Genomic DNA, 57,671 nt, shown 5'->3' on the forward strand with positions numbered 1-57,671 from the left:
CCATACAATTTTAACGATAGACCATATTGGATTTTTAACTAGTAAGATTTAGTCACTCGAATCCTTTAGATTGCAGAATAAGAGTAAGTAAAAACAATAATTAAATATGCTAATCACAACATTTTTATAATTGTTGTGGCTTTTTGTTTTTAGAGAATTGTTTGCAACCAACAATTATATATCAAAGAAACTAGTTACTCATCCTAAAAACAAAACCTTGAAATTCATTTACAGAATTTCAAGGTTTTTTATGTGTTGTGATTACTTAAAAACTAAGCAATTTGTCTTTCTAAAGCTAAAAAGTGAGTGACTTCATCGTTATCCTTTAATGGGAAAATATGAATCTCACATTTGTATTGAGTTTTATCTTTCTTATGATTTATAATTACTTCCTTAAAAGGATTACCTAAAGCTAATTTCTTGCGAATTCTAGATCTAACAGTATCAGAAGTAGCATTACCTTGTAAGAAATTAGGTGTTTTACGTATTGCGTAATTTTTAGGATAACCAGTCATTTTAGAAAAACCATCGTTTACCCAAAGAATATTTCTATCGATATCCGTTAGAATTAAAGCTTCAAAAGAATTCTTAGAAAGAATTTGTTCAATATTACTTTTCCAAGTAAACTTTTTCGCTAGATTTTGTAGTGAAAATATGTCTTGTTGTAAAGAAGACTCTTCACACAAAAAATTATAATTCTGTAAATGGATGTCAAAACTTAACATATTAACTCTCGCCCTGTTGTCTGAAACTAAAGATCCTTTAATTTCTTCGTATTGTTTTACAGATAAAGAATTAACATAAATATCTAAACTCTTCATCTCTGTTATAGCATTTTTCATTGTAGTTTAGTTTAAAAAGTTAAAAATAGTTAAATATTCTTCATATGCAAGTTAATTCACCATAAATATGGCATTTGCAAAGAAAAGTTTTCCATTATCCCAAAAGCCTCTAAATAATGGATTATCAGTTAAGTAAATAATATTTCCTCTTCCGATATTCTCATTTCCAAAAATTAATGAGTTTTGTTGCTTTTTTAAAGTTTCAGCACCTGCAAATCCAGAAACTACGGTATTGTTATCTAATGTAACTACATTCGATCCGTTTTTTAAGTAATCGTAAGTACTACTTCCTAATTTTAGCGTGAAATAGTCGTTACCATAACCGAAACCTAAAGGATGTGAATTGTCAATTTTAGTTTTAAAAATTGCACCAGTAATTAACTTCTTAATATAATCTCTCTCTTTGTCTTTATGTAGAATCAACTTTGTTGTTTTACTTTCTTCTTTTTTCTTATCCTTTTTAGATTTTTTAGGACTTAAATTGAATAATTTACTTGAACTAAATACTTGATTAGCGCTTCCAATTGCGATAACTTTTCCTCCTTGACTAACCCAAGATTTTAAAGCTTTTAATTTCGATTCGTTTAAAATGTTGCGGTAACTTCCGTTAGGTAAAATTAAAGTGTTGAATTTCGAAAGTAACTTAGCCGATAAATTTCTTGCAGGAATTGCACTGTAATCGTAGTTTAAATCTTGCTCTAAGAAATAACGAACTTCACCGTAACTTAAAGTAGAAATTCCTCTTCCAGATAAAACAGCGATTTTATTTTGTTTAATTTCTCGAACACTAGAAGATCCCATATCTACACCTTTTGTAGATAATCCTGTAGTAATATGGTGATTTACTTTATTATGTTTTTTACTAATTTTTAAAAGTAGTGCATCAAAATTAGCAATGTGTTTATTGTCTCTTTTTGCAACGATTAAAGAACCTGGAGCTAAATTATGATTGCTATTCACCATCATCTTTTCATTAGTTCTTACACGCACTTTATTATTTAATAAATCAGTTAATAAAGCAGCGTCTGTAATATGATTCCAATCAAAAACATAGGCGTAAACATTGTTTTTTAACGTAGCTTTTGGTACAGAAGAACTGTAACGACTCGTATTAACTTTATTTTTACTAGCAACAGTATTTAATCCGTATGCATATGGTAAAGACCAAGCCGTAATATCATAAGTTAAGGTATCTTTAATAGTCGCTTTTGGTTCAAATAAAACTTCTACTAATTTTCCTTTAGGCTGATCTGTATTAATGGTAATGTTATTTTGATCAATTTTAAGCTGACCGTTTCCATTTTTTGCAAATACATATCCAGATACAGATTTGCTAGTTGCTTTTCCGTATTGAATTTCATGACGATCTAATAATTTTTTTAATTGCTCAATTTTATCAGGATTTCCTTGTAATACATAAGAAGCATATTTGTAGTTCTTATCATTGTAATACTTTTTAAATTCAGAATTTAATTTGCCAGCATTTTTAGCAGCTACTTCTACAGTTGACAATCCTGTTGTAGTGTGATGTAATAATCTGTCTTTTAAAGTTAAAATATCACCTTCAGCAGTTTTTATACCTAAACCAGCCATTCCATGACCAGCTTGCTCGTAAGTCATACCAATCGCTCCGTTAAAAGTTGGGTATGTATCTCCATAACTAGGATATAATAAATCGAAACTTTCTTTAGTGAAATATAACCAACCTTTTTCATCGAAATATTTCGCATGGTTTTTTCCAATTTCTCCTTGGAAATCTTTTTGAAATTTAGTTACAATTTCATGAAAAGGTTCAGCAGCAGGAGCAAAGTAATACGGATTATTAATGTATTGTTCGTGGAAATCTACATGAATGTGAGGTAACCACTTGTTATAGATTTTTAAACGTTGTTGAGATTCGATTTGAGTTGCCCAAGCCCAGTCTCTATTTAAGTCAAATAAATAATGATTTGGCCTTCCTTGAATCCATGGTTCATTGTGCTCAATTGCAGCAGGATTCGGATTTATATTTCTATTTGAAACTTGTGTAAACCAGTTTACATAACGATCTCTACCATCTGGATTAATACATGGATCTAAAATCACAATAACATTTTCTAACCAAGCTTGCTTTTCAGTTAATAATTTGTAAGCTGTTAAAATTCCAGCTTCAGTTGCAGAAGCTTCGTTACCGTGAACATTATAACTTAACCAAACGATAGCTTTATCTTGTAAAGGCGACGTGTTTTCTAGTTTAGTATTTGTTAAGTGTTGTTTTCTAATTTTTTCTAAGTTCTCAATATTACTTTTACTACTGATGTAAGCAACTTGTAAAGGTCTTCTTTCATATGTTTTACCATATTGCTCAATGGTAATGTTTGGAGAATTTTGAGCTAAATGCTTAAAGTAATCAACAACTTGATGATGTCTTGTAAATTGAGATCCTAAAGGATATTCAAAGAATTCAGAAGGTGATTTAATATTCTGAGAAAAAAGATTAATTGTAATAACAAGTACTGCTATTAAAGTAGTTTTAAAGCGCATGAAACCTAATATTTGATTGATGATCAAATGTAAGGAAATAATTTTACTAAAATTTCTCAAAAACACCTAAACCAAAGAGCGCAAAGTCATATTTAACAGGGTCGTTGCTGTCAAATTTCCTTAGGGTTTCATCCAGCTCTTTTATAGCCTTCCAATCGTTTTGCTTTCGAGTTAAAATTTCAAGTTTTCTTGCAATATTACCAGTATGAACATCTAACGGACAATGTAAATGTTTTGAGGAATGTGTTTTCCAAATACCAAAATCAACTCCTTTTTTTGCATCTCGAACCATCCAACGTAAAAACATGTTTATACGCTTTGCAGCAGAACCTTTTACAGGATCGGAAATATGTTTTTGAGTTCTTTGTAAATGTGGAATTTCAAAGAAAATCTGTTTAAAATTATGAATAGCTAATTGATAATTGTCAGCATTTTTAGGAAGTAAAACAGCTTCTAATCCATTATGATTTGAGTAAATGTTTTTTAAAGAACGGATAAAGAATTTAAAATCTTCAGCATTAAAAGTTCGATGTACAAACCCATCAAAATTATCAAGTTGATCTTCAGAATGATTTAAGACAAAATCATAAGGAGAGTTTCCCATTAGTTCCATCATTCGACTAGAATTCTTAATAATCATTGTTCGGTTTCCCCAAGCAATAATAGAAGAAAGAAATCCAGCAATTTCAATATCTTCTTTTAATGTATATCGATGAGGAATTTGAATTGGATCACTATCAATAAATTGATCATTCTCGTAAAAATCTGCTTTTTCGTCTAAAAACTCTTTAAGTTCTTTAGTTGTCATATTTCATTATGTTGGAAGACCAACAAAGCTAAGGGAAATAAAGAAACCATTATAGCAAGCATGCAATAAAATACTCCATCCTAAACCAAAACGAACACGAATAAAACCTAAGTAAGCTCCTAAAATAATTTGAGGCGCAACTAAAATCGGAGTTAATAAAAGTACATTAGTGGTAATGGTATAGTTTGTAAGATGCACTAAACCAAAGATAAGTGCGAAAACATAAAAGGCAATTTTAAATGCTTGTCTGTCTTTAAATAAAGGCAAAGGCGCTCTAAAAATTACTTCTTCTATTAATGGGGCTAAAATAGCTGCAAGAAAAAATACAGCAATTTTCGGAAATTTCTCCATCATTTCTACAACCGCATGGTTTTCCATATCCACCAAACCAGAAGCTTCAACTAAACCTAATAATGGAGTTAATACACCAATAGAAATAATACTGATCACTAATAAATGAAAGAACTTTGTCAGTCTATATTTAGGATCAGTATTAGGGTCTTGTTCTAAAACAGGATTTTTTAAGTATGCAATTAATTCATTAAAGGTTGCTCTCATGACAAATGTGTTTGTCAATAAGTAGACTTTTGTATGAAAAAGTTACAAGAAAATTAATATTTAGCAGCACCAACGTTTTTTGAGCTTTTTAAAATAAAAGCACGTAAATCATCATTAGCCTTTTCTAAATCTTCTTTTCTTAAGTACATCATATGTCCGCTTCTGTATCCTTTAAAAGACATTCTGTTTTTTAATTTTCCACTAGGATCAATTTTTCCCATAGTGTATTTAGCAGCACTATATGTAGTTGCACCATCGTAGTAACCAGATTGTACTAAAAGTTGTAAATATGGATTTTCAGCCATAGCTTTTCTTAAGTTCTCTCTGGCATTATTGTTTGAGAAATCCCAAGGACGTACAGGTCCGAACATATTATATTTTACATCTGTTTTAAAATTTAAAACATTTTGTGTGTAGTAATTAATCGCAGGAGTAAAAGAGTGTAACCAAGAAACTAATTCTGGACTATAATCTGGACTAGTTCCTGTTTCTCTACGATCTAAACCTAAATATCGACTATCTAAACGTCCAATTGTATTTCCTGAAGAATTACGTAATAATTCTTTCCAGAAATAAGGTTTCGGAACTTCTAAATTGTGCTGAAGAATTACTTTTTTATCAATTCCAGAAAAGTAAGCCATTTTTTCAGCAACAGCATTCTTTTCTGTTTCACCAATATAACCACCTTTTGCTAATGCAGGAAGTAAATTGTTTACGGCAAAGTTTTCAGATTCAGGAAGTATATCTAATAAATCTTTTTGTTGTAATGCTGCTGGTAATCTTTTGTGATACCAAGCTGCAGCTGTAAAATATGGGAAGTTTATCGCATAATCTTCAGAACTTTCTGTACGTAATAATTTATAGTCTGCAGGAGAAACCATAATAACTCCATTTAAATACATCCATTGTCTGCTTTGCAATTCATAAGCCAATTGCATTACACGTGTTCCACCATAACTTTCCCCAATAATATATTTAGGAGCTTTCCATTTATTATTTCGAGTTACAAAAGTATTTAACCAATCTGCTAAATATTTTGCATCTGCATTAACTCCGAAGAAATATTTTTTGTCAACTTTTTCTCCTTTTTTAACTACTGGTCTTGAATATCCTGTATTAACTGGATTTACAAAAACGATATCAGCAACATCTAAAACTGAATATGGATTGTCTTTAATTCCATAAGGTTGAATAGGATTTCCTTCATCATCAATTTTTAAAGTCTTTGGTCCAGTATACGCAATATGCATCCAAACAGAAGCCGATCCTGGTCCGCCATTAAAAGACATAATTAAAGGACGATTTTCGCTATTTGTAACATCGGTTCTATGGTAATAAGTGTAGAATAAAGTTGCTTTAGTATTTCCGTTAGCATCAAAAACAGGTTGTGTACCAGTTTGCGCTTTATAACTAACACGTTTTCCTTTTATAGTTACTGTGTTTGTAGTTATTACAGTAGTATCTACAGGAACTCTCATGTCTTGAGCTTGAATCGCTACAAAACTGAAGAATGTAAATAATAGAAAGTATTTTTTCATTTTGAATAGAGTTTGATTTAGATATATTTGATTGTTGTGCTTAAAATTAAAATTACAATAAATAAAAGTATTCCATATAAAAACATAATAGTTAAAGCTTTAGAAATATCTTCTCCTTTATGTTTTTTTTCGCTAAATATCGAATAAATAAAAAAGGTGAGTATAATGTAAACTAAAGGATTAAATATTAAAGGTATTTGTGTAATCAGTAATAAGACTGTTCCTAAAAGTGTTGCTTGGCCAAACATAAAAGCACTAATGGTAAGATGTTCCCAAAAATTATATTTCCTGTAAAATAGATTAGTTACTATTGCCATAGGAAATATGCAAAACGCCCAGAAAAATTTGAAATATTTTCTAATAAACGCACCTGTTTTGTAACTAAGAGAATATATTTTTTGTTTTTCAATTTCGGGGCTCACATCTATAGTAAATCCTGATTTTGAGAACCCTTCTAAAATGATATAGATTGTAGTGGTGATTATAAGGAAAGAGATAGGGTTAAATACACCTTTTCTTTTACCGTTTAAATAATCTATCACCATCTTTTTAGGAGAAATACACAAGTGTTTTACATTGTATAAAAAACCTTTGTCCATTTCAATTAAACTTTTGGAAGAAGTAGCAATCAATGAGGTTAACGTAATAGTTTTATTATCTGCTTTCTCACCACAATTAGGACAAAATTTTTCATCATGTTCATGACCACATGAAATACAAATCATAGAATTTAATATTTCTGCTAAAATTAAATAAAAAGTTTTAGAGTAAAGTTGTTGTTTTTCTATACATAGTAAATCGCTATTTCATGCAGCTTTATATAAACTTTATGACATTAAAGTCGACTTCAAGGTTTTTTTATTTTCTCTTTGTTATAGAATTATTTGTTTTTTAAAATTGATAATTCTATAACAATTAATGTAAACCAAGAAAAACAAAGTAACATGAGTAGCGAATTAACAAACAGTGTAACGAAAAGTAAAAAAGAGTTAGCAAGAATTCCGGGATATAAGATCACGAAAAAAGATAAGCTTATAAAAGTTTCGGTAGGTGAAGGTCAAGATTTTGCAATTCCGATAGATTTCGGAGTAGAATACCCAGGAGTTTTAGCACCAACAGTACTTACCTATTTAAGAGGAGAAGGCAAAGAGAAAAATATTTTTGTTCAAGGAGTCGCTTTTGTAAATAGTGATTATGGAGTTAAAAAAGATCAGTTTGAATTTTATTACAACTTTACGTATAAATCATCAGGTGAATATCAATTGAATATTTATATGACATTTATTCATAGCGATAAGAATAATGAACAAGGTTTTAGATATTATCCATTTCTGATGGAGTTTTGTGACGGAGCAATTAAATGCAGCGAAAAAGAGACAGTTCCAGTAGATAAAATAAAAACAGTAGAATTGTTTGTAATTAATAGAAACCCAGAAACTTCAAGAGGAACAGTAACTACAGTGAAACCATCTTCGGGTACTCCAGGATTTTAAACTAAAAACTTCATAAAAAAGTGGTGAATCTTTCACCGCTTTTTGTATTTTAAAAACCACCAAATAAGTTTTTAAAATGCCTACTATTAAACCTCTTTTATTATGTTTTCTATTGCTCACATTTAATGTTGTTTTCTCACAGAAACAAGAACTTTTAGAGTTAGAAAATATAATATCTTCAAAAACTGAACAATTCTCAAATGATGTAAATTTTAAAAAATCCCTTGAGTTATTGGTAAATGAAAAATGGGATTCTACACTACTATATACAGCTAAAATTCTACAAAGTGATGAGGCTGTAAATTTAGAGCTTCAAAAATATTATCTCTTTTTAAGAGGCTATAGCTTACAAAGAAAGAAAAATAATGAAGGAGCAAAAGAAGTTTTTCATAAAATCAAAAATCCATTTGCACTCTCATCCCATGTTCAATCTTATTTAGGAGAAATTGCTTTAGAAGAAAATAATTTTTCAAAAGCATTGGGTATTTTTCAGAAGATTGAAAAAGAATGGGATTCAGAAGTTAAAGGAATTTCATTAAGTAATGTAAAGCACAATATTGGTTTATGCTTTTTACATTTAAAAAAGTTGAAAAATGCAGAAGAATATCTAACCAATAGTATTGAGTTGTATGAGAAAGATAAAGACACAGTAGAGTTGGTTGGAGCGTATGGAGATATCGCCAATTTATATTACGAACAATATAAAGATGATTTAGCGATTCCTTATTTCATAAAAGCCTATAAGTTTTCTAAAAATGTAGATAACTTCACATTAAAAAAGAATACAGCAAAAAATATGGCTGTAGTAGAAGAAAATCGAAAAGATTTAACTGCTGCTTTAAAGTATAGAAAAGAATATGAAAAATGGAATGACTCTTTAAATAATCATAATAAAATATGGGAGTTAGCACAGTTAGAAAAAAAGTTAGCAGTAGAAAAGAAACAAGTTGAGGTAGATCTTTTAACAGCAGAAAACAACGCAAAAGTTGCAGAACGAAATAGTTTCTTTTACATAGTAATTGCGCTTGTAATTTTATTACTGGTGATTACTTTTTTTTATAGGTTAAATGTAAAATCTAAAAAAACGATTTTAACTCAAAAAGAAGAGCTAGATGTATTAAATGCTACTAAAGATCAGTTATTTTCAATAGTAAGTCATGATTTACGTTCTTCAGTAAATACATTAAAACTGAGTAACAAGAAAGTAATTCGAAATATAGAAAAAGAAAATATTAGTGAAGCTCATCAAATCTTACAGCATAATAGTACTGTTGTTAGTAGCGCTTATAATTTATTAGACAATTTATTGAATTGGGCAATGCTACAAACCAAGCAGTCCTATTTTGAAATTCAAGAAATACATTTACATTTTACTGTAGAACATGTGGTATACAATTACATTCCTTTGCTAGAAGAAAAACAACTTCAGTTCACAAACTCAGTGGCAAAAGGAATTAAAGTTTTGGCAGATCAAGAATCATTAAAAATAATACTGAGGAATTTATTGGATAATGCGATGAAGTTTTCTGAAGCTAAAGATGAAATTAAGATTTATACAGAAGAAATTAATGATGATTCGATTGCTATTATTGTTGAAGATTCTGGTATTGGAATGGATCTTAAAACTCAAGAGAAATTATTAGCAACAACAATTACTGTAGAAAAACGTACACATAAAAACATAATTGGTTCAGGATTAGGTTTACAGTTATGTAAATCGATGATTCAAAAAAACAAAGGAAAACTATCTATTCAAAGTGAACTAGGAAAAGGAACAAAAATGATTGTATCTTTACCTAAACCTCTTGTGAATGGATAATGTAAATGTTTTTATCGTTGAAGATAATCCTGTTGAAAGTGAAGCATTAGTAGATGTTTTAGAAACTCATAATTATAATGTAATTGGCGTAGCTCAAAATTTTAAAGATGCGATAGCAACATATTTGTCAAGAAAAGATATTGATCTGGTTATTATCGATATTTTTTTAGGAGAACATCCTGATGGAATTTCTTTCGCAGAAACTATAAATAGTTTAAAAGATACCAAAAGACCATTTCTGTTTTTAACAAGTTCTACAGATAAAGAATTGTTTGAAAGAGCAAAAGCTACAATGCCTTTCAATTATATGGTAAAACCTTTTAATGAATTAGAATTGCTGTTTTCTATTCATTTAGCTATGGAAAAATTTTACGGTCAAAACGATGTTTTTACAAGTGACGATCAAGATACCATAGTAAGTAATGATTACTTATATATTCAAAAAGGAAAATCACTCAAGAAAGTACTGATCACTGAAATTATCTTTATTGAAGTTGAAGGACGTTATTGCAATATCATAACAGAAAAAGGAAAGTTTGTCATCTTAATATCATTAACCAAAGTCTTACAATTATTAGATCCTAAATTATTTAGTAAAGCGAGTAGAAATTTTGTTGTTAATGTATCTATGATAGAAGAGATTTTCCCTAATGATAATTTGATAATTCTTTCTGGTGGATATAAAGTTACATTAAGCGATAAGTATAAAGATATTATAAAGAAGAATATCGTTTTAAGATAATCCACATCAAGCATAGAATTCTATACATTAAAATTACAACTCTATGTAGCGTTTTATAGAGTTGATGTCAAAAAATAAATTAACACATCTTTTTCAAAATAGTTTTACGGTGTAAGTAATAAAAAACATCATGTTTTTTAATGCTTTTAAACCAAGTATAAACTAAAAAATTAAAAGATGATTAAAACCTTTTATTTCTACAAAGGAGATGTGCAATTCACTCCTTTTGAATTTGATGAAAGTACTACACTGAATGAGATTAGAAGTAAACTAGTCGCATCAGGATTCATGACAACAACTGAAAGTACAGACAACTTCAGATTTATCAATTACCAAAATACCAATTTAAAATATGAAGATATGGTTATTGGTATGGGAACCGAAAAATACGTGCCTTTGAGTGGTGTCGTAGGAATTAATAATCAAGCATATTTAACGAACGTAAATAAAACAAGAGAAACCGATTTAATTGGTTTTAGTACCGATTGGTGGTTCGATAGATACATGTCTTGTAGAATGCGATTGAATACTACAGATGAAGAAGCTAGAACTGCCAACTTAGGAAAGTTTCAACCTTTTATGTTAACCAATGTAAAAACTGCTAATCCAGATTTACCTGGTGTTAGTTTAGAAAATGTAGTGGTTTGTGAAAAAGACAGTATTATTCAATTCGAACTTAGTTCTTGGGCAGCAGCAGGTTATGGTTACACTATAAAACCAACTTCAGGCTCTCCAATTAATAGCGAACCTTTATATAGAACGTATACAACTTGTCCTACGGATGGAGGTAACTATGGAAGATCAACTTTACGTTGTTACTTTACAAAAAATCAGAGTCAGCATAAAAGTATGATCAAAGTTGTTGCTACTGATAGTTTAAATATTGGAGGAAGTACATTGAATTACATGAAATTTTCGATAAGAACTTGGAAAGTGACAGAGTACAAATCTGATGGAAAAGTGCACAAATGTAATTTACCATTACCTGTGCCTTACCAAAGCGAATCTGTTAAAAGCACTTCAACGGTAACAACTCCGTACGCTAAATTGGTTAACGGAGACGAATCGGTAATACCAGGAACAACTATAGAACCAGGAACAACAGTTCCTTCAGGATCACAATCACAGCAAAATTTCGGAACAATTTATAATGTAAAAGATAGTCAGAGTCCAGAAAATATTATTGGAGAAGTAATCTTTTATGTTTTTGTATTCATAAGTAAAGCAGATGCAGATGCTGTATTTGGACAGATGAATAACATAGATCCTTCAATTTGGGAAGGTTAATAGTTGGTAAATAATTGAGTTCAATTAAAATTAAGAAAACATGGCTAAAAAAAGTATAGAGAAAAATAGCGATATAAAATTAATAATATTTCAAAAAGCAGGAGCAGAGTCAATTTCGTATCTTTTTGATATTAATACTAAATTATCTGAGGTTAGAAAAGTATTAGAATCAACGGAAGTTGATAACTTCATGAAAAGAGAAGATCATTTTTTAAATGAAGGAAGCAAAATTTTACTTTCTACGGAATCTCAAATTGCGTTAAGCGTTTTATTGAATGAAGGAAACACTGTAACAATTGGGGTATTAGATCTTTCAGATCCATTAGATCCTCAAGATGGTGTTCAATATTATATGGATTTAAGTCCGACTGAAAAATTATCACTTTTTGAAAATGTGCAAATTTATAACGGACTAACTTTCGATCCAGAAAAAGGATTTACAAAATCATTTAAAAAATTATATTCATGGAAAGAAGGTAAATTTCCTGATGCATTAGTACCAAGAGTACTTACGGAAGTTGAGAATAAAGATGCGTATTCTAAAGTAACACATTCATTACAAGAAACAAATACAAATAGTGGTTCGGTGTCACTAGCAAGTCCGACTGTTGGAGGAGAAGCAGAATTTAAATTCGAACAAAGCAAAAATCAATCGAGTAGTAAAGTAACTCAATATATCACAGGGAAGTTTTTAGTGAGAAAAGTTGCCTTACAAGTAGATATTGATAACTATGTAGCTTCCGAAGATTTTAATGAGGCGATCAATCAAGCTTTACTTAAATATTCAGATAATGATTTTAAAACTTGTAAAGCGGTAGTTGAGGTATTGAATGAATACGGATATTATGTTCCCAAAGAATATAATTTAGGAGGTGCATTATTTTCTAGCGATTCTACAACAATAACAGAGTTTAGCGAGTCAGAAACGAACAGACAAGAGTTTGGAGGTTCTTTTAAAGCTGCTTTTACAAGTATTGGCGGTGGAGCGTCGTATAATAATGCTTCTGGAAGTACAGAAACAACAACTGAAACAGATAAGTTTCAAATTACTTCTTTATTACAAGTTGGAGGAAGAGCGGGTACTTCTAACGATTATAGCGAATGGGCGAAAACATTAGATAAAGCCATTTATTGGGGAGTAGCAACTTTTGATGAAATGTTGCCTTCTGTTGCAATTTTAAGCAATGCATCAAACATGAATAAAGTGATCGGTTTGTTCGATAAGTATAGTTCTTATCCAGGAATTGTAGAATTACAACCTCACATTAATTTGTTGGATTATGCAACTTCAATTCAGAATCTTTTTAATCCTTGGGGATAAAAAATGAATAACAGCTAAGGGTAAAGAATTTTCTTTGCTCTTAGTTTTTTACACTATAAAAAAGGATTGAATTATTCATTTTGATTTACAACTAAACCGTCTTTCATTTCTAAAGTTCGGTCGGCCATATTCGCCAATTCTTTATTATGTGTTACTAAAACAAACGTTTGTCCGAATTTATCACGAAGTTCAAAAAATAGTTCATGTAGATTTTTAGCAGAACTAGAATCTAAATTTCCAGAAGGTTCATCAGCAAAAATTACAGACGGATTATTAATTAAAGATCTAGCAACAGCAACACGTTGTTGTTCACCACCAGAAAGTTCGCTTGGTTTATGATTTTCTCTGTGTGAAAGTCCAAGAAAAGCTAAAAGTTCTTTAGCTCTTTGTTCAACTTCTTTTTTAGGTTTTTTAGCAATGAATGCAGGAATACAAACATTTTCTATTGCAGTAAATTCAGGAAGTAATTGATGAAACTGAAAAATAAAACCAATATGTTGATTTCTAAAAGTAGCAAGCTCGTTATCTGAAAGTCCTTTTATAGAAGTGTTATTTATTGAAAGTTCGTAATCTTGCTCTTTATTGGCTTTGTCTAAAGTTCCTAGAATTTGTAATAAAGTTGTTTTACCAGCTCCAGACGGACCAACAATAGCAACAATTTCTCCTTTTTCAATATTGATGTTAACACCTTTTAGAATTTCAACATCACCATAACTTTTATGTATATTTTTTCCTGAAATCATCTCGCTTATTCAATACAACGAATGTAAAAAAAAGAAATCAGACTAAAAGATTTAATCTGATTTCTTACAAAAACAAACTAACGGAATGTTAGAAAATCTTTTTTATGTTGTTATAATCTATGAAGTATACTAATCGTAAAGAAAAAGTGTGCATCATGTTTTCATCGAAAAGACGATTAATATTATCACTAAAGCCAATATCAGCAGGCGCAAAATCAGAATTCGGATTAATAGAGTTTCTGTAGAAAGCAATTAATTGACTTCCAGGAGCGAATTGCCAAACGTAATTTAAATCTAAATTCCAACTGTTAAAGTTACGATCGTAATTTCCTCTGTGCGAACTCGGAATTAATTGTCCGTTTGTTGTATCTAATTGTAATAATTGTTCTTTATACGGAACTTTACTCCAATTGTGTCTGAAAGCTAGAGATAAAGAAGCGTTTGTGTTAAAACTATATTTACCAGATAACGAGTTTTCGTAAGTACTTCTATTTCGATCTCCGAAAATAATATCTCCATTATCTAACTTATCTACATAACCTAAATCATTATCAACTTGATTGTATTCAAAAGAATAGGTCATAGAAAATCTATTATTGAATCGATATCTAGGTGTTAAACCAAACCCGTAAGCATCTTTTTCAATATTATCGAAGAAAGTGTGGTAGAAGAAATAATCTAAAGCTAATTTTTTTCTAAAATCTGTATTTCCCCAGTGGTTAAAATTCACTCTAGTTGGTCTTTCAAAGAAAACTCCAGAAGTACTTCCTTCTCTAGGTTCAAAATAATCTTTAGTAGTTGTTCTAACATTCAAGTTCCCTCCGAAATTGAATCTATTACGTGTTTCAGACCAGAAAGAAAGTCCGGTATTCGTTCCAGTATAAATACCAGATTCATGTTGAAAATTAATATTATACCACCAGTTAACTCCGAAGTTATTAAATATTCCGACAGGTTTTAATTGACGATATCCTGTAAAACCATACACTGTTTGTTCATTATTACTGAATAGAATTCCTAAATCGTTCGGATTGAAATCTTTGTTTTCAAAATTATATCCGATTTCCCAACGCCAAGCTCCAGATTGTTTTCCAATACTAGTATCAAAAGAATAACCAGTACTCGCATTTGCAGGATCGTCACTAATATGAGTCATTCTAAAACTTCCATCAATATTATAAGTACTAGATTTATCTTCTACGTGCCATAATAATCCAGTAGCATTTGCATCTCTAAATCTTCCATCTCTGGTAACATTAGTGTTGATTAATGTGATAGCAGAGTTTTGGTTAAACTGCTTATCTAATACCATAATGTTATAGTTGGTAAAAGGTTCTGTTACAGCTTTACGTTGACTTTTAGTGGTTACTACTTCGGTTCCTATTTGTGTTTGTTCTGTTTTTTCAATGGTAGCTTCAGTCTTTTCAGTAATAGCGTTAAAGAAACCAATTCCTAATCCATCTTTTGTTCTTCCTGAAATTTTGATGGCATTTAACATTTGAACTTTATTTGGATTGTCGACAATTTCTTCATTGATTTTTTTACCATTAACAAAGTTGTCGTCGTTTTGTAAATTTCCGCCAACATCAAATTGATCTGTTGGAGAACCTCCAATTCTTCTTGAATAAAATAAACGTCCTTTTGAAAATAACTCAGTTCCTTCTGTAAAAAATTGGCGTTGTTCTGTAAATTGTTGTTCAAACGGACCTAAGTTTAGTTGTACATTATCGAATCCAACTTGACTAAAATCTGGAATTAACGTGGCATCTAAAGTGAAGTTTTCAGTTAAACCATATTTAATATCCATACCAACACTCCAATCACTATCCGTATTTCCTTCTTCAGTTATAACAGTTCCAGAAGCATAAGGATATAAGTTTAATCGAGTAGGCGGAGTAATATTGCGAAATCCTTCAACTAAACCGTCATATTGTGTCCATCTTCCTACAGAATTGTCGATGTAATTCCAAGTATAACGTTTATTTAAGTTTCTAACTTCTCTGTGGAAATTAACTCCCCAAGATTGAACTTCGTTATTAGCAAAACGTAAAGCGCGATAAGGAATTTTCATTTCTACATTCCAACCGTAATCTGTGAACTTGATATCACTATCCCAAACAGCACTCCAGTTGTAATCTTCATTATTACCATTAGATACTTTTGCATCGATTTGTACACCAGAAGCATTAACAATAAACATGACCGGATTTTGCCCATCATCGATAGGATTGATCATAGCAAAAAAGAAATCAGAATTTCCAAAATTATCTCTGTTAGTAAATTCAGCTGGAATATTTTTAGGATCAGGATCAAACATTTTTGCTGAAATGTAAATCGCATTATCATCATAAATCAATTTCACTTCAGTTTTATAATCGGCCAATTCACTTTTACCGTTGTCAGGTCTAAATTCAAGGAAATCTTTTGCTACTGGAACATTTTGCCAAACAGCATCGCTTAAATCACCGTCTATTTTAGGAGAACTGTTTACTCTTGTTGCAGGTAATTTTTTTCTGTCTTTATTTACCTGAGCATTAAGAAATATTGTGTTTAGTAGGCAAATGAATAGTAAGATAGTTAGGTTTTTCATTTTATATATAGCACTTGTAAGTTATGTATAGTAATTGGTTTAGTTAGTTGTTTTTTAAATATTGATCAATTACAGTAAAGACCAGCGAAAAAATAGACCGTTACAGATTTTGTTTTTTTTAACAATTTTTTAGGATAGATAGAATTAGAGATAAATAGCTAGGCTAAAAGAAATATGATAATTTTTTAATGGGGTAAAGCTATTTTAGTTTGAATTGAATTTGTATTTTTGTTCGACTTTTAAAATTCATAACGAATGAACTTACACGAATATCAAGGTAAAGAAATATTAAGTAGTTTCGGCGTTCGTACACAACGCGGTATAGTGGCTAGTACTCCTGAAGAAGCTGTTGAAGCAGCAAAAAAATTAACTGAAGAGACAGGAACTGGTTGGCACGTAATTAAAGCTCAAATTCACGCAGGTGGACGTGGAAAAGGTGGAGGGGTTAAATTAGCTAAGAATTTAGATGAGGTGAATAACATTTCTGATAATATCTTAGGAATGATGTTAATTACACCTCAAACTTCTGCAGAAGGTAAGTTAGTAAACCAAGTTTTAATTGCTGAAGATGTTTACTATCCTGGAGATAGCGAGCCAAATGAATTTTATATGTCAGTTTTATTAAACCGTGCTACTGGTAGAAACATGATTATGTACTCTACTGAAGGTGGTATGGATATTGAAGCTGTTGCTGAAGAAACTCCACATTTAATTTTTACTGAAGAGGTTGATCCAGGTACTGGATTATTACCTTTCCAAGCTCGTAAAATTGCATTTAACTTAGGATTAAGCGGTGGTGCAATGAAAGAAATGGTGAAGTTCGTTACTGCTTTATATACTGCCTATGTAAAGTCTGATTCTGCGTTATTCGAAATTAACCCAGTATTAAAGACTTCTGATGATAAAATTTTAGCTGTAGATGCTAAAGTAACTTTAGATGAAAATGCTTTATTCCGTCACAAAGATTATGCTGCTTTAAGAGACGAGCGTGAAGAAAATCCTATCGAAGTTGAAGCTAAAGCTGCAGGATTAAACTATGTAGATTTAGACGGAAATGTAGGATGTATGGTAAACGGAGCTGGTTTAGCAATGGGAACTATGGATTTAATTAAGCAAGCAGGTGGTGATCCAGCTAACTTCTTAGATGTTGGAGGTACTGCAGATGCTAAGCGTGTTGAAACTGCTTTTGAAATTATCTTAAAAGATCCTAACGTAAAAGCAATTTTAGTAAATATTTTTGGAGGTATCGTACGTTGTGATCGTGTAGCACAAGGTGTTGTTGATGCTTACAAAAACATGGGAGATAAAATTAATGTACCTATCATTTGTCGTTTACAAGGAACAAATGCTAAAGAAGCTAAGGAATTAATCGATAGCAGTGGAATGGAGATCATTTCTGCTACAGAATTCCAAGAAGCTGCTGATAAAGTAGGTGAAGTATTAAACTCATAAAGATATTAGTGTGTAAACTAATTCTTAATTAAATATAGTAAACCTCATTCTTAATTGAATGGGGTTTTTTGTTGCAATCTATTAAGCTTTAATACTGCTTATTACGAACTTTTTATGACTTCTTAAGTTTTGTATGTGTCTTGAATAATTTATTGTATTTCAGTGTTTTAATTTAGTGTTAATACAACTGCTCTTACTTAACGTTAAATATTGTTTTGTATAACGTATTGCTATTCTTTTGTTAATTGTTACCTAACTATATAACAAGGGGTTACGTGTATTTTTGTGTCGGTTAAGCGCTAAAACCAAAAGACCCCCGATTAACATTAGTTAAAGAGAAGAAACCTTAATTAATCAAAAAAAACAGAAAGCAAAAAAATCTTACACTATGAAGTCTATCAAATCATTATTAATCGCATTAACATTAGTTTTTACATCTTTTGCTTATGCAACAAACTCAAAGCCTACTGATAAAAGAGTAAAATCAGAAGTTAGTCAAGAAATTCAAAAATTATTAAAGAACCCAAGTTTTTTAGTTGAAAAAGATATCAAAGTAACAGTTAGGTTAACAGTGAATAAAAAGAATGAAATTGTAGTTTTATCTGTAAATTCTAATGCTAATACTTACGAAGTAGAAGGATTTATAAAAAGTAGATTAAACTATAAAAAGTTATCTAAAAAAATCGATGCTAAAATCTATACGTTACCAGTAAAAATGGTTTCTACAATTTAAGTTAAAACACTTATCCGTTTTAAAGCTTCATAATTCTTTTATGAAGCTTTTTTATTACCTATTATATATATGGTATAAAATCTAAATAAAGAAGGTCTAATAGTTCTTTTTTAATTTCATTGCCTTTTCCAAAATTGATATAACTTTTTTACTACTGAAAAGTACAATTTTTCCAAAACAAGAATCTTTTTGCGATTTTATGTGTTTTAAAATGGTAAACTTCAACAAAAAAACTGCATAAAATCATGTTTTGATATGAGCAATATTTAGATAATTAAAATTGCAAACGTTTTAGTAAATAGCTTAATTTCTTTACGTAAAATTAAAGTTAATTAATTGTAAATAAAAAGTAAATAGATTTAATTTGGAAATTGTTTATATCGATAAAATAGTCAAAAGAATTTTGATAATATGCAATTTTATAACTCAACTTTTTTACGGATTGATAAAGAATTATTTTTTTAAGTTTTTCAGTGTGTGTAAAGCTCAAAAACTCAACCGTTTTCGTTTCAGTAGTAGCTTTTTTTGTTAAAATTAGGATAACATTGATATTATTTTCCTGTTGTAGTTTTACATCAGATTTGCAAGTCAACAATAGGATCATTATTAACTAAGCGTTAAATGTTTTATTAATAGAAAAATCATTAAATGACAATAAAAAAACGATCACTATGAAATCAATTAAATTATTATTAGTAGTTATTGCATTTGCATCTAGTTCGATGACATTTGCTACAAACCCAGCATTAGACAACAAGAAAATAAGTGTAGAATTGAGTCAACAAATTCAAAGTTTGTTAACAAACCCAGAATTTGAGGTACAGAAGAGTATGAATGTAACTGTAAAGTTTACTGTTAACGATAATAACGAAATTGTAGTGTTATCAGTAAATTCATATTCAAACGTAAAACAAATATCTAGTTTTATTAAAGAAAGATTGAATTATAAAAAACTAACTACAAAAGTGAAATCTAAAGCAATATTCATTTTGCCTGTAAAAATGATCTCAGTAGTTTAATTAGTTATATTATATAATTTTAAGTCGCAAAAAAGCCTCACTATTTTAGTGAGGCTTTTTATATTAACTAAACTTTTTAACTTTTCTTTTCCACTTATTTCTGATCTTATTGAAGAAACTTTTTTTGAGTAATTTATGTTTTGGGTTTTCAGGATCCTTACTCGTGTAATAAAAACTTTCATAAAATGATAAATGAAATTCTCCATTAGGATGAATAACTATGACTTTATATTGTTTTAAAGTTTCCTTAAAAAAGTTTTTAATGATAAGATTATAATCTTTTATGTATTTATGCTTAATTAAAGTTTCATTTGAAAAACCATAATTCTTGGCATAAAAATGAAGTAGCTCTGCTTTTTTTCTTCTTTTAAATTTCCCTTCTTCTTCTAAGATTTCTTTCATATAATCATCATAGTTTTTAAGGTGTCTATGTGATTTAGATTTAGCCTCCATTTTTTTAAACTTTTTTTTGGGCTGTCCATTTGCAATAAATCCAAGATATTTACCTTTTTTATCATAGTAAGCACTACCAGAGTATTTTGGCATTTTTTTCTCATCAGGTATAGAATCTATATAATGAATAAACCAAGCTTTAGTGGTATCAATTTGATGTCTAAGACTATATAGCTTTTTTAATTGATGATGCTTTTTTGCATCTAATTTCCCAAACATTTCAATATAAACTAACTTTTTTACTTTCGTTGTATCATTTTCAAAAACTATAGTTTTGAATAAATTCGATTTTTGCTTTCTTTTGAATTTAGACGATGAAATTTCATTTAGATTAACATCATAATAACGATGTGATTTTTTTTGAGCATTGCTATTAAATACAAGTAAAGCAAATAACATAAAAAGAATGTTTCTCATAATATTATAGTTTCCTATTTTAATTTTTTACAGTAAGAAGTTCTTGTTTTCTAGTCTTACTAGAAGAAATAAGATTGAAATTTGGAATTAAACTAAATGTTCTTTTAAAACTTTAATTTCATCTCTAAGTTTAGCTGCTTCGATAAAATCTAAAGCTTTTGCAGCGGTTTCCATTTGTTTACGCTTGTCTCTAATACGTTTTTCAATTTCTGGTTTAGGTAAGTATTCTAAATCTTGTTCAGCTGCTTTTTGCGTAGCAGATTCATATTGATAAGAAGTCGTAGTATTTTTTGATAACGTATTATCAATCTTCTTATTGATTTGTTTTGGAGTAATTCCAAATTTCGTGTTGTAATTTACTTGTTTTTCTCTTCTACGATTCGTTTCATCTATGGTTTGTTGCATACTGTTAGTAATTTTATCAGCATACATAATAGCTCTTCCGTTAACATTACGAGCCGCTCTACCAACAGTTTGAGTTAAAGATCTATTAGAACGTAAAAAACCTTCTTTATCAGCATCTAAAATAGCGACTAAAGAAACTTCAGGTAAGTCTAAACCTTCTCTTAGTAAGTTTACACCAATTAATACATCGAAAAGTCCTTTTCTTAAATCCTGCATAATTTCAACACGCTCAAGTGTATCAACATCAGAATGAATATAACGACAACGAATTTGTATTCTAGTTAAATATTTCGCTAATTCTTCAGCCATTCGTTTTGTAAGTGTAGTAACCAGAGTACGTTCATCTTTTTCTACACGAATTTGAATTTCTTCGATTAAATCATCAATCTGATTTAAACTAGGACGAACTTCAATTTCAGGATCTAATAATCCAGTCGGACGAATTACTTGTTCAACGAAAATACCTTCTGTTTTTTGTAATTCATAATCTGCAGGAGTTGCAGAAACATATATAACTTGGTTTTGAAGTGCTTCAAACTCTTCAAACTTTAAAGGTCTATTATCCATTGCAGCAGGTAAACGAAAACCATATTCTACTAAGTTTTCCTTTCTACTTCTATCTCCACCATACATGGCATGAACTTGAGGAACAGTTACGTGACTTTCATCAATAACCATTAAATAATCGTCTGGAAAATAATCTAATAAACAGAACGGACGCGTACCAGCTTCTCTTCCGTCTAAATATCTCGAATAGTTCTCAATTCCAGAACAGTATCCAAGCTCACGAATCATTTCTAAATCAAATTCTGTACGTTCTTTTAAACGTTTAGATTCTAAATGTTTCCCAATTTCAGAAAAGTAATCACATTGTTTTACTAAATCATCTTGAATTTGGTGAATAGCATTTTGTAAAACATCAGGAGAAGTCACAAATAAGTTTGCTGGATAAATATTTAGATGTTCAAATTCTTCTACTATTTGATTGTTTTCAATATCAAAAGCTTCAATTTCTTCGATTTCATCGCCAAAGAAATGTACACGATATCCGTTATCTCCATAAGAAGGGTAAATGGTTACAACATCTCCTTTAACTTTAAAAGTTCCGCTTTTAATCTCAACTTCAGAACGTGCATATAAACTTGTAACAAGTTGATGTAAGAATTTTGTTCTCGATATTTGCTGACCAACTTCAATCTCGATAACATTCTTTTTAAACTCGATAGGATTTCCAATACCATATAAACAAGATACAGATGCAATTACGATAACATCTCTTCTTCCTGATAATAGGGAAGAGGAAGTACTAATTCGTAATCGTTCAATTTCATCGTTTATAGAAAGATCTTTTTCAATATAAGTACCAGTTACAGGAATATAAGCTTCAGGTTGATAATAATCATAATACGAAACGAAATACTCTACAGCGTTATCAGGAAAGAACTGTTTAAATTCTGAATATAATTGTGCAGCTAATGTTTTATTATGAGCTAAGACTAAAGTCGGACGATTAACAGTTGCAATTACGTTGGCAACACTAAACGTTTTACCAGATCCAGTAACACCAAGTAGTGTTTGATATTTTTCATCAGCATTAATTCCATCAGCTAGTTGTTTTATAGCTTGTGGTTGATCTCCAGTAGGTTGAAATTCTGAAACAAGTTTAAAATCCATATAACAAAAATAAGGATACTTTGTCTTAAAACCCTATTATGTTATATGGATTATTTTATTTTCTAAGTAGAGAAAAATGTCCTCTTCTTGTAAATGTTTTTCCGTTTCTATCTGTCAGTTGAATGTTAAACCAATAATCGTTTGATGGTAGGTTTTTACCATTATATAAGCCGTTCCATCCTTCACTATCGATTTCTAAAGAAGTAATTAGTTTTCCGAATCTATCGAAGATATTTATACTGCTTTGCGGATAGAAAAATGAATTTGTTCCTTTAATATTCCAGAGATCATTAATACCATCATTATTAGGTGTAAAGAAATCTGGGAACTCTAAAACAGAAACATCTAACTGTGCAATTCCACAATTGTTTTTATCACGAATTAAAATGGTGTAAATACCACCAGTTAAGTTTTCAAATCGAGGACTGTCTTGAAAGTCAATTACAATTCGATCGTTTTCATCTTGTAAAGCGAATTCATAATCTCCAACTCCTAAATTGGTTCCGTTGTTATTTACTGTTATAGTATTGTTTTCAGAATCATCAACTATTGCTAAATCACTTTGGTTCACAGTTGCTATAATAGATTCATTAACTACTATAGTTTGTGATCTTCTACATAAAGTTGTTGGATTAATAGCTGTAACAGTATAAGATCCACCCTGCGTTAGACTTAATTGCTGGGCATTTCCAATAACCGTTGGGTTACTATTTCTAGTCCACTCATAATTGTAATTGTCATCAGGATTTTCAACTTCGATAGATGAAAGATTATTTAAACATAAAATTTGTGGAGTTGTAATATCGAACTCAGGTAACGGTAATGTTCTAATGAAAAGTGTACCCAATCCAGTACAATTATTGTTGATCTTATTGATTATTTTAACAAAAAGTGTTTGTTGAGTATTGGCTGGAATATTCGTATTTCTATAGTTACTAATATTTGTAATTTGATTAATTACAGCATCTCTGTCAGTTTCTGTTTCGAATAATAATACATCTAAATCGTTTCGAATAGCAGGTGCAAATAAGTTTTTGATATCTGTTTCAGCTTCAGAAAGATCAAAATTTGTAATTCCATCTCTATCATCGTTGTTCAAATTGTTATTTCCATCAGCATCTAAAAAGTCATCACAAGATGTAAATTCACGGGTATATGAAATATCAGCAGCAAAATTAATTGCAATATTTAATTCTGATATTCTGTAACAGTTACTAACTGAAATTGTTCTAACCCAAATTCTATCTCCATTATTTGCAGGATAATTTACCGGGTCTGTTATTTCCGCAGTATCAGCAATTGCATCGGCTTGTGACGGATAATATTTAAAAGTTTCGTTTGTATGATTATTTGAAATATTAATTTGAGCTTGAGTTAAATTAATAGTTGCTGCGAAATCACCATCGTTTTCACATTGTTCAATAACAAAAATTGGATTAGCAAGAACAGGTAATGGGTTTACGATTAATCTAAAAGGTAAAAAACTAGTTCCAGATTCAGAAATAGCATTACAGTCTGTATTAATTCTATTTTCTACTCTTACGTAAATTGTTTGTTCGTTAATCGTAGTGTTTCTGTATGCAGTATTTTTATCAATAACATCGGTTGAAGAATCTGTTTGAGCTCCAGTAAGTGTCGTGTGATAACTTACATTGTATTGAGCAGCAGAAAGACCACCTAGTATTTCGCTATCTTTAGTAGCTAACATAAAGTTATTGTAGAAACCATCAGTATCTCCACCGTTTACAACATCATCACAAACTTCATAATCGATAGGTTGTGTTGGAGCTGGAAGTCCATTTACATTTAAAGCAAAAGAAGTTGTATCAAAACATACGTCTGTATTAGCTGTATTATGGATTCTAGCATAAATTACTTGATTACTTTCTGCAGTTGGATTTCTATAAGGATTAGGCAATGCATTTGCGGTATTGTTGGCATCAGCATCAGCTTGATTCAAATAATACACAACTTCAAATTGAGTAGCACTTTGCGCTCCTAGTATTTGAGGAGTTACATCAGTTTGAAGATCAAATTCATTAAAACCATCTCCATCAGGATCACAGAAATTAATATCTGTAGCAGGATTTGCAACAGGAACAGGGAAATATGTGATTTCTACATCATCTTCTGCGACATTTCCTGTATCATCAGTAATAATTACTTTATATGTTCCTGAACGATTATCATTAATTACTAAAGTAGCATTTGTTTCTCCAGGTATCGTAGTAAAACCAGATCCTGTATCGATCTGCCATTCATAAGAAGTAGCAGTTCCTAAAGTTGGAGTTCCATCTAAAGTTACTGGAGTTCCTTCACAAACGTTTTGATCTGCACCTAATTCTCCTGTAACAATAGAACAATCTGTTTCACCAGCACCAGGCATACCAAAGTTAGTTTGTTGTAATTTTATTTGTCCAGGTAAATTGGCAAAGTTGGTGATTAATAAAACATAAAATTCACCAGCTTGAGCATTATTGATCGTAAATGTTTCAATAGGAGACGAATCATAACTACAATCTACCATATTGGTTCCATCAGTATTACTTGTGTAGAAACTTGGCGAAAAAGTATTACTTTCACAAGCAATTGTATTTCCAGACGCATCAATACAAGTTCTGGCTAATGACGTACAATTACTATCTGGGGTTGTAAATGGTCCCCAAGCAACGAAGTCTACGTCAATTCTAGTTCCATCTGGATTACCAGCAGCATCAAAACTTGTGGCTTGTATAATTTGAAAATTTAGATTTCCTGTTTCTTGAACTTTAATAAAAAACCAAGCAGGATTTGGAGTTGTACCTAAGCAACCTATAGTTCCTTCACCAGCAACATTTACAACATTATTAAATATTTTTACTCCTGTAGCATCAGAACACATCGGCTCTGCAGCATCACAAACAGATGCACCATTTTGAGCATTGATATATAAAATTGAAGAGCAAAATAGTAAAAAAAGTATTTTTTTAATCATAGTTTCAAATAAGAGGGGAAATATCTTAAATAAATTTTAATCTCTTATTATAATAACAGTTAAAAAATTATATTTCCTACTCTTATTTTTTATGATTTTATTTTCTTAGTAAAGAAAAATGTCCTCTTCTAGTAAATGTTTTTCCGTTTCTATCAGTAAGTTGGATATTAAACCAATAATCGTTGGAAGGTAAGCTTTTACCATTGTATAAACCATTCCAACCTTCGCTATCAATTTCTATAGAAGTAATTAATTTTCCGAACCTATCAAAAATATTGATACTACTTTGCGGATAGAAAAATGAATTTGTCCCTTTAATATTCCAGAGATCATTAATACCATCGTTATTAGGTGTAAAGAAATCTGGAAACTCTAAAACAGAAACATCTAGTTGAGCAATTCCACAATCGTTTTTATCACGGATTAAAATAGTATAAATTCCACCAGTTAAGTTTTCAAACTCAGGCCTATCTTGAAAATCAATTACAATTTGATCATTTTCATCTTGTAATGCGAATTCGTAATCGCCAATTCCTAAGTTTGTTCCATTGTTGTTTATGGTAATCATATTATTTTCTGAATCATCAACGACTACAACATCATTTGGAGTTACAGTTGCAATAATAGATTCATTAACAATAATGGTTTTAGATCTTCTACATAAAGTTGTTGGATTGATAGCTGTAACAGTATACGATCCACCACGAGTAAGATTTAATTGTTGTGCGTTTCCAATAATAGTAGGATCAGTATTTCTTGTCCACTCATAATTGTAATTTCCATCAGGAGCTTCAGCTTCAATAAATGAAAGGTTGTTTAAACATAAAATTTGTGGTGTGGTAACATCGAAATTAGGTAATGGTAATGTTCTAATGAATAATTTACTTAAACCAGTACAATTATTGTTGAGTTTATTTACAATTTTCACAAAAATAATCTGCTGAGTATTAGCAGGAATATTAGTGTTTCTATATGTATTGATATTACTTATTTCATTAATTACAGCATCTCGATCGGCTTCAGTTTCAAAAAGTAAAATATCTAGATCGTTACGAATAGCAGGTGCAAATAAATTTTTAATATCTGTTTCAGCTTCAGAAAGATCAAAAACAGTGATTCCGTCAGTATCATCGTTATTTAGTGTGTCATTTCCATCAGCATCCAAGAAGTCATCACAAGCAGTAAACTCACGATCATATACAATATCAGCAGCAAAATTAATTGCGATGTTTAATTCTGATATTCTAAAACAATTTTTATCAGAAATTGTTCTTACCCAAATACGATCACCATTATTTGCAGGGTAATTTACAGGATCTATTATTTCAGCAGTATTAGCAATAGCATCTGCTTGAGTAGGATAATACCTAAACGTTTCGTTTGTGTGATTGTTTGAAATATTAATTTGCGAACGAGTTAAATTAATAGTAGCAGCTAAATCACCATCATTTTCACACTGTTCAATTAAAAAAACAGGATTTGCTAAAACAGGAAGTGGATTAACAATTAATTTGAATGGTAAAAAACTAGTTCCGGGTTCTGAGACAGTATTACAATTTGTGTTGGCTCTGTTTTCAACTCTTACGTAAATAGTCTGTTCATTAGCTGTAATATTTCTGTAAGAAGTACTTTTATCAATTGCATCTGTAGTTGAATCAGTTTGCGCACCTGTTAGTGTAGTGTGATAGCTTACATTATATTGAGTAGCAGAAAGACTTCCAAGAATTTCTGTGTCTTTCGTAGATAACATAAAGTTATTGAAAAATCCATCAGTATCACCACCACTTACAACATCATCACAAGCTTCATAATCTAAAGGCTGAGTTGGAGTAGGAAGTGCAGTGATAGCCAATCTAAATTGTGTAATATCAAAACAAGCATTAGGAGCATCTTTATTGTGTACTCTCACATAAATATCACTATCTATAAAAGCTGTTCCATTAGTATACGGTGAGGTAAGTGCATTTGCTGTATTGTTATTTTGAGCATCGATAATATTATCAAAATAAAATACTTCGAATTGTGAAGCACTTAAACTACCAAGAGCAGTTGGAGTTAAATCTGTATCAAAATCAAAAGTATTAAATCCATCTCCATCAGTATCACAGAAATTGATGTCGGCTAAAGGACTTGCAGTAGCTGGTGCAAAAACCTCTATAGAAAAGTTACCTTCTAATTTAGTTACCTCACCACAATCGTTAGTTAGATTTACTGTTAAAGTATAAGTCCCGTTATTGGAAGAATCTAAATTGTTTAATGTTAATTTCGGAAGGTTTGAAACTGTAGTTGTTGTGGTACCGTTATCAAAAGTCCATTCGTAAGCAATACCAGTTCCAGTTACAGATCCAGAATCAATTTCTATAGAATCACCGATACAATATTGTCGATCTTGGTTGTTTATAATTTCGTTTGAAGTAAGATCAATAATTTCAATAGGTAATAATAAAGATGAGATAAATGGAGGTAAACCTTGAGTAGAAAATCGTCCAGCTAAATTAATAGCATTTTTAGTGAAAATAATATCTCGAGCATTAGCGGTTGGATTTTCAATAACATCTAAATCAGGATCATCGCCTCTTGGATCATCAAATGCTTGTGGAATTGTTACGTAAATTCTACTATCAGGACCTAATTGAAGTCCGCCTCTAAAACCTGCTTCTTGATGAATCAAATTTTTAGAACCAGGAATGTTAGCTTCATTTAAATCAAACTGAAAAAGCCTATATGTAGTTGCAGGATCGCTAAGATTGAACCTAAAACCAGAAACTGTTGAGATGTACAGTTTTCTAGAGTCAACAGAGAATTCAACTCCATAAGGTTCTCCATCTCCAGAATTAGTTAATATAATTTCATTATTTCCTACAGTTCCATTAGTAGCATTAAAATCATATAAATTAGCAGTTCCTAATTGATTAGCAACAGCTAGTTTAGTTCCGTCAGGAGATAATTTTAAATATCCTCTTCTTGTTGTTGAGTTTCTAACAGTAGATACAACAGCTGTAGTATTTACTCCAGTATCATCTACTTTATAAGCATGAAAAGTATTGTTTACAGCAGATACAACCCAGAAAGTATCACATTCAGTTCCTCTAACTGCAGCTACTTTTTCTGACCAAATATCAGATAAAGCACCTGAAAGACGAACAGGTCCGTCTACAACTTCACCCAAACCACCATTACGAGAAATATCTATTGTATATAAATTCAAACCATTTCCAATAGTTCCTCCTCCACTAGGACCGTCATCTACCGTAAAAAGATAAAAGATTGTTGAAGATTTTGGTTTTGGTATAATCATACCAGATTGACTACTAGAAGGATTTCCCAAAAGATCAACTGCAAATCTACCATCAGAGTACGTCATGATATCATGGTTTCTATTCCAAACTGTAATTCCATCAGAATAAAAAAGTAGATTTCCGTCTTTATCAGAAAATGTAGAACACCCCTCTAAAGTATTTAATTGACCATCTGTTAAGGCAGTTGGAGGAGAGGTGTTGAAATCTATTCCTGCATTTCTTCCGAAGTACCAAATATTAGCTTCTTTTTGAGCAAAAATATTTAGACAAGAAATCAGTGCAATTAGTAAGATCGTTTTTTTCATTTGAACTTCAAATTAAAGAAGATCAAAAATAAGGAAAACGCTCTATAAATCACGCTTTTTTAACAAGGCGTAAGAAAGATAGATAAATACTGCAGTCCAAAATATAACTATTATAATATCTGTATACCTTACAGAATGATCAACAGCAATATTTTCTCCAATTTGTTTAGCTACAGATCTTACAGCTCCTAATCTAGAAAATGGCTCTCTAATTAGATTTCCCATAGCTTCTAAAGGGAAAAACTGCATGATTTCATTCATGTGAGTGAATGATTCTTGTTTCAAATGTCTGTAGTTCCATAATAAATACCCTTTGAATAAGCTTTCTACAACTAGCCAAACGATCATTCCTGCAACAGCAAAAGCAGATCTTTTGATTAAAATTCCAAGGAAAAGTCCAAAAGAAAAGAATCCAACTAATTTTATAAAGAAGGCAAGAAGATATTCTAAATCAGAAAAAATGATGCTTATTTCATTAAAATCAGAATAAATTAATCCTAAAATCAAAGAAACTACAAAAACAAATACTGTTGAAATAGCAGCAAAAGCAATAACCGTATAAAATTTAGAAAGGATAAACTCTTTTTTGCTTAATCCGTCAATAAGGTTTTGTTTTAATGTCTTATAACTATATTCGTTAGCCATCATGGAAACAATAACCAGCAGTAAGAAAAACTTTAAAATACCAGCCATAAATGTGTTAAAGTGCCAGATATAAGGAAAGTTAAAAATACCTTGTTCAGCTAAGTGAAACTTTATCGGTCCGATATTAAATTTAATAGCAGCAATTAATGCTATCGATGTTAATAATCCGAAATATATAATGGATAAAACTTTACTTGCACGATTGTGCATAAGTTTATGGAATTCTATTTGTAATAAACGTATCATAGTTAATTTTTAGTGGTTAGTAAGGTTAAGGAATTGTTCTTCTAAGCTAGGTTTTCTTTTTACAAGATGAGAAACAACAATGCCTTTTTCAAATAAGTATCTGTTTATTTCTGCAGCAGAAGTCTCATTTTCTAGTCTAGCAATAATTAGATCGTCTTCTACATTTACTGTAGCAACATCGTAATAGTTTTTTAAAACATTAATAAGTTCTTCTCTATTATCTTCTGCTTTAACTTCAATAATACCATTAGAAGCAATCATATTATCAACTCTACCACTATAAAGTTTTTCTCCTTTTCTAATTACAACTACATGAGAACAAACTTTTTCAACTTCATCAAGTAAGTGAGAAGCTAATAAAATGGTTGTTCCTGTTTTTGCAATACGTCTAATAATTTGTCTAATTTCATGAATTCCTTGCGGATCTAATCCATTAGTAGGTTCGTCTAAGATTAAAATTTCAGGATTGTTAAGTAGTGCAGAAGCAATAGCTAAACGTTGTTTCATTCCTAAAGAATACGTTTTAAACTTACTGTTTTTACGTTCGTAAAGATTAACAACTTTTAGTTTTTCGTCAATATTATCTTGAGAAACTCCTTTTATTTTACAAATAAGTTGCAAGTTTTGAACGGCTGTCATGTAAGGATAAAAATTAGGTCGCTCAATAATAGCACCTACTTTTTTTAGGGCTTCGTGTGTAGATGCTGTTCCGTTGAACCAAGTGAATTCACCAGAAGTTTTATTTACAACATTAAGAATAATACCTAATGTAGTAGATTTACCACTACCATTCGGACCTAAAATTCCATATACATTTCCTTTTTCAATATCAAATGAAAGGTTTTTTACAGCATGAACTCGACCATATTTTTTGTCGAGATTTTTAATAGACAGTATCGTATCCAATCGCAAAAAGTTTAATTAGTTTCTTATATGACGAACAAGATACCAAATTGTTACTACTAATATTTATTTATGAGCAGTTAAATCTTTAGAGATTGAAGTTTAATGGTGTTGTTAATTAGTGTCTTAAGACTAATTAATATTTGTCGAAGTCGATATCATCAATATTATCGAAATCATTAAAAGAGTCGTTAAACTCAGAGTCGAAATCATCAGCAATATTATCAGATTCAAATACTTTATCAGGAGCTTCATTAGGAACTTCTCCTACGCTTAAAACGATTTTTGGTTCTTGAATAGCTTCAGGAGATTTTTCAATTACTTCCACGTAAAATGTCCACATGTGTAAAAAGTCGTACACATAAATAAGTTTATCGTTTTGGTTCGGTAAAATTTCTTTAAGAATACATGTACTCATAGAAAGTCCAACTTCAGATTCTGACATGTCGAATAAAGGAATTTCTTCACCTTGATTCCATCCATTATCACTAGTGTAAAAAGAAGCCATTTCACTACCATCAAAACCAAAAGAGTTTGCAATGGTTTTGTGCAATTGTTCTAAAGTTTGATTTTCATCAACCAATATTGTTCTAATTACATCTTCCTCTACATCTAAAATTACGCGAACTTTGTACATTATTCAATTTTTAATCATTGCAAAAATACGTATTTTTATGCTCTAAATTTTATGTTGAATTTTTTTATAAGAAATGAATAAAGAAGAAACGCTACAACGGTTAAATTCAATGAATAAGAATACATTGATGGAAACATTGAATATTGAGTTTGTTACTGTAGGAGATGATTCTTTAACGGCTAAAATGCCAGTAAACTCGAATGTGCATCAACCTTTTGGAATTTTACATGGTGGAGCAACTGCTGCAATTGCTGAAACAGTTGGAAGTGTAGCTTCATTCTTGTTTTTAAAAGATAAAGAAAAGGTTGTTAAAGGAATTGAACTTACCATAAATCATTTAAAAAGTGTAAAAGAAGGATTTGTGTTTGCAACTGCGAAACCAATTCATAAAGGTAGAACAACGCATTTATGGGAAGTAAAAGTTACAAATGAAAAAGACGAGTTAATTTCTATATGTAAATTGACTAACATTATTTTAGATAAGTAATTAGATGTTAAAAAAAGTGTTTAAAATAATTGGAATAATTCTTTTGTTGATTTTAGTTGGGCTGTATTTTGCTTTTCGAGTTTTTACAGCGCCCAAATCAGATCAAAAGATTTTAGAATCTTATAAAAGTAGTGTGGTTAAACCTGTTTTAACTAAAGAGAATTACAAAGGCTTCGATTATAGAAAACTGTCTATCCATAGTAGTGATTCTTTACCAACTTTGGTTTTTGTGCACGGAACTATTGGTTCTATTAACGATTTTTCAAAATACATGTCCGATACGCTACTTCAGAAGAAGTATAATATGTTAGCTTACGATCGTATAGGCTATAATTATAAAGATAAAAATCATGCGCAAGAAAGTATCGCTTTTGAAAGAAACATGTTAAAAGATGTGATAAAGAATTTACAACCTAATAAAACAATTTTAGTTGGGTATTCTTATGGTGGGCCAATAGCACTTTCAGTTAAGGAAAAATTAAAAGATGTAATTCTGTTAGCTCCAGCTTCACATAGTAAAGTTGAACCAATGCCTTGGATGGTTAATTTCTATAAATGGAGATTAACAAGATGGTTGGTTCCTAAAGTTTGGAAAGAAGCTTCAAAAGAAAAGCTTTCACATCAAAAAGATTTGAAACAATTTGAAGATGATTGGCAGAGTACATCAAATTCAGTAACAAGTATTCATGGAGATGCAGACTGGATTGTACCTTATGAAAATTCAAAACTATTAGAAAAACAATTTTCTAAAGATCAATTTAAACTGATAACAATTCCTAAGGCTAGTCACGCTTTAGTTTGGTCTAATTTCGATTTTATAAAAAAACAATTATTAAAGATTTCAGATTGAGAATTTTTGAAGAAGTATATAAATCTTTACAAAATAATTTACCTTTTGTAGTTTATAAAAAACCTAATGCAAAGCAAATAAAAAGTTTTTTTCAGCAGAATGATGAACTTTTTCTTTCGGAAGATTTTAATGAATCTGGTTTTGTTTTTGCACCTTTTGATAATAAAAAAACAACAATTTTAATTCCAGAAAATAAAGCAGAAGTTATAACTGAAGACCTTTCAGGTATAAATACTTTTAATTTTAGCCAGAAGAATGAGACTGAGTTAAATGATGAAATAAAAAAAAGTCATGTCGATCTGGTAAGGAGTGGAGTAGAAGCTATTGCTGATGGAAATTTTAAAAAAGTAGTGCTGTCAAGGTGTGAAACTGTTAAAACCAAAGGTTTTTATGTAGTTAAAAGTTTGCAAAAGATGATGCAAACCTATTCAAATGCTTTTGTATATCTCTGGTTTCATCCAAAAGTAGGAATGTGGATGGGAGCAACTCCGGAAACATTATTAGACGTTGAAAATAATGTATTTAAAACAATGTCGCTAGCAGGTACCCAGTTGTATAAGGAAGGTGAAGAAATTGATTGGGGAGCTAAAGAGCTTGATGAACAACAATTAGTAACTGATTACATTATTGAAAAATTAAAAGAAGTTAGCTCTGATTTAAAAGTTGCAGCTCAAGAGACTTTTAAAATAGGTAGTTTGCTTCATTTGAGGACAAAAATTACAGGAAAAGCTTTAGCATCTAATATTCAAGATGTAGTTAAAGTTTTGCATCCTACACCAGCTGTTTGTGGTTATCCTGCAGAAGTAGCTAAGGAGTTTATTCAGGAAAATGAAAATTACGACAGAGCTTATTATACAGGTTTTCTAGGAGAACTGAATTTAAAAGTAGGAGAAAATACAAATTCAAGTTTGTTTGTGAACTTACGTTGTATGCAAATAAAAGAAAATGAAGCTTTGGTTTATGTTGGAGGTGGAATTACGCTAAGTAGTAATCCTGAAAAGGAGTGGGAAGAGACCGTAATCAAATCTAGAGCAATGAAAAGTATGTTGTAAAAGAAAAAAACCATCAAAGTAACTTAAAAAGTTAATTGATGGTTTTACATTGTGTAAATTGAATTTGAACTAAAACGTTTATATGTCGTCAAACGATACGTCTGTAAAGCTTTCAGCAGTTTGCTCTACAAAACTCTCGCTATTTTTCTTAAAGTCTTTTTGATGTCTTTCGCTAATTACCTCGCTACCTTTTTGTGCGATAATGTAATCTGTAGCTTTGTTTAACATCTCTTTGAAATCGCTAAAATCTTCTTTGTAAAGGTAGATTTTATGTTTCTGATAATGAAAAGATCCATCATCATGAGTAAATTTCTTGCTTTCAGTTACAGTTAAATAATAATCATCAGCCTTTGTTGCTCTTACGTCAAAAAAGTATGTTCTTCTTCCTGCTCTTAATACCTGTGAAAAGATTTCTTCTTGTTCAACTCTCTCACCCATAATTCAAATCTTAAAATACTAGTTAATTGTTTTTTCCTTAACAAATCTAACAAAATATTTTACTTGTCCATAAAAAACGCTAAATTTCTTTTTCTAAAAGTTGCTGTTCGTAAAGAGATTTGTATACTCCGTTTTCTGTTATTAATTGATTGTGAGTTCCTTGTTCTACTATTTTTCCTTCGTCCAAAATGATGATTTTGTCCGCATTTTTAGCAGAAGACACCCTATGACTTATAATAAAAGTAGTCTTATCCTTAGAAATTCGCTGTAAATTACTAAGTATTTTCTCTTCAGTTTCCGTGTCAACGGCAGATAGACAATCATCGAAAATTAAGATTCTCGGGTCTTTAATAATAGCTCTAGCAATAGAAGTTCTTTGTTTCTGTCCACCAGAAAGTGTAACTCCGCGTTCACCAAGAATAGTTTGATAACCATTAGTGAAATTAGAAATGTTATCATGTATAACAGCATTTTTAGCTGCAGTTATGATTTCTTCTTCAGTGGCGTCATTTTTACCAAACTTAATATTGTTTTCAATTGTGTCTGAGAATAAAAATGGATCTTGTGGTACAAATCCTATTTGATCTCTTACATCATTAAGATTTAAATCTTTTATAGGTGTGTTATCAACTAATACAGTTCCGTCTGTTGTATCATACATACGAGAAACCAAATTAGCAATAGAAGATTTTCCACTACCAGTTTTTCCCATTATGGCTATAGTTTCACCTTGATTTACATCAAAACTCACATTAGATAATGCTTTAATGTTAGTATCATCGTAAACTAACGAAACATCTTTAAATTGGATTTTACCTTTTACAGTTGTTGCAGTTTCTGTGTTGTTTCTTATTTCTGGAACCTGTTGTAAGAATTCGTTAATTCTTTGTTGGGAAGCTTCTGCTTGCTGAACAATAGAAGTAACCCAACCAACAACAGCTACTGGCCATGTTAAGATGTTTACATATAAAATGAATTCAGCAATTACACCGATTTGAATTTCACCAGCGATGTATTGTTTTCCTCCAATGTATAAAACAAGAATGTTACTAATACCTATTAATAATATCATTAAAGGAAAGAATAAAGCTTGAATTTTAGAAAGTTCAATATTCTTTTCTTTAGCTTGATCAGCCAACTCATTAAAGTTATTTAGTACTGATTTTTCAATTACATACGACTTAACTACATTAATTCCTGAGAAGAATTCTTGATTGAATGTTGTAAGCTTTGAAAGATATTCTTGAACAACAGTTGTCTTTTTGTTGATTTGTTTACTAAGGATGAAAATAGAAACAGATAAAACAGGAAAAGGAATTAATGTATATAATGTTAATTCAGTGTCTGTTTTTAACATTTTAGAAAAACCGATCGTAAATAATACAATCATGTTAAGTGAATACATAATTGCTGGTCCGAAATACATTCTTACTTTCGAAACATCTTCAGAAATACGATTCATTAAATCACCAGTTCTATTTTTCTTGTAGAAATTGACAGATAACTTTTGATATTGCTCGTAGATTTCATTTTTAAGATCAAATTCAATTAAACGAGACATAACAATTATAGTTTGTCGCATTAAAAAAGTAAAAAATCCAGCAAGTAAAGTAATCCCAACAATTAACAAAATATTATAAAAAAGTTGCTCTTTTACCTCTGTTAAATCTGTTGTTTTACCGTTTAAATAGTCTTCAACAATATTTAACGAGTTTTTTATAATTTCTGGAATTTTTAGCGCTAATAACTTGGATAATACAGTGATAAGTATCCCGATTAACAATCTCCACTTATATTTTATAAAATATTTATTTAAGTATTGTAAGGCTTTCAATTTATATAATGTAATTATTGAGTGAGTTTTTTGTTTATTCTTAAAAGAAAACATCTTCTTTTTGTGTACTTTTCAATTTACAGGTCTTTTTTTGGTTTGTAATTGCAGAATCTGTATTTTAGCAGTCCTAATATTAAGGAATAGTTAAATTCTTTTTAAGTAAAACGTAACATACTATGATGTCTGAAATTATTGATACTAAAGACCTTAAAAACGATCCTGTTTTCGGACAGTTGTCTTTCGATGGTCACGAACAAGTCGTTTTTTGTAATGACGAAGATACAGGTTTAAAAGCAATTATTGGTATACACAATACAACTTTAGGTCCGGCACTTGGAGGTACTAGAATGTGGCAATATAAAACAGAATGGGAAGCTTTAAACGATGTATTACGTTTATCAAGAGGTATGACGTATAAGTCTGCAATCACTGGATTAAACTTAGGTGGTGGAAAGGCTGTAATTATAGGTGATGCTAAAACTCAAAAGAACGATGCGTTAATGCGTAAGTTCGGAGAGTTTGTTAACTCTTTAAGTGGAAGATATATTACTGCTGAAGATGTTGGAATGGAAACTAGAGATATGGATGTAATTCGCGAAGTAACTCCTCATGTTACTGGTGTTTCTGAAGCTATTGGAGGTTCAGGAAATCCTTCTCCTGTTACTGCTTATGGTGTTTACATGGGAATGAAAGCAGCAGCTCAATATAAATTTGGTTCTGATAAGTTAGAAGGTAAAAAAGTTTTAGTTCAAGGTGTTGGTCATGTTGGAGAAACTTTAGTAAAATACATTACTGACGAAGGAGCTCAGGTAATCTTAAATGATATTAACGAAGCTAGATTAGAAGAGTTAAGTAAAAAGTATAATGCAAATGTTGTTTTAGGAAACGATGTTTACGGATTAGATTTAGATATCTATGCACCATGTGCTTTAGGAGCTACAGTAAATGATGAAAGTATTGCTAAATTAAATGCTAAAGTAATTGCAGGAGCTGCAAACAATCAGTTAGCTAATGAATTAAAGCATGGTAAAATGTTGCAAGAGAAAGGTATAGCTTATGCACCTGACTTTTTAATTAATGCTGGAGGAATTATAAATGTATACGCTGAAGTAGCTGGATACGGTAAAGAAGAAAGTTTAAAAAGAACTGAAAATATTTACAATACTACTTTAGAAATTTTCAATTTAGCAGAAAAGGAAAACATTACAACTCATCAAGCAGCCTTCAATATTGCGCAAGGAAGAATTGATGCTCGTAAAAAAGAACAAAATAGCTAAGGCGAATCAATAAAAATTTTATTTTTGCAAGGCGATAGAGAAAATTCTATCGCCTTTTTTAAAGTCCTCAATTGAATGATAAATAGAAGACATATTCGTTTAAAAGTGATGCAGTCTGTATATGCAATGCAGCAATCACACAATACCGATCTTGTTAAAGAAGAGAAGTTCTTAAAATTTAGTGTGCAAAAAATGCTAGACCTTTATGCATTAAATTTTCAACTTTTAGTAGAAGTACAGAAATTAGCTCATAAAAAAATAGAGCTTTCAAAGAAGAAAATCCTAGCAACTAAGGAAGATTTAAATCCTAATACTCGTTTTGTCGATAATCTAGTGCTAAATCAAATTAGAGAAAGTGTTAGCTTAGAAGGATATGTAGAGTTAAATAATCTTAATAATTGGGATTTAGATGACGAGTATATCAAAATCATTTGGGAAGAGTTAAACAAAAGTGACTTATATAATGATTACATGAATTCTTCAGACGATTCGTATAATTATCAAAAGAACTTTGTTATTGCGTTTTTTAAAGAGTTTGTAGCTCCTAATGAAAAGTTAGCAGAATACTTTGAGGATAAGATGATTTCTTGGGTAGATGACATTCCTTTTGTAAATACATGGGTTGTTAAAACATTGAATAAGCAGAAAGCTTCTTCTCCATTTGTTTTAGGAAAACTGTATAAAGATGATGAAGATAAAAGGTTTACTTCAGATTTATTCAAGAAAGTGATGTTGAATCAGCATAAATATGATGATGATATTAAAGAGAAAACTCCTAACTGGGAAACTGATAGAATTGCTGATATCGACATGATTTTAATAAAAATGGCGATTACAGAGTTTCTTCATTTTTCTTCTATTCCAAGTCGAGTAACAATTAATGAATATATTGAATTAGCTAAAGATTATTCTACGAATAAAAGCGGATATTTTATTAATGGAGTTCTAGATAAGTTATCAAAAGATTATCTAGAGAGTAATAAAATGGTAAAAATTGGTAGAGGTTTGTTATAGCTATTACAATTGATTATTTTTAACCCTTATAAATTTTAAAAAATGAAAAAAATAATAATCGCATTAACAGCTGTGCTTTGTTCAGTTTCGTTAACGTCATGCAAAGAAGGAAATGCAGCTTCTAAAGTAAAAAAAGACAATGTAGTTGAAGCTCAAAAAAGAGATGAAGCTATTAATGTTGGAGCTCCAGAAGTAGTTTTCGATAGAGAAGTTCATGATTTTGGAATTGTAGATGAAGGTTTTGTAGTTGAAACATCATTTAAAGTAACAAACTCAGGAAAGTCAGATTTAGTAATTACAAACGCTAAAGCATCTTGTGGATGTACAGTTCCTACTTGGCCAAAAGAACCAATTAAGCCAGGAGAAACTAAAGAAGTTCAAGTAAAGTTTAATACTTCAGGTAAGCCAAACAAGCAAAGTAAAACTGTAACATTATATACAAATACAGTTAAAGGTAGAGAAGAGGTTAAAATCTCTGGAATGGTAACACCAAAGAATAAAGCATAACTATGTATAACATGATTTTTTTACAAGCTGATGCAGGAGGATTAATGTCAATGCTTCCTTTTGTAGCAATGATTGGAGTTTTATATTTCTTTATGATTCGTCCCCAAATGGCAAGACAGAAGAAAGAAAAACAATTTCGATCTGAGATTAAAAAAGGAGCTAAAGTTGTAACTACAAGTGGTATTCATGGAAAGATTGCTGAAATCAACGATACTAATAATACTGTGGTTATAGAAACTGGAGCTGGTAAAATTAGATTTGAAAGAGCTGCTATTTCTATGGAATTAACTAAGAAAGTTTCAGAGAAATAATATCAGTTTTAAATATAAAATACGGGTGAGCTTTTGCTCACCTTTTTGTTTTTAAGTAGATTGCAATAAAATTCCTTTGGCTAAAACATTAAAAATACCTAAAATCTTTTTCGGTTTTCTAGCAGCCTCATTCCTAATGTGGATGTTGATTAATTTATCGAAATCTTACACGACAAAAGTGAATTATTTTGTTGAGTATTTAGATTTGCCACAGGATAAAATTCTTCAAGAGCAACCAAAAGAAACCGTAACATTGATTGTTAAAGGAAGCGGATTTAAATTATTAGGAACAAGTTTTTCTTCTAAAAAAATACCTTTTTCATTAAAGAAACTGGTGAAAAAGAATGAAACAGATTATTATTTGTTGACTAATAGCCAAAAGGAAGAAATTCAAGATGGATTAAATTCGGGAATAAGCTTAGTGAAGATCGATGGAGATTCTATACATTTTAAGTTGGGGATTTTAGCAACAAAAAAAGTTCCAATACAGTTAGATGTAAATTTGAATTACAAATTAGGTTACGGAACAGAAAAAATAGAATTAGATAAGGATAGTATCTTAATTTCTGGGCCAAAACAAAATCTAGAAAGCATATCCTTTTTAAAAACAAAACGAGTTGTTTTAGAAGAATTAAGTGAAGATGCAGAAGTAGATGTTGAAATAGAATTACCTAAAAATGTAACCGAGTTAAAACTGAGTGACACAAAAGTAAAAGCCAATATTTTTGTAGATAAATTTACCGAAGGTAGTTTTGAAATTCCTATTGAGATTGTTGGAGTTCCGAATGATCTTAAATTTAGCACATTTCCAAAGAAAGTGAAAGTAATTTATAAAGTTGGGTTAAAAAACTATCAGAAAATTACTGCAGATTTATTTAAAGTTGTTTGCGACTATAGAAAGACTCAAAAAGATAATTTAGAGTATTTAATTCCAGAAATAAAGAAGAAACCTGAGTTAATTTCTTCAATACGAATTACGCCACAACGAGTAGATTTTTTAATGCATAAATAATATGTTAGTAGGTATTACAGGAGGAATAGGTAGTGGGAAAACTACGGTAGTAAAACTTTTTTCTCAGTTTGAGAATGTAGCTGTGTATTATGCAGACATTGAAGCGAAGAAATTAATGAACACTTCGTTGGAGATTAGAAAGAATTTAATTGCTGAATTTTCTGAAGAAGTCTATAATGAAGAAGGTTTAAATAGACCTTTTTTAGCGAAAATTGTTTTTGAAAATAAAGAAAAGTTAAAAATATTAAATTCAATAGTGCATCCAGAAGTGCATAAACATTTACAAAATTTTATAAAAGAAAATAAAAATAGAGATTACATTCTTTATGAGAACGCAATACTATTTGAAAATGGGAGTCATAAAATGTGTGATGTAATTATCACAGTAACAGCTCCAAAAGAAATAAGAATACAAAGAGTTATAGAAAGAGATAAGGTCGCTCGTGAAGCGGTATTGCATAGAATGAATAATCAATGGCCAGAGGTTAAAAAAACCATTCAATCAAACTACATAATTGAAAATCTGGATTTAACAAAACTGGCTAAAAATGTAGAGATAATTCATAATAAATTAACAGAATAGTTTTAATTAATTATCAATATCTTAACATATTTCTTAAAATTCTCTTAAAAACATATTATCTTTGTTAATCTAAGTTAAAAGCAAACTGCCTTTAGCTTATTAGTTTATTTTTGATCAATGGGAAAAAGAATTTTTATTCTAATTGTACTGCTCATGAGTATTTCCCTAACCGGAATTATAGCAGTTCAATTATACTGGGTGAAAGATGCAGTAAAGAGTAAACGGGCCGAATTTCAGAGTAATGTGAAGATAGCTTTGGCCAAAACATCCGAGAGGATAAAAGAACGAGAGTATAACGAATTTGTTGATAAACATAAAAAGGTCTTTGAAAATAGTGAATCTATAAGTACAGCTGAGCTTAAAAACTACTTATTCCAACAAATAGATACGGTTGCAAAGAAAAAATTTACTTTCGGAGCTACTATTCTAGAGGAAAACTTCAAAATCCCCGTAGATTTCGTGAATAGCGATACCATAATTATTAAGAGGTTTTCAGGAAAAGAAGATTTTACACAAACGATCACATATGAATCTGAAAATGGAGATTTTAAAACGTATACAGATGAAAATCAGTATACAAGAATGTTAAAGTATCCAAGTTGGCAGAAGAAACAAGTCGAATATTTGTTTCGTCAAAATCAGAAGCATATGCCAATTCATAAAAGATTAAGTAATAGAGAACTTAATAATACTTTAAAAGATGAATTGAGAAAAAGAGGTATAGACCAAGAATTTAAATTTGGTGTATACGAAGGTGGTTTGGCAACTAAAATTAAGTCAGGATATTTTAAAATTGATGAGAACAGTAGCTATTTCTTTCCGCTTTTAGAAGACGATAATGGAAATAGTAATTACAAGTTATATGTTACTTTTCCTAATGAAAAGGAAAGTCTTATTTCAAGTATGATGTATGCACTGTTATTATCACTTTTCTTTATTGGGATAGTAATAGCAGCTTTTTCTACTTCTTTGTATCAGTTAGTGAGACAAAAGAAAATTTCTGAAATAAAAACAGATTTCATCAATAACATGACTCATGAATTCAAAACGCCTATCGCTACAATTAATTTAGCTTTAGATGCGATTAAGAATCCGAAGATTATTAAAGATGAAGAAAAAGTTAAGCGATACGTTAAGATGATTCGCGATGAGAATAAGAGAATGCATGGTCAGGTAGAAAATGTATTGCGTATATCGAAATTAGAAAAGAATCAAATCGATATTACAAAAGAAGCAGTAGATGCTACAGATATCATTGAAGAAGCTATAGATCATGTAAGTTTATTAGTATCGGATAAAAACGGAACTATAAACACTCATTTTAAAGCAATCTCTTCCGAAGTATTAGGAAATCAATTCCATTTAACCAATGTAATTGTAAATATGCTAGAGAACGCTATAAAATATTCTGAAGAAAAACCTAAAATAGATGTTTACACAGAAAATACGAATAAGTACTTCATTTTTAAAATAAAAGATGAAGGAATAGGTATGAGCAAAAATGCTCAAAAGTATGTTTTTGATAAGTTTTATCGAGAACATAAAGGAAATATTCACAATGTCAAAGGTCACGGTCTTGGATTAGCATATGTAAAAGAGATCGTAGATAACCATCATGGCACGGTTCATGTGGCAAGTGAGAAAGGTAAAGGAAGTATATTTACAGTAAAACTACCATTAATATAAATTGAAGGGTAAACAATGGGAACTAGAAAAATTTTATTAGTAGAAGACGATCCAAATTTTGGAACGGTATTAAAAGATTACTTAGCATTAAACGATTATAATGTTACGCATGCTAAAGATGGAATTGAAGGATTAATTATGTTTAAAAATTCTGAGTACGACTTATGTATTTTAGACGTAATGATGCCAAGAAAAGATGGTTTTTCTTTAGCACAAGATATTAGAGCTACGAATAAAGAAGTGCCAATTATTTTCTTAACGGCTAAAACAATGAAAGAAGATGTTTTAAAAGGATATCAAGTAGGAGCAGACGACTACTTAAACAAGCCTTTTGATTCTGAAGTTTTATTGCATAAAATTAAAGCGATTTTACAAAGAAAAGAAACTGAAAAATCTAAAGATGACGATCAGTTTGAGTTCACTATTGGTAAGTTTGCCTTTAATTCTAAGTTAAGACATTTATCTTTTAATGGTGATGATCCTTTAAAATTATCTCCAAAAGAAAGTAAATTATTACGTATGCTTGCTGTACACAAAAATGATTTAATGCCAAGAGAATTAGCATTAACTAAGATTTGGAGAGACGATAACTATTTTACATCAAGAAGTATGGATGTATATATAGCTAAGTTGAGAAAATATTTAAAATTAGATGATAAAGTAGAAATTTTAAATATCCATGGAGAAGGTTTCAGACTTATAGATAACGAAGCATAACTACTAAACAATATCAATAAACTTCCAACATTAACCAAGTGTTGGAAGTTTTTATTTACAGCTTTATAAAGCATAATATATGGCTCAATTTTTAAAAATATATAACGATAACCCTAATCAGAGAGAAATAGAAAAGGTTGTAAAAGTTTTACAATCGGGCGGATTAATAATTTATCCTACAGATACTGTTTATGGTTTAGGTTGTGATTTTACGAATATGAAAGCAATGGAAAAAGTTGCACGAATTAAAGGAGTTAAATTAGAAAAGTCTAATTTTTCTTTCGTGTGTAACGATTTAAGTCATCTTTCAGATTATGTAAAACAAATTGAAACACCTGTGTATAAAATTTTAAAAAGAGCTTTACCAGGTCCGTATACATTTATTTTGCCAGGAAGTACAAATCTTCCAAAAGCATTTAAAAAGAGAAAAACAGTTGGGATTCGTGTGCCAGATAATAATATTGCCAGAACTATAGTTGAGCAATTAGGAAATCCGATAATTTCTACTTCTATTCACGATGAAGATGAAGTGATTGAATACACTACAGATCCAGAACTTATTTTTGAAAAATGGCAACATATTGTAGATTTGGTAATCGATGGAGGTTATGGTGATAATCACGCATCTACTGTAATAGATTTAACTCAAAGTGAACCAGAAGTAATAAGAGAAGGTAAAGGTAGTTTAGATGTTATTTAGTTTTTTACAGAAATTTCCAAATGATACAGGACCAATCTATCAAGAAACGATAGAAGGTAGGTTACCCGTAGAACCCTTCAATACATTTAGCAATCTAATATTTATTGCTATTTTAATTTATTTTGGAAGTAAAATCTATAAAAAACCAAAGCAACATCCGTTTTTCTTATTTGCTATTCCTGTAATTTTTAGCAGTTGGATTGGAGGAACAATGTTTCATGGAACTAGAAGTCACCAGTTTTGGCCCATTCTAGATTGGTTACCAATAATGATAGTTTGTCTTGGCGGAATTATTTATTTCATAAGTAAAATTGAACGTGTTTGGTGGAAAAGAATATTATTGTTTTTGGGCTTTTTTGGGCTTTCAATTTTTCCGAGAAGAATTCCTTTGCCAGACGAATACAGAATTTCTTTTGGGTACTTAGTTACAGCAATTACAGTTGTAACTCCTTTCGTTTGGTATGCTTATAAGACGAAATGGAAAAATGCGAAATTTATTTTCTTAGGCTTTTTTATTTTCGGAATCGCAGTTTCATTCAGGACACTAGATAATTTAGTAGTAAAAGGAGAAGTTTTACCAATACTACCGATGGGAACGCATTGGTTATGGCATACTTTCGGGGGAATAGTAGTTTTCTTTTTACTAAACTATATTTATAAAGACAGCGAAGAACTTTCTAATGAGTAATAAACCTCGTATTTCAAGATTAACAGCAATCATCACGCAATTACAATCTAAGAAAATTGTTACGGCTACATATTTGGCTGAGAAGTTTGGTGTGAGTGTACGAACAATCTATAGAGATATTAGAACTTTAGAAGATTCTGGAGTTCCAGTATTTACTGAAGAAGGAAAAGGATACTCTTTAATGGAAGGTTATTATCTTCCGCCAGTAATGTTTACTGAAGAAGAAGCTAATGCTTTAATTACAGCTGCTCATTTAATTTTTAAAAATAAAGATCAATCATTAGTTGAAAACTATGGTAGTGCAATTACTAAGATAAAATCAGTTTTTAGAAAGAATCAACAAGAGAAATCAGAGCTATTAGAGCAGCGAATTGATTTTCGTTATAATCCTGAAAAAAATATAACAAGTACGAATCTAATTAAACTACAAACAGCAATCACAGATTTTAGTTTATTAGAAATAGAGTACATGTCGCTAGAAGAAAAGTTTACAAAACGGATAGTTGAACCTTTTGCTTTGTATAGTACTAACGAAAATTGGTTACTTATTGCCAATTGTAGATTACGAAACGATTTTAGAGTTTTTAGACTCGATCAAATTCAAAAAATTACTGATTTAAACGAGAAGTTTTCTCCGCATAAAATGACACTTCAAGAGTATTTTGAAATATGTAGAGCAAAATTTTATAAGACCTCTGACACACCGTTGACATAGTCCGTTTCTAGATTTGTGATGTAATTTAAAAATCACAAAACAATGGAAAAAACACAAATGACTAATTTCAATATTATCGGAATTAAATTAAGAACGACTAATGCAGATATGCAAGCTGCTAAAGATATTCCTGCATTATGGAATAAGTTTATGAGCGAAAATATTTCAGACAAAATTGAGAATAAATTAGAGGATTCAATTTATGCGATTTATACAAATTATGAATCAGACTACACTGGAGCTTACGATGTTATTATTGGCTATAAAGTTGATTCTTTAGAAAATATTCCGTCAGATATGATAGGAATTCAAATTCCGGAAAGTTCATACGAGCAGTTTAAAGCAGAAGGAAAATTAAAAGATAATATAGTATACAACAAATGGATGGAAATTTGGAATACTAAAATAGACAGAAGGTATGAAGCAGATTTTGAAATCTATAAAGCTAATACTACAGAAGACGCAGATACCGAAGTAGAAATTTTAATATCAGTAAGCTAAAAACAAAAAAATAAGCTCAAGAAATTGAGCTTATTTTAAATTATTAAATTTTCGTCGTTGTAAAACAAAATGCTGCCAAACAACCGAAGTATGAATGCTATAATTTGATTTACGTTGAATTTGTTTTCTCTTTTTTATAAACTTATTTAAGTTTTTATAGAAACTGATATGTGCTTTTAAAACAGACCATGTATGAACAGGTCTAAGTTCTAAAGCGAATTTTAATCCTGCAACACCATCTAAAACTAAACGAACAAAAATCACCAAAAATAAATTTTTACCGGGTACATTTTTAACAATATTAAGTAAGCTGTTTCTAAAATTTAAGAATGTTTTTCTAGGGTTAGACTCTTGTAATGTCGCACCACCAACATGATACACTGTTGAAGTACCAACATATTTTACAACAAAGCCTTCATTTTGAGCTCTCCAGCATAAATCAATTTCTTCTTGATGCGCAAAATAATCTTCATCAAAACCTCCTAGTTGATGAAATACTGTGCTTCTTATAAAGAAACAAGCACCAGATGCCCAAAAAATTTCAGAAGTTAAATTAAACTGATTGTTATCTGTTTCTAAACTATTAAAAACTCTTCCTCTGCAGTACGGGTAACCAAAAAAGTCAATAAATCCTCCGCCAGCTCCTGCATATTCAAATTTAGTTTTGTCTTTAAAATCTAAAATTTTAGGTTGAATAATAGCCGTGTCTTTTTCTTTTTTAAAAAGATTAACAACTGGAAGAATCCAATTTTCTGTTACTTCAATATCAGAATTAATAAGGCAATAAATATCTGCATTTATATGCTTTAACGCATCGTTATAGCCTTTGGCATATCCGCCATTTTCTTTATTGATAATAATATTTACAGTTGGGTAATTGTCTTTAATAAAAGTAATAGAATCGTCTGTAGATGCATTGTCTGCTACATAAACATCAACATTTTCAGGAGTAAAATTGAGAATAGAAGGTAAAAATTGCTCCAATAACTGTCTTCCATTCCAGTTTAATATGACTACAGCCGTTTTCAAGTTTGCAAACATACATCATAAATATTACTTAAAAATGTAAAGAAGTATTAATTTTTTGAAGAAGAAAAAAATATTTAACAGGGTAGGGATTTTTAATGTTCAAATGTATTATTAATGTACGTTGTTTTCTTTTTGGGGGGAGAAGAAAACTAAAGTTGAATATTAACCTGTAATTATATCTGTTTAAGCTGTAAGTTTTTGATTAAGAGCACGACGGAAAAATATAAGGGGCATAAAAATATATTTTAATGAGGTCGATAAAAATTTTATTGATAGATGGAGACGTAGACTTTGGAATGGTTTTAAAAAACTATTTACAGTTAAATGGCTACAATGTCACTTTTACCAATACACTAAAGAAGAATTTATTTCTAGGAAAGTCAGAATTTGATTTACTAGTTACAGATTGTAAAATAATAACTCAAGACAAACTAGAGTTTATTAATTCAATACGAAAATATAATTATGACTTTCCGGTGATATTTTTATCAGAGGAAGCGTTATTAGAAGATATTTTCGAAATTAACAAAATACCATACGTAGATTATTGTTTTAAAAAACCATTTTCTACAGAAGTTCTAATAAAGAAGATCCAATCGATTATAAAATTGAGAGAAATCAGTTTTACAAGTCAGTATAGTACTATAGAGTATACAATTGGAGATTTTACTTTCAATTACGGAACACGTCAATTAACTTTCAAAGGAGATGAACCTAGAAAGTTAACACCAAAAGAAAGTAAGTTATTAAAGTATTTATCTGAGTATAAAAATACGATAATGCCTAAAGCAATTGCGTTAACCAAAATATGGAGAGACGATAATTACTTTACAGCAAGAAGTATGGACGTTTACATTACTAAGCTTAGAAAATACTTAATGTTAGACGAAAACATAGCCATAGTGAATGTTAGAGGAGAAGGCTATAAATTATTAGATAATACAGCGCAAAGTGCCTAAAAATTAATTGTTGCTGTAATCAGGGATATCTTTTAGAAAGATATAGCTTTCTTCTTCTACATTAAGCATACAGAAATAATGCTCAAGACCGTTTGTTACAATTAAATATTTCGCATTTAATTTTAAGTTGTAACGAGCGATCTGATCAAAAGTATCTTGAGTTATTTTTACTGAAGGAGCTTTACATTCAACAATGATATTGGGAGTGCCATCTGAATTAAAAATTAAGATGTCGCTCCTTTTTTTTAGATTGTTAATTACCAGTTGTTTTTCAATAGCAACTAAAGACAAAGGATAATTTCTTTCCTGAATTAAAAATTGAACAAAATGTTGTCGAACCCATTCTTCTGGGGTTAATACAATATATTTTTTTCTAATTTCATCAAAAATCAGATAGTGTTTTTCATTACTTTTGATCTTGAAAGTATATGATGGTAGATTCAATTTTTGCATTAATCAAAAGTAACAATTTACAGTTGTTTTATTAGCTTAATTCTGAACTACTATTTGTAAGATACGACAAAAACTAACTAAGAGATGAACGAGGTAAAACATATAGTTGACGATATAAAACAAGGCAATCTTAAACCTATTTATTTTTTAATGGGAGAGGAGCCGTATTATATTGACAAAATCTCAAGTTTTATTGAAGATACCGTGTTAGATGAATCTGAAAAAGGATTTAATCAGGTAGTAATGTATGGTAGAGATGTTAGTGTAGATGAAATTGTTTCTTCTGCAAAACGATTTCCAATGATGGCAGAACATCAGGTTATTATTGTAAAAGAAGCCCAAGATTTAAGTCGTACAATAGATAAATTAGAAACGTATGCAGCAAATCCGCAACCATCAACGATACTAGTAATTAATTACAAGTATAAAAAACTAGACAAGCGTAAGAAAGTTTATAAAGCTGTAGCTAAAAACGGAGTTATATACGAAAGTAAACGTTTATACGAGAATCAAGTTGGTGATTGGATAGCTAAGGTTTTAAAAGGAAACAAGTTTAGTATAGAGCCTAAAGCTGCACAAATGTTAGTGGAGTTTTTAGGGACAGATTTAAGTAAGATTAGCAACGAGTTAGATAAATTGACTTCTGTTTTAAATGAAGGAACAATAATAAATCCTACTCATGTAGAAGAAAATATTGGAATTTCTAAGGACTTTAATAATTTTGAGTTGCGTAAAGCTGTTGGCAATAAGGATGTTGTAAAAGCAAATAGAATAATAAATTATTTTAGTCAGAATCCTAAAAACAATCCTTTGGTAATGACAATTTCATTATTAAATAGTTTTTTTACCCAGCTTTTATCTTATCACGGATTAAAAGATAAATCGAAAGCTTCTGTAGCAAGAACTTTAGGAGTAAATCCTTATTTTGTAGACGATTATGTGAATGCTGCTAGAAATTATCCGATGCGAAAAGTATCCCAAATTATTGGTTTGTTGAGAGATGCAGATGTTAAAAGTAAAGGAGTTGGAGCAAATCAAACACATTCAGATATTTTAAAAGAATTGATATTTAAAGTATTACACTAGATAAAAAATCAATCATGAAAAACATCTTTACTAAAGAAATAACAAATGAAGTTATTTCAAGAATAAACAATCTTACACCAGAAACACAACCTAAATGGGGTAAAATGAATGTGGCGCAAATGATGGCTCATTGTGCGGTATCCTATGAAACTGTTTATACAGATAAACATCCAAAACCAGGAGCAGTAGCGAAGTTTTTTATTAAGCTATTAGCAAAAAATCAGGTTGTATCTGAAAAACCTTATCCTAAGAATGGTAGAACCGCTCCTTACTTTTTAATAACCAACGAAAGAGATTTTGAAAAAGAAAAAAATCAGTTGATTGCTTATTTATATAAAACTCAAGAATTAGGTGAAACTCATTTCGATGGAAAAGAATCACATGCATTCGGTAAGCTTACTAAACAAGAATGGAATAATTTATTCTATAAACATATCGATCATCATCTTCAGCAGTTTGGAGTATAATTAGAAAAGACCGATATCGTATAAGTAAATTAAAGAAACGATTATAATTGTAAGTATAATTGAGTACTTAATTAACAGTTCTCTTTTTTGGTCTCTTTTAGCTTCCTCACCATACTTTCTAATAGCGTTTTAGAAGCTGTAGGAAAGTTAAACTTTGTTTTAGAGTAAACATTAGAAGTTAACTTTTTATCTCTAGCATTTTTTAGTTTTTTCTTTCTTTGTTGATTGCCTTGTTGTCTATTCATCAACATTTTTAATGCACCCCATCCATCCATAATTTATTTTTAGCAATTTATTTTCAATATATAATATAGAGAAAATAACTCAAATTTCATAATTTTAAAGGCTAACCAAACTTTATAGTCATGCCAAAAATCAGTATTTCAAAAAGTATAATCATTAAAGCATCACAAGAAAAAATTAAAGAATTTTTAGCAGATTTTCATAATTGGAAAAATTGGTCACCTTGGTTAATATGTGAACCTGAGGCAAAAGTTGATTATGCTGCAGACGGAAAATATTACAAATGGGAAGGAAAAAGAGTTGGTAGTGGAGAAATGAAGGTAATTGAGGAAACTGATAGTAAAATAGATTATGATTTAACATTTTTGAAACCATGGAAATCTGAAGCAAAAGTGTATTTCGAATTTGAAGAAAAAGCTGAAGGTACTAAAGTAACATGGTTAATGGATAGTTCGCTACCATTTTTCATGTTTTGGATGAAAAAAGCAATGATTACTTATGTTGGAATGGATTATGAGAGAGGTTTGAAAATGCTAAAAGAAGAATTAGAAGAAGGTAAAATTCATAGTGAATTAGACTTTGTTGGTAAAACTACTTTTGAAGGATATGATTTTATTGGAGTACGTACTGAAACAACTTTTACAGGAATTGGAGAAGCAATGGCTAATGATTTTACGAAGCTTCACGATTATATAAAAGAAAATAATATAGAAGCAGTTGGAGTACCATTTTCTGAATATAGAAAGTTTAATCCTGTAAAAGATAAAGTGGTTTATGTAGCAGGAATACCTGTAAAAAATAAAGAAAACGAGTTAAGAGATGGATTGTTTTATGATAGTTTACCAAAATCAAACATTGCAACAGTTCGTCATACAGGAAAATACGATCATTTAGGAAATGCATGGTCTGCTTTAATGATGATGGATAGAAGTAAAGAAATAAAGAAGTTTAAAAAAGGTTTCCCAATGGAAATTTATATAAGTGATCCAACTTCAACTAATTCCGAAGAATTAATAGTGGATATTAGTATTCCTGTAGTTTAATTAAAAATAAAGTAATAAATCTAATGAGTTCAAGTGATTTTTGGCATTATGACGATGAGCGAACTATAGGTTGGTGGCATTTTAAATGGGATTCACAAGAAAGTAAAAAAGAACTTCTTAAGAACTTGAGAGAATTTGGTAGTTCTTATGTTGATATTGTTGAAAAGTATAAAATATTAGTTCCTTTTCACGAGATAGATATTAATGATGTTTTGAATCATTCAAAATTCAATCTTAATAGATTTTATTACAAAGAAAAGACTAAAGAATTAATCTATCCATCGGTTTTATTTAAGGGTAAAGGGAAAGAAATATGTAAAGAATTAGTTTCAAATATTGATGTGTCAAGTTCTGAACCAGTTTATATTTGGAATCGTTTTTTTCATGATGAAATTAATCTACCCTACATCTATATTCAAATATGTAATGATGTTTTTTTTGAGCATTTACAAAATGATAAAACATGGAGGTCAGATGATTTAAAACTCAAAAACAAAGGAATTGATAATTCCAATTTGGCATATTTAAATACGCCTAGATTAAATAGTTTTTTTAGAGATTTAAAAGAATTGTGTATAAATTATGGGGCTAAATTCTCTTTTGAAAGCTATGGTTTTGATGAATGGGTTTCTGAAGATGGAATTTTCATTGATAGAGAAATAGTTTATTATGAAGATATAGTTGATATCTTGGAAGATAAATACAAAATAGTAACTTAAGTATTTTAAAATGATTGAAATTCCTGAAGAAATTTTAAATAGAAAAGGAGCCAGAAGCACAAAGGATTTAAAACCTGAAGTAATAGAGTTTTTAAATAAAGGAGCTGTAGAAACTAAAAATTTAGTAGAGTGGTTGGCAGTGAGTCAATTAGAATTGCTTAAAGTTGTTTTAAAAGCTTTAGAAAAAGAAGAATGGTATATTGATTTTCAAAAAGCTGTAGAAGATCAAAAAAAGCCAACAGCCAATAGTAATACTAAAGTTATTGGTTACACTTTTGGAATTCTAACAAAGAATGAAGATGTGTTTACTTACTTAAGAACTCACAGTTCAGATGTAGTTAGGTGTTGGGCTTGTTGGGGAGAAAGTTTACACTACGATGCAATTCCAGATTTATTAAACGGAATGCAAAAATATGCCGCCGATAGTCATTTCGGAGTTAGAGAAGTTGTAATTTTCGCTACTAAAGAAAGAATGATAGATGATTTAGATACTTCAATTAATATGCTATCTGAATGGACTTCAAATACAGATGAAAATATTCGTCGCTATGCTGCTGAATCATTAAGACCTGTTGGAGTTTGGACTAAAAAAATAGCTGCTTTCCAAGAAAATCCAGAAAGAGGTTTATTGTTGTTGGAACTATTAAAATCTGATAGTTCAAAATATGTAAGAGATGCCGTAGCAAACTGGTTAAACGATGCGAGTAAATCTCATCCAGAATGGGTTTTAAATATTTGCAAACGTTGGGAAAAAGAATCTGATACTAAAGAAACAGCTTACATTATTAAACGTGGATTAAGAACGATCAATAAAAAATAGATTTATTGTATTAAAACTAGTGCTAAAGCTATAATTGCAGGTAAGCCTTGAACAAAGAATATCTTCTTGCTAGCAGAAAGTGCACCGTAAATTCCAGCTACAGCAACACAACCTAAAAAGAATATAGAAACATTAGCTTTCCATTCGATATTTTCAATAAAGAATGTCCAAATTAATCCAGCAGCCAAAAAACCGTTATATAAACCTTGGTTTGCTGCTAATGTTTTGGTCTTAGGAAATAGTTCTTTAGGAAAATGTCTGAAAACTTTCGGACCTCTGGTTTCCCAAGCAAACATTTCAAACCATAAGATATAGATGTGAAAAAAAGCTATAATTCCGATTAAAATGCTGATGATAATATTCATAAATAAAGTTTTTCTAAATATATAAAAATAAAAACTCGCCTTAAAAGCGAGTTTTTGATTTTATTTTTCAGCTTTATCAACTATAAGTCGAGCTTCTCTATTGGCTACTTCCCAAGCAGTATAAAAAACTAAACGAGTTCTTTTTTCTAACATCTCGTAGTTTATTTTATCAGGAGTATCTGTTGGTTTATGGTAATCTTCATGTACTCCGTTGAAATAAAAAATAATAGGAATATTATGCTTTGCAAAGTTGTAATGATCAGATCTGTAATAGAAAAAATTAGGATCAGTACGTCTGTTGTATCTGTAGTTTAAATCAAGTTGAGTGTACTTTGTATTCATTTCTTCAGAAATATTATGCAACTCAGTACTTAAACGATCAGAACCAATTAAATAAATGTAATTAGGATTATCTTTATGTCTAGGATCAACTCTTCCTACCATATCTATATTTAAATCTGTAACAGTATTCTCTAAAGGAAAAACAGGGTTCTCTGTATAGTATTTTGATCCGATTAAGCCTTTTTCTTCTGCTGTAACATGTAAAAATAAAACAGATCTTTTCGGACCTTGGCCAGCATCTGCTGCTTTTTTGAAAGCTTGGGCAATTTCAAGTACAGCAACAGTTCCAGAACCATCATCGTCGGCACCATTATAGATTTTTCCATCTTTAGCACCTACATGGTCTAAATGTGCAGAAATAACTACAATTTCATCTGGTTTTTCAGATCCTTTAATAAAAGCTAACACATTTTCTGAAGCTTTTAGTTCGCCTCCTCTATGGTTCTTAGTTAAATAAGAAGACGGAATTTCTTGGAAATAATCGTCTCCACCTAATGGAGAAGCAATACCTTCTTTAATGTAAAAATCTTTCAAATAATTTATAGCCTTCTTTTGTCCAGCTTCACCGGTATCTCTACCTTCAAACTCATCGGAAGCATAAATGTATAAATGCTTACTTAAGTCTTTAGCTGTAATAGTTTCAGCATAAAATGTTCGATCTTTATTTTTTTTGGAGTTGTTTGATGAAGTTGCTTGTTGTCCTGAACTACAAGCTAACATAACAAACGCGCATGCAGCGTATGTAAAATTCTTCATGATAAATAAAATGGTTTTATAAAAATAGGGAGTTCAAAAATAAGTTAAAACTTAGTTTACATCAAATTTACTTTTTGTTGATGACGAATTGTTGTAATTTCTTGTTAAAACTGATGCTGTCTTTAGGGAATAATTTAGAAAAAGCATCTTTAGCAATCAATGTTTCTGCGTTACCATGAAAAAGTTCGTCTTCAGTAAGTAATAAAAAATCATCAGCCAATTGAATAGCCAAATTAACTTCATGAGTAGAAATTATAATTGTTTTTTGAGTGGTTTTTACTAAGTTTTCTAAAAGAGAAAAAACTTTATAAGTGTGATGAATATCTAAATGTGCTGTTGGTTCGTCAAGAATTATAATTTCAGAATCTTGAGCCAAAGCTCTTGCAATCAAAACACGTTGTAGTTGTCCGTCACTTAATTGGTAAAAAGGTTTGTCTTTTAAATGACTAATATGAGTTAGTTCAAAAGCATTTTCTATTTTTTCTAAATCGCTAGGAGATAATCGATCTAACCAGTTAGTGTAGGGTTGTCTTCCTAATGCAACAATTTCAAAAACAGTTAACTGACTTTTAGGTAAACGTTCCGTAAGTACAATACTCAAGATTTTAGCAAGTTCATTTTGAGTATAGTTTTCAATATTTACATGATTGATAAAAACATCTCCTGTCAAAGGTTTTTGAACTTTGCTTAATATTCGCAGAAGAGAAGATTTTCCTGCTCCATTTTTTCCCAATAAAGCTATTAGTTTACCTTTTTCAAGATTGAAATTAATAGTTGATAAAATGGTGTTTGTTTTCTTTTTGGTTTTATAACCAACAGAAAGGTTTTCAACGTTTAGGATTATATTTTTATCTTCTGTAGTCAATCTTAAATGTAAATTTTCTTTTTTCTAATTAAGAGCCAAATAACAACAGGAGCTCCAAATAACGAAGTTATAGCATTAATTGGAAGTGTAAATTGATATTGTGGTAATTGTGCTATGGTATCACAAATTAATAGAATTATAGCTCCAGTAATGGCAACTGCAGGTACTAATATTTTATGGTTAGATGTTTTAAAAATCAATTTAGTAATATGAGGAACAGCTAAGCCTATAAAAGCAATTGGTCCGCAAAAAGCAGTAATAATTCCGGTTAATAAACTGGTAATTACTAAAATGATATTTCTACTTCTTTTGGTATTTATACCTAAACTTTTAGCATAATTTTCACCAAGTAAAAAACTATTTAGAGGTTTTATAGAGAAGAAAATTCCTATTGCTGAAAGACAATAAACTCCAGAAAAAATAGAGATTTCATTCCAAGTAAGGTTTCCTAAACTTCCAAATCCCCAAAAAACAAACTGTTTTACTTGTTCTGCTTCACTAAAGTAAGACAATACATTAATTATAGATGAAGTTAGCGCGCTAAACATTAGTCCGATAATTAATATCGACATGGTGTTTCTAACTTTATTGGCAGCAATAATAACGGCAGTTAATACTAAGAAAGCACCTAAACTAGCAGCTAATGGTAAGCCTAAATTTTGAATACTCAAACCTAATATACCACCAAATACACCAGATCCTAAAACAAATAAAGCGACACCTAAACTTGCACCAGAAGAAATTCCTAGAACAAATGGTCCAGCAAGCGGATTTCGAAATAAAGTTTGCATTAATAAACCGCTAACAGCAAGTCCAGAACCAACTAAAATAGCTGTAATCGTTTTAGGTAATCGATAATTAATTATGATTGTTTTCCAACTAGCTTTGGAAGGTGTGTTTCCAATGAGAGTTGATAAAATTTCTTTGAAAGGAATACTAACAGATCCCCAATTTATATTCAAAAAGCCAAATAATATTAAGCCAAGAATTAGAGCAATAAAATGAAAGTAATATGTGTTTTTTGTGAATGACAATTACTTTAATTTTTTAAGGAAGTCTACTAATTTTTGAATTGCCAAACCACGATGACTAATTGCATTTTTATCAGCAGAATTCATTTCAGCAAAAGATAAAGAATATCCTTCTGGTTGAAAAATAGGATCGTAACCAAAACCTTGTTCTCCTTTTTTTTCTGATAAAATATCTCCTTTACAAATGCCATCAAAAAGAAACTGTTTTCCGTCTAAATTTAAACAAATAGATGTTCTAAATTGTGCTTTTCTATTGTCTTTATTGTCAAGGTTTTGTAAAAGTTTGTTCATGTTGTTTTCTGCATTAGCAGGTTCACCAGCATATCTAGCAGAATAAACACCTGGTTCACCTTGTAAAGCTTCAACTTCCAGTCCAGTATCATCAGCAAAACAATTGTAATTATAATTATTAGTTATATGGTCTGCTTTAATTTTTGCATTACCTTCAAGTGTTGTTGCTGTTTCTTCTATTTCTTCAAAACAATTAATGTCTTTTAAAGATAATAGTTCAATAGATTGAGGAAGCATTTCTTGAACTTCTCTTAATTTATTTAAGTTATTGGTAGCAAAAACAAGTTTCATATCTAAAAAATTATCAAACAAATGTAGTATTTTTTATCATCTTTGTTAAGGTTTACAGACAAATTAAAAATAGAGCAATATATCTCTAATACCAGTAAATAAAGGAAAGTCGGGTAAAAGTCGGGTGTAATTCAATAGAAATGTTTCAATATTTTAAAAACCTAAAGTAAGATTGTATGGAAAATAAAAATGTATTTACAATGAAACAACCAGAACTAGGTAGAAAAATAGTAAACTTAAGAAAGCAGCAAGGGTTAACCCAAGAAGAGCTAGTTGCCCAATGTAATATAAATGTGAGAACGATTCAGCGTATAGAAGCAGGAGAAGTAACACCTAGAAGTTATACGTTGAAAAGTATTTTACATGTTTTAGATGCTGAATTTGATAATTTAGAAGAAAAAGAAAGTGTAAAAGAAGTTGACGCTAAAAAATTGATTAATAAAGGTTGGAAAATGGTGTATTTACCAACAATCTGTATCATTTTTTTATGTTGTTTTATACTTTTCTTTGCGTATGGCTTAAAAAGTGGACTTTTAGCTTGGTTGATAAGCAGTATTGCAGGTTGGTATTATTGGGATTTTTCAATAAAAGAATGGATTCGTATTGCAGATAAAGAAGGTGCAACGAAAAAAAGAATTATTGAGATTTCTAAATTGGGTTTATTATTTGTTAATGAAAAAACTATTGATAAAGCTTTAAAAGATTAATTAAAAAGAAAGGTTTATTTATGATTATTCGTGATGATAAGGTTCATTTTTTAAAATTGTAAATCCGCGATAAATCTGTTCAACAATAAACAAACGAATCATTTGATGCGAAAAAGTCATTTTAGATAACGAAAGTTTTCCGTTAGCCTTTTTATAAACAGCATCTGAAAAACCGTAAGGTCCACCAATAACCAATACCAATTGTTTAATTCCAGAATTCATTTTTTTCTGTAGGAAGTTTGCAAACTCGATGGAAGTATAATGTTTCCCTTTATCATCTAAAAGAATTAGTTGATCTGTATTTTGAAGTTTAGAGAGAATTAATTCACCTTCTTTTTCTTTTTGCTGTGCTTCAGAAAGATTTTTAGCATTTTTAATATCAGGAATAATTTCAAGTTCAAACTTT

56 protein-coding genes (1 of these 56 running past the window's edge) are annotated in these 57,671 nt (G+C 30.1%); 30 read left to right on the forward strand and 26 right to left on the reverse strand.

What is annotated here, in order from left to right; genetic code table 11:
• Positions 1 to 272: 272 nt before the first annotated feature.
• The 6 genes from Q1A15_RS12285 to Q1A15_RS12310 are packed head-to-tail and all read right to left on the reverse strand — an operon-like array spanning position 273 to position 6,994.
• Positions 273 to 842, reverse strand: coding sequence for a PAS domain-containing protein (locus tag Q1A15_RS12285; RefSeq protein WP_299624078.1), 570 nt, complete (start codon positions 840 to 842; stop codon positions 273 to 275).
• A gap of 51 nt (positions 843 to 893) precedes the next feature.
• Positions 894 to 3,365 (reverse strand): M14 metallopeptidase family protein, encoded by a 2,472-nt coding sequence (locus Q1A15_RS12290; protein WP_299624081.1) that lies wholly within the window; start codon positions 3,363 to 3,365, stop codon positions 894 to 896.
• Between the two features lie 46 nt (positions 3,366 to 3,411).
• Positions 3,412 to 4,173, reverse strand: coding sequence for a TIGR02757 family protein (locus tag Q1A15_RS12295; RefSeq protein WP_299624084.1), 762 nt, complete (start codon positions 4,171 to 4,173; stop codon positions 3,412 to 3,414).
• A gap of 6 nt (positions 4,174 to 4,179) precedes the next feature.
• A complete protein-coding gene (locus Q1A15_RS12300) occupies positions 4,180 to 4,731 on the reverse strand; it encodes a CPBP family intramembrane glutamic endopeptidase (protein ID WP_299624087.1) in 552 nt (183 codons plus the stop codon).
• A 53-nt stretch (positions 4,732 to 4,784) separates the two neighbouring features.
• On the reverse strand, positions 4,785 to 6,269 hold the full coding sequence (locus Q1A15_RS12305) for a carboxypeptidase (protein ID WP_299624090.1): 1,485 nt from the start codon (positions 6,267 to 6,269) through the stop codon (positions 4,785 to 4,787).
• A gap of 17 nt (positions 6,270 to 6,286) precedes the next feature.
• Positions 6,287 to 6,994 carry a DUF3667 domain-containing protein gene (locus tag Q1A15_RS12310; RefSeq protein ID WP_299624093.1) on the reverse strand — a complete coding sequence of 236 codons (708 nt, stop codon included), beginning with the start codon at positions 6,992 to 6,994 and terminating at the stop codon, positions 6,287 to 6,289.
• A 219-nt stretch (positions 6,995 to 7,213) separates the two neighbouring features.
• Between Q1A15_RS12310 and Q1A15_RS12315 the strand changes: the two genes are divergently transcribed.
• From Q1A15_RS12315 to Q1A15_RS12335, 5 genes are all read left to right on the forward strand, one after another.
• Positions 7,214 to 7,762 (forward strand): hypothetical protein, encoded by a 549-nt coding sequence (locus Q1A15_RS12315; protein WP_299624096.1) that lies wholly within the window; start codon positions 7,214 to 7,216, stop codon positions 7,760 to 7,762.
• A gap of 76 nt (positions 7,763 to 7,838) precedes the next feature.
• Positions 7,839 to 9,581, forward strand: coding sequence for a tetratricopeptide repeat-containing sensor histidine kinase (locus Q1A15_RS12320; RefSeq protein WP_299624099.1), 1,743 nt, complete (start codon positions 7,839 to 7,841; stop codon positions 9,579 to 9,581).
• Positions 9,574 to 10,323: a response regulator transcription factor gene (locus tag Q1A15_RS12325; RefSeq protein ID WP_299624102.1), complete on the forward strand. Its 750-nt coding sequence runs from the start codon at positions 9,574 to 9,576 to the stop codon at positions 10,321 to 10,323. Before Q1A15_RS12320 ends, Q1A15_RS12325 begins: the two co-directional genes overlap by 8 nt.
• 177 nt (positions 10,324 to 10,500) lie before the next feature.
• Positions 10,501 to 11,610 (forward strand): hypothetical protein, encoded by a 1,110-nt coding sequence (locus Q1A15_RS12330; RefSeq protein ID WP_299624105.1) that lies wholly within the window; start codon positions 10,501 to 10,503, stop codon positions 11,608 to 11,610.
• A 40-nt stretch (positions 11,611 to 11,650) separates the two neighbouring features.
• Positions 11,651 to 12,931: an MAC/perforin domain-containing protein gene (locus Q1A15_RS12335; protein WP_299624108.1), complete on the forward strand. Its 1,281-nt coding sequence runs from the start codon at positions 11,651 to 11,653 to the stop codon at positions 12,929 to 12,931.
• A 71-nt stretch (positions 12,932 to 13,002) separates the two neighbouring features.
• Here the strand turns inward: Q1A15_RS12335 and Q1A15_RS12340 are convergent, their stop codons facing one another.
• Both Q1A15_RS12340 and Q1A15_RS12345 read right to left on the reverse strand, forming a co-directional pair.
• The gene (locus Q1A15_RS12340) at positions 13,003 to 13,674 is read right to left on the reverse strand and encodes an ABC transporter ATP-binding protein (RefSeq protein ID WP_299624111.1); all 672 of its coding nucleotides are present in this window, start codon (positions 13,672 to 13,674) and stop codon (positions 13,003 to 13,005) included.
• Between the two features lie 88 nt (positions 13,675 to 13,762).
• A complete protein-coding gene (locus Q1A15_RS12345) occupies positions 13,763 to 16,264 on the reverse strand; it encodes a DUF5916 domain-containing protein (protein ID WP_299624114.1) in 2,502 nt (833 codons plus the stop codon).
• 255 nt (positions 16,265 to 16,519) lie between these two features.
• Here Q1A15_RS12345 and sucC point away from each other — a divergent pair, with 255 nt between their 5' ends.
• From sucC to Q1A15_RS12360, 3 genes are all read left to right on the forward strand, one after another.
• The gene (gene sucC / locus Q1A15_RS12350) at positions 16,520 to 17,716 is read left to right on the forward strand and encodes an ADP-forming succinate--CoA ligase subunit beta (RefSeq protein WP_299624117.1); all 1,197 of its coding nucleotides are present in this window, start codon (positions 16,520 to 16,522) and stop codon (positions 17,714 to 17,716) included.
• Positions 17,717 to 18,104: 388 nt separating this feature from the next.
• Positions 18,105 to 18,449, forward strand: coding sequence for a hypothetical protein (locus Q1A15_RS12355; RefSeq protein ID WP_299624120.1), 345 nt, complete (start codon positions 18,105 to 18,107; stop codon positions 18,447 to 18,449).
• Between the two features lie 671 nt (positions 18,450 to 19,120).
• Positions 19,121 to 19,468 carry a hypothetical protein gene (locus Q1A15_RS12360; RefSeq protein ID WP_299624123.1) on the forward strand — a complete coding sequence of 116 codons (348 nt, stop codon included), beginning with the start codon at positions 19,121 to 19,123 and terminating at the stop codon, positions 19,466 to 19,468.
• A 63-nt stretch (positions 19,469 to 19,531) separates the two neighbouring features.
• Here Q1A15_RS12360 and Q1A15_RS12365 read toward each other — a convergent pair whose 3' ends face one another.
• The 7 genes from Q1A15_RS12365 to Q1A15_RS12395 all read right to left on the reverse strand — a co-directional run bounded on the left by Q1A15_RS12365 (position 19,532) and on the right by Q1A15_RS12395 (position 31,429).
• On the reverse strand, positions 19,532 to 20,338 hold the full coding sequence (locus Q1A15_RS12365) for a hypothetical protein (protein WP_299624126.1): 807 nt from the start codon (positions 20,336 to 20,338) through the stop codon (positions 19,532 to 19,534).
• Between the two features lie 87 nt (positions 20,339 to 20,425).
• Entirely contained in the window at positions 20,426 to 22,417 is a 1,992-nt protein-coding gene (gene uvrB, locus Q1A15_RS12370) for an excinuclease ABC subunit UvrB (RefSeq protein WP_299624129.1), read from the reverse strand.
• A 55-nt stretch (positions 22,418 to 22,472) separates the two neighbouring features.
• The gene (locus Q1A15_RS12375) at positions 22,473 to 25,391 is read right to left on the reverse strand and encodes a T9SS type B sorting domain-containing protein (protein WP_299624132.1); all 2,919 of its coding nucleotides are present in this window, start codon (positions 25,389 to 25,391) and stop codon (positions 22,473 to 22,475) included.
• Positions 25,392 to 25,488: 97 nt separating this feature from the next.
• Positions 25,489 to 28,995: a T9SS type B sorting domain-containing protein gene (locus tag Q1A15_RS12380; protein ID WP_299624137.1), complete on the reverse strand. Its 3,507-nt coding sequence runs from the start codon at positions 28,993 to 28,995 to the stop codon at positions 25,489 to 25,491.
• A gap of 42 nt (positions 28,996 to 29,037) precedes the next feature.
• Positions 29,038 to 29,886 carry an ABC transporter permease subunit gene (locus Q1A15_RS12385; RefSeq protein WP_299624140.1) on the reverse strand — a complete coding sequence of 283 codons (849 nt, stop codon included), beginning with the start codon at positions 29,884 to 29,886 and terminating at the stop codon, positions 29,038 to 29,040.
• 9 nt (positions 29,887 to 29,895) lie between these two features.
• Positions 29,896 to 30,792, reverse strand: a complete 897-nt coding sequence (locus tag Q1A15_RS12390; protein WP_299624143.1) for an ATP-binding cassette domain-containing protein — start codon at positions 30,790 to 30,792, stop codon at positions 29,896 to 29,898.
• Positions 30,793 to 30,925: 133 nt separating this feature from the next.
• Positions 30,926 to 31,429 (reverse strand): hypothetical protein, encoded by a 504-nt coding sequence (locus tag Q1A15_RS12395; RefSeq protein ID WP_299625026.1) that lies wholly within the window; start codon positions 31,427 to 31,429, stop codon positions 30,926 to 30,928.
• Between the two features lie 70 nt (positions 31,430 to 31,499).
• Between Q1A15_RS12395 and Q1A15_RS12400 the strand changes: the two genes are divergently transcribed.
• The 3 genes from Q1A15_RS12400 to Q1A15_RS12410 are packed head-to-tail and all read left to right on the forward strand — an operon-like array spanning position 31,500 to position 33,815.
• Positions 31,500 to 31,913 carry a hotdog fold thioesterase gene (locus Q1A15_RS12400; protein WP_299624147.1) on the forward strand — a complete coding sequence of 138 codons (414 nt, stop codon included), beginning with the start codon at positions 31,500 to 31,502 and terminating at the stop codon, positions 31,911 to 31,913.
• Between the two features lie 16 nt (positions 31,914 to 31,929).
• Complete coding sequence (locus tag Q1A15_RS12405; protein WP_299624150.1) at positions 31,930 to 32,763, forward strand: alpha/beta hydrolase; 834 nt, start codon at positions 31,930 to 31,932, stop codon at positions 32,761 to 32,763.
• Complete coding sequence (locus tag Q1A15_RS12410) at positions 32,760 to 33,815, forward strand: isochorismate synthase (protein ID WP_299624153.1); 1,056 nt, start codon at positions 32,760 to 32,762, stop codon at positions 33,813 to 33,815. Before Q1A15_RS12405 ends, Q1A15_RS12410 begins: the two co-directional genes overlap by 4 nt.
• A gap of 78 nt (positions 33,816 to 33,893) precedes the next feature.
• Here the strand turns inward: Q1A15_RS12410 and Q1A15_RS12415 are convergent, their stop codons facing one another.
• Together Q1A15_RS12415 and Q1A15_RS12420 are read right to left on the reverse strand one after the other, a co-directional pair.
• Positions 33,894 to 34,253 (reverse strand): PUR family DNA/RNA-binding protein, encoded by a 360-nt coding sequence (locus Q1A15_RS12415; protein WP_299624156.1) that lies wholly within the window; start codon positions 34,251 to 34,253, stop codon positions 33,894 to 33,896.
• A 79-nt stretch (positions 34,254 to 34,332) separates the two neighbouring features.
• Positions 34,333 to 36,087, reverse strand: a complete 1,755-nt coding sequence (locus tag Q1A15_RS12420; RefSeq protein WP_299624159.1) for an ABC transporter ATP-binding protein — start codon at positions 36,085 to 36,087, stop codon at positions 34,333 to 34,335.
• 176 nt (positions 36,088 to 36,263) lie between these two features.
• Between Q1A15_RS12420 and Q1A15_RS12425 the strand changes: the two genes are divergently transcribed.
• From Q1A15_RS12425 to Q1A15_RS12480, 12 genes are all read left to right on the forward strand, one after another.
• Entirely contained in the window at positions 36,264 to 37,364 is a 1,101-nt protein-coding gene (locus Q1A15_RS12425) for a Glu/Leu/Phe/Val dehydrogenase (RefSeq protein ID WP_299624162.1), read from the forward strand.
• Positions 37,365 to 37,439: 75 nt separating this feature from the next.
• Positions 37,440 to 38,378, forward strand: a complete 939-nt coding sequence (gene nusB, locus Q1A15_RS12430) for a transcription antitermination factor NusB (protein ID WP_299624165.1) — start codon at positions 37,440 to 37,442, stop codon at positions 38,376 to 38,378.
• Positions 38,379 to 38,420: 42 nt separating this feature from the next.
• The gene (locus Q1A15_RS12435) at positions 38,421 to 38,885 is read left to right on the forward strand and encodes a DUF1573 domain-containing protein (RefSeq protein ID WP_299624168.1); all 465 of its coding nucleotides are present in this window, start codon (positions 38,421 to 38,423) and stop codon (positions 38,883 to 38,885) included.
• A gap of 2 nt (positions 38,886 to 38,887) precedes the next feature.
• Positions 38,888 to 39,196 carry a preprotein translocase subunit YajC gene (gene yajC, locus Q1A15_RS12440; protein ID WP_299624171.1) on the forward strand — a complete coding sequence of 103 codons (309 nt, stop codon included), beginning with the start codon at positions 38,888 to 38,890 and terminating at the stop codon, positions 39,194 to 39,196.
• Between the two features lie 76 nt (positions 39,197 to 39,272).
• Complete coding sequence (locus tag Q1A15_RS12445; protein WP_299624174.1) at positions 39,273 to 40,208, forward strand: YbbR-like domain-containing protein; 936 nt, start codon at positions 39,273 to 39,275, stop codon at positions 40,206 to 40,208.
• 1 nt (position 40,209) lies between these two features.
• Entirely contained in the window at positions 40,210 to 40,791 is a 582-nt protein-coding gene (coaE, locus tag Q1A15_RS12450) for a dephospho-CoA kinase (protein WP_299624178.1), read from the forward strand.
• 153 nt (positions 40,792 to 40,944) lie between these two features.
• Positions 40,945 to 42,477, forward strand: a complete 1,533-nt coding sequence (locus Q1A15_RS12455) for a HAMP domain-containing sensor histidine kinase (RefSeq protein WP_299624181.1) — start codon at positions 40,945 to 40,947, stop codon at positions 42,475 to 42,477.
• A 15-nt stretch (positions 42,478 to 42,492) separates the two neighbouring features.
• Complete coding sequence (locus tag Q1A15_RS12460; RefSeq protein ID WP_299624185.1) at positions 42,493 to 43,194, forward strand: response regulator transcription factor; 702 nt, start codon at positions 42,493 to 42,495, stop codon at positions 43,192 to 43,194.
• A 79-nt stretch (positions 43,195 to 43,273) separates the two neighbouring features.
• Positions 43,274 to 43,894, forward strand: a complete 621-nt coding sequence (locus Q1A15_RS12465; RefSeq protein WP_299624188.1) for an L-threonylcarbamoyladenylate synthase — start codon at positions 43,274 to 43,276, stop codon at positions 43,892 to 43,894.
• Complete coding sequence (locus tag Q1A15_RS12470; protein ID WP_299624192.1) at positions 43,884 to 44,582, forward strand: ceramidase domain-containing protein; 699 nt, start codon at positions 43,884 to 43,886, stop codon at positions 44,580 to 44,582. Before Q1A15_RS12465 ends, Q1A15_RS12470 begins: the two co-directional genes overlap by 11 nt.
• Positions 44,575 to 45,297, forward strand: coding sequence for a YafY family protein (locus tag Q1A15_RS12475; RefSeq protein WP_299624195.1), 723 nt, complete (start codon positions 44,575 to 44,577; stop codon positions 45,295 to 45,297). The genes Q1A15_RS12470 and Q1A15_RS12475 overlap by 8 nt, the downstream gene beginning before the upstream one ends.
• Positions 45,298 to 45,339: 42 nt before the next feature.
• Entirely contained in the window at positions 45,340 to 45,798 is a 459-nt protein-coding gene (locus Q1A15_RS12480) for a GyrI-like domain-containing protein (RefSeq protein ID WP_299624197.1), read from the forward strand.
• A gap of 30 nt (positions 45,799 to 45,828) precedes the next feature.
• Here Q1A15_RS12480 and Q1A15_RS12485 read toward each other — a convergent pair whose 3' ends face one another.
• Positions 45,829 to 46,827 (reverse strand): glycosyltransferase family 2 protein, encoded by a 999-nt coding sequence (locus Q1A15_RS12485; protein ID WP_299625029.1) that lies wholly within the window; start codon positions 46,825 to 46,827, stop codon positions 45,829 to 45,831.
• Between the two features lie 248 nt (positions 46,828 to 47,075).
• Between Q1A15_RS12485 and Q1A15_RS12490 the strand changes: the two genes are divergently transcribed.
• On the forward strand, positions 47,076 to 47,786 hold the full coding sequence (locus tag Q1A15_RS12490) for a response regulator transcription factor (RefSeq protein ID WP_299624199.1): 711 nt from the start codon (positions 47,076 to 47,078) through the stop codon (positions 47,784 to 47,786).
• A gap of 3 nt (positions 47,787 to 47,789) precedes the next feature.
• On the opposite strand, the gene Q1A15_RS12495 is transcribed toward Q1A15_RS12490, so the two are convergent.
• The gene (locus Q1A15_RS12495) at positions 47,790 to 48,239 is read right to left on the reverse strand and encodes a type I restriction enzyme HsdR N-terminal domain-containing protein (RefSeq protein WP_299624201.1); all 450 of its coding nucleotides are present in this window, start codon (positions 48,237 to 48,239) and stop codon (positions 47,790 to 47,792) included.
• Between the two features lie 84 nt (positions 48,240 to 48,323).
• On the opposite strand from Q1A15_RS12495, the gene holA reads away from it, so the two are divergent.
• Together holA and Q1A15_RS12505 are read left to right on the forward strand one after the other, a co-directional pair.
• Complete coding sequence (gene holA / locus Q1A15_RS12500; RefSeq protein ID WP_299624203.1) at positions 48,324 to 49,325, forward strand: DNA polymerase III subunit delta; 1,002 nt, start codon at positions 48,324 to 48,326, stop codon at positions 49,323 to 49,325.
• A 14-nt stretch (positions 49,326 to 49,339) separates the two neighbouring features.
• The gene (locus tag Q1A15_RS12505) at positions 49,340 to 49,792 is read left to right on the forward strand and encodes a DUF1569 domain-containing protein (RefSeq protein WP_299624205.1); all 453 of its coding nucleotides are present in this window, start codon (positions 49,340 to 49,342) and stop codon (positions 49,790 to 49,792) included.
• A 71-nt stretch (positions 49,793 to 49,863) separates the two neighbouring features.
• Here Q1A15_RS12505 and Q1A15_RS12510 read toward each other — a convergent pair whose 3' ends face one another.
• Positions 49,864 to 50,067: a hypothetical protein gene (locus tag Q1A15_RS12510; RefSeq protein ID WP_299624207.1), complete on the reverse strand. Its 204-nt coding sequence runs from the start codon at positions 50,065 to 50,067 to the stop codon at positions 49,864 to 49,866.
• A gap of 90 nt (positions 50,068 to 50,157) precedes the next feature.
• On the opposite strand from Q1A15_RS12510, the gene Q1A15_RS12515 reads away from it, so the two are divergent.
• Genes Q1A15_RS12515 through Q1A15_RS12525 form a run of 3 tightly spaced genes read left to right on the forward strand, consistent with a single transcriptional unit; the run spans position 50,158 to position 52,617 of the window.
• The gene (locus tag Q1A15_RS12515; protein WP_299624209.1) at positions 50,158 to 51,078 is read left to right on the forward strand and encodes an SRPBCC family protein; all 921 of its coding nucleotides are present in this window, start codon (positions 50,158 to 50,160) and stop codon (positions 51,076 to 51,078) included.
• A gap of 23 nt (positions 51,079 to 51,101) precedes the next feature.
• A complete protein-coding gene (locus Q1A15_RS12520) occupies positions 51,102 to 51,797 on the forward strand; it encodes a hypothetical protein (RefSeq protein WP_299624211.1) in 696 nt (231 codons plus the stop codon).
• A 10-nt stretch (positions 51,798 to 51,807) separates the two neighbouring features.
• Positions 51,808 to 52,617 carry a DNA alkylation repair protein gene (locus tag Q1A15_RS12525; RefSeq protein ID WP_299624214.1) on the forward strand — a complete coding sequence of 270 codons (810 nt, stop codon included), beginning with the start codon at positions 51,808 to 51,810 and terminating at the stop codon, positions 52,615 to 52,617.
• A gap of 2 nt (positions 52,618 to 52,619) precedes the next feature.
• On the opposite strand, the gene Q1A15_RS12530 is transcribed toward Q1A15_RS12525, so the two are convergent.
• The 5 genes from Q1A15_RS12530 to Q1A15_RS12550 all read right to left on the reverse strand — a co-directional run bounded on the left by Q1A15_RS12530 (position 52,620) and on the right by Q1A15_RS12550 (position 56,558).
• The gene (locus tag Q1A15_RS12530; protein ID WP_299624216.1) at positions 52,620 to 52,982 is read right to left on the reverse strand and encodes a DUF1304 domain-containing protein; all 363 of its coding nucleotides are present in this window, start codon (positions 52,980 to 52,982) and stop codon (positions 52,620 to 52,622) included.
• Between the two features lie 60 nt (positions 52,983 to 53,042).
• Positions 53,043 to 54,080 (reverse strand): M28 family metallopeptidase, encoded by a 1,038-nt coding sequence (locus Q1A15_RS12535; protein ID WP_299624218.1) that lies wholly within the window; start codon positions 54,078 to 54,080, stop codon positions 53,043 to 53,045.
• A gap of 67 nt (positions 54,081 to 54,147) precedes the next feature.
• On the reverse strand, positions 54,148 to 54,945 hold the full coding sequence (locus tag Q1A15_RS12540; protein WP_299624221.1) for an ABC transporter ATP-binding protein: 798 nt from the start codon (positions 54,943 to 54,945) through the stop codon (positions 54,148 to 54,150).
• A gap of 2 nt (positions 54,946 to 54,947) precedes the next feature.
• Complete coding sequence (locus Q1A15_RS12545) at positions 54,948 to 55,979, reverse strand: iron ABC transporter permease (RefSeq protein WP_299624224.1); 1,032 nt, start codon at positions 55,977 to 55,979, stop codon at positions 54,948 to 54,950.
• Complete coding sequence (locus Q1A15_RS12550) at positions 55,980 to 56,558, reverse strand: non-canonical purine NTP diphosphatase (protein WP_299624227.1); 579 nt, start codon at positions 56,556 to 56,558, stop codon at positions 55,980 to 55,982.
• Positions 56,559 to 56,734: 176 nt separating this feature from the next.
• Between Q1A15_RS12550 and Q1A15_RS12555 the strand changes: the two genes are divergently transcribed.
• The gene (locus tag Q1A15_RS12555; RefSeq protein WP_299624231.1) at positions 56,735 to 57,265 is read left to right on the forward strand and encodes a helix-turn-helix transcriptional regulator; all 531 of its coding nucleotides are present in this window, start codon (positions 56,735 to 56,737) and stop codon (positions 57,263 to 57,265) included.
• Positions 57,266 to 57,289: 24 nt separating this feature from the next.
• Here the strand turns inward: Q1A15_RS12555 and rlmH are convergent, their stop codons facing one another.
• Positions 57,290 to 57,671, reverse strand: partial view of a 23S rRNA (pseudouridine(1915)-N(3))-methyltransferase RlmH gene (gene rlmH / locus Q1A15_RS12560; protein WP_299624234.1) — the 3' portion only. 92 nt of this gene lie beyond the right edge of the window; only the last 382 of its 474 coding nucleotides appear in the window; its start codon lies beyond the right edge, outside the window; it ends in the stop codon at positions 57,290 to 57,292.

Source organism: uncultured Tenacibaculum sp. (assembly GCF_947495995.1).
GTDB lineage: Bacteria > Bacteroidota > Bacteroidia > Flavobacteriales > Flavobacteriaceae > Polaribacter.

Excerpts from the sequence above, each read along its gene's own strand:
- Q1A15_RS12285 (WP_299624078.1), bottom strand. The coding sequence starts at position 842 with ATGAAAAATGCTATAACAGAGATGAAGAGTTTAGATATTTATGTTAAT.
- Q1A15_RS12290 (WP_299624081.1), bottom strand. The coding sequence starts at position 3,365 with ATGCGCTTTAAAACTACTTTAATAGCAGTACTTGTTATTACAATTAAT.
- Q1A15_RS12295 (WP_299624084.1), bottom strand. The coding sequence starts at position 4,173 with ATGACAACTAAAGAACTTAAAGAGTTTTTAGACGAAAAAGCAGATTTT.
- Q1A15_RS12300 (WP_299624087.1), bottom strand. The coding sequence starts at position 4,731 with ATGAGAGCAACCTTTAATGAATTAATTGCATACTTAAAAAATCCTGTT.
- Q1A15_RS12305 (WP_299624090.1), bottom strand. The coding sequence starts at position 6,269 with ATGAAAAAATACTTTCTATTATTTACATTCTTCAGTTTTGTAGCGATT.
- Q1A15_RS12310 (WP_299624093.1), bottom strand. The coding sequence starts at position 6,994 with ATGATTTGTATTTCATGTGGTCATGAACATGATGAAAAATTTTGTCCT.
- Q1A15_RS12315 (WP_299624096.1), top strand. The coding sequence starts at position 7,214 with ATGAGTAGCGAATTAACAAACAGTGTAACGAAAAGTAAAAAAGAGTTA.
- Q1A15_RS12320 (WP_299624099.1), top strand. The coding sequence starts at position 7,839 with ATGCCTACTATTAAACCTCTTTTATTATGTTTTCTATTGCTCACATTT.
- Q1A15_RS12325 (WP_299624102.1), top strand. The coding sequence starts at position 9,574 with ATGGATAATGTAAATGTTTTTATCGTTGAAGATAATCCTGTTGAAAGT.
- Q1A15_RS12330 (WP_299624105.1), top strand. The coding sequence starts at position 10,501 with ATGATTAAAACCTTTTATTTCTACAAAGGAGATGTGCAATTCACTCCT.
- Q1A15_RS12335 (WP_299624108.1), top strand. The coding sequence starts at position 11,651 with ATGGCTAAAAAAAGTATAGAGAAAAATAGCGATATAAAATTAATAATA.
- Q1A15_RS12340 (WP_299624111.1), bottom strand. The coding sequence starts at position 13,674 with ATGATTTCAGGAAAAAATATACATAAAAGTTATGGTGATGTTGAAATT.
- Q1A15_RS12345 (WP_299624114.1), bottom strand. The coding sequence starts at position 16,264 with ATGAAAAACCTAACTATCTTACTATTCATTTGCCTACTAAACACAATA.
- sucC (WP_299624117.1), top strand. The coding sequence starts at position 16,520 with ATGAACTTACACGAATATCAAGGTAAAGAAATATTAAGTAGTTTCGGC.
- Q1A15_RS12355 (WP_299624120.1), top strand. The coding sequence starts at position 18,105 with ATGAAGTCTATCAAATCATTATTAATCGCATTAACATTAGTTTTTACA.
- Q1A15_RS12360 (WP_299624123.1), top strand. The coding sequence starts at position 19,121 with ATGAAATCAATTAAATTATTATTAGTAGTTATTGCATTTGCATCTAGT.
- Q1A15_RS12365 (WP_299624126.1), bottom strand. The coding sequence starts at position 20,338 with ATGAGAAACATTCTTTTTATGTTATTTGCTTTACTTGTATTTAATAGC.
- uvrB (WP_299624129.1), bottom strand. The coding sequence starts at position 22,417 with ATGGATTTTAAACTTGTTTCAGAATTTCAACCTACTGGAGATCAACCA.
- Q1A15_RS12375 (WP_299624132.1), bottom strand. The coding sequence starts at position 25,391 with ATGATTAAAAAAATACTTTTTTTACTATTTTGCTCTTCAATTTTATAT.
- Q1A15_RS12380 (WP_299624137.1), bottom strand. The coding sequence starts at position 28,995 with ATGAAAAAAACGATCTTACTAATTGCACTGATTTCTTGTCTAAATATT.
- Q1A15_RS12385 (WP_299624140.1), bottom strand. The coding sequence starts at position 29,886 with ATGATACGTTTATTACAAATAGAATTCCATAAACTTATGCACAATCGT.
- Q1A15_RS12400 (WP_299624147.1), top strand. The coding sequence starts at position 31,500 with ATGAATAAAGAAGAAACGCTACAACGGTTAAATTCAATGAATAAGAAT.
- Q1A15_RS12415 (WP_299624156.1), bottom strand. The coding sequence starts at position 34,253 with ATGGGTGAGAGAGTTGAACAAGAAGAAATCTTTTCACAGGTATTAAGA.
- Q1A15_RS12425 (WP_299624162.1), top strand. The coding sequence starts at position 36,264 with ATGATGTCTGAAATTATTGATACTAAAGACCTTAAAAACGATCCTGTT.
- nusB (WP_299624165.1), top strand. The coding sequence starts at position 37,440 with ATGATAAATAGAAGACATATTCGTTTAAAAGTGATGCAGTCTGTATAT.
- Q1A15_RS12435 (WP_299624168.1), top strand. The coding sequence starts at position 38,421 with ATGAAAAAAATAATAATCGCATTAACAGCTGTGCTTTGTTCAGTTTCG.
- yajC (WP_299624171.1), top strand. The coding sequence starts at position 38,888 with ATGTATAACATGATTTTTTTACAAGCTGATGCAGGAGGATTAATGTCA.
- coaE (WP_299624178.1), top strand. The coding sequence starts at position 40,210 with ATGTTAGTAGGTATTACAGGAGGAATAGGTAGTGGGAAAACTACGGTA.
- Q1A15_RS12455 (WP_299624181.1), top strand. The coding sequence starts at position 40,945 with ATGAGTATTTCCCTAACCGGAATTATAGCAGTTCAATTATACTGGGTG.
- Q1A15_RS12460 (WP_299624185.1), top strand. The coding sequence starts at position 42,493 with ATGGGAACTAGAAAAATTTTATTAGTAGAAGACGATCCAAATTTTGGA.
- Q1A15_RS12465 (WP_299624188.1), top strand. The coding sequence starts at position 43,274 with ATGGCTCAATTTTTAAAAATATATAACGATAACCCTAATCAGAGAGAA.
- Q1A15_RS12470 (WP_299624192.1), top strand. The coding sequence starts at position 43,884 with ATGTTATTTAGTTTTTTACAGAAATTTCCAAATGATACAGGACCAATC.
- Q1A15_RS12475 (WP_299624195.1), top strand. The coding sequence starts at position 44,575 with ATGAGTAATAAACCTCGTATTTCAAGATTAACAGCAATCATCACGCAA.
- Q1A15_RS12480 (WP_299624197.1), top strand. The coding sequence starts at position 45,340 with ATGGAAAAAACACAAATGACTAATTTCAATATTATCGGAATTAAATTA.
- Q1A15_RS12490 (WP_299624199.1), top strand. The coding sequence starts at position 47,076 with ATGAGGTCGATAAAAATTTTATTGATAGATGGAGACGTAGACTTTGGA.
- Q1A15_RS12495 (WP_299624201.1), bottom strand. The coding sequence starts at position 48,239 with ATGCAAAAATTGAATCTACCATCATATACTTTCAAGATCAAAAGTAAT.
- holA (WP_299624203.1), top strand. The coding sequence starts at position 48,324 with ATGAACGAGGTAAAACATATAGTTGACGATATAAAACAAGGCAATCTT.
- Q1A15_RS12505 (WP_299624205.1), top strand. The coding sequence starts at position 49,340 with ATGAAAAACATCTTTACTAAAGAAATAACAAATGAAGTTATTTCAAGA.
- Q1A15_RS12510 (WP_299624207.1), bottom strand. The coding sequence starts at position 50,067 with ATGGATGGATGGGGTGCATTAAAAATGTTGATGAATAGACAACAAGGC.
- Q1A15_RS12515 (WP_299624209.1), top strand. The coding sequence starts at position 50,158 with ATGCCAAAAATCAGTATTTCAAAAAGTATAATCATTAAAGCATCACAA.
- Q1A15_RS12520 (WP_299624211.1), top strand. The coding sequence starts at position 51,102 with ATGAGTTCAAGTGATTTTTGGCATTATGACGATGAGCGAACTATAGGT.
- Q1A15_RS12525 (WP_299624214.1), top strand. The coding sequence starts at position 51,808 with ATGATTGAAATTCCTGAAGAAATTTTAAATAGAAAAGGAGCCAGAAGC.
- Q1A15_RS12530 (WP_299624216.1), bottom strand. The coding sequence starts at position 52,982 with ATGAATATTATCATCAGCATTTTAATCGGAATTATAGCTTTTTTTCAC.
- Q1A15_RS12535 (WP_299624218.1), bottom strand. The coding sequence starts at position 54,080 with ATGAAGAATTTTACATACGCTGCATGCGCGTTTGTTATGTTAGCTTGT.
- Q1A15_RS12550 (WP_299624227.1), bottom strand. The coding sequence starts at position 56,558 with ATGAAACTTGTTTTTGCTACCAATAACTTAAATAAATTAAGAGAAGTT.
- Q1A15_RS12555 (WP_299624231.1), top strand. The coding sequence starts at position 56,735 with ATGGAAAATAAAAATGTATTTACAATGAAACAACCAGAACTAGGTAGA.